Raw genomic sequence first — 57,671 nt, 5'->3', positions numbered from 1 at the left:
TCTTTTTGTACTTGTACGAGCGGCTTATCAGTTGGTGTACCTTTAACTGCTGGTAATTTTAAATCTTTAAAGAGTACACTACCGTAACCGTAGTCACCGTATACGCGGAATGCATTTGGATATGCAGCCATCTTCATGAATGTCGCATCGCCAGTTTTTGCAACGATTTTATCGTGTAATCCGCTTGCTTTATCATCATATTTCTTAAACCATGCAGTTGTTTCTTTTTCTTTACCGAAGATTTTACCTAACTCTTCAAACTTTGGACGCCATTGATCTAATGGAGTTTTTAGCATAACTGTTGGTGCAATTTTAGATAATTGATCATAAATTTTCTCTTGACGATCGTTCACAAGAATTAAATCAGGTTTTGCGGCAGCTACTGCTTCGATATTAATTTTATCTCCCCAAGCAGAACCAACTGGTTTTACACCTTTTAATTGATCTGCAATATGTGCATCAATTTTTTCCTGAGATGTATTCGCTGTAATAATAGGTTTCATACCAAAGATTAACAATTCTTCTGTTGAACCACTAAGGTCAGCAATTTTCTTTGGATTTGCAGGAATTTTAATTTCCCCTTTTGCATGTTGTACAGTGCGCTCTTCAACCTTCGCATCTGCTTTCTTTTCTTCTTTCTTATCAGAGGAACAAGCTGCAAATAGTACAGAAGTAACTACTAGTACCATTGCTAGAAATGCCACTTTGAATTTCTTCATATTTCCACTCCTTCTGGATGTATTTCTCTTATAAGTTACATATAACTATAAGAAACCATATACAACTATTAATTAATATATTCTTATTAAACATTGTTTATAACCCGTTCTAACGGGCGTTCAACTTCCCACCTTGAATGAGAAGCTCAACGTCCATTAGAATCCCTCCCCTCTATTAAAATAAGAGGGGAAGATTCCGTCTATGCTTTCTTACGTAACTGATTATTAACCATCATTAAGTCGTATGTTAAACAAATCGGCTTACAGTTTACAGGACATGGGACGATTTGCGCTTCAATTTCAAACACATTACGAAGTGTCTCACTTGTCATTACTTCATCTGGCGTTCCTTGTTTCATTAACTTACCAGCCTTGAGTGCAATCATATGATCTGAAAAACGAGATGCATGATTTAAATCATGAATAACCATAACAATCGTTCTGCCTTCTTCTTGATTTAATTTTTTCAATAAATTTAGTACTTCAAGTTGGTGAGCCATATCCAAGTATGTTGTTGGTTCGTCTAGTACGAGTAAATCCGTACCTTGCGCAAGAGCCATTGCAATCCAAACGCGTTGACGTTGACCACCTGATAAAGCTTCTGCTGGACGATTCGCAAATTCTGTCATTCCTGTCACTTCAAGCGCCCAGTGAATGTAACGGTAATCCTCTTCCTTCAATGTGCCAAATCCCTTTTGATGAGGAAAGCGGCCGTAAGAAACAAGTTCAAACACAGTAAGACCAGTTGGCACTTCTGCAGTTTGTGGCAAAATCGCCATTTTCTTTGCGATTTCTTTTGTTGGCTGTTTTTCGATTGCTTTTCCATCTAGGTAAACAGTACCTCGCTTTGCTTTCAAAATACGAGAAGCTGTTTTTAACAATGTGGATTTCCCGCACCCATTTGGTCCAATAATTGTTGTAATTTTCCCTTCTGGAATTTCCACTGATAATCCATCAATAATTAATCCTTCATTATAGCCAACAGATACCGAATCAACCGCTAAAGTTGCCATACAAAAAGCCTCCCTTTATTTTGTTCTCATAAGTAAATAAATGAAATATGGTGCACCAATTACAGAAATAACAAGACCGACTGGTATTTCTGATGTTGTTAATACGCTTCGTGAAATGAGATCTGCAAATAACAACAGGAATGTTCCAATTAATGCCGCTGTCGGCAACATAATTTGGTGCTTTCCACCAACGAAGCGCCTTGCTAAATGCGGTGCCATTAAACCGATAAAACCAATTCCACCCGCAACAGCAACGGATGCCCCGGCTAAACAAACAGCGATAAATAATAATTTACGTCTTTCTTTCTCGACATCTACACCAAGCCCAACCGCCGCTACATCTCCTAGGTTCATTACATTTAATACGTGTGCTTTACGAATCGCAATTGGTAAAAAGATAAGCATCCATGGAAGTACGCTTAATACGAATTTCCAGTCTGTTCCCCATAAGCTTCCCGCTAACCAAATCGTTGCAAAACGGAAATCATTCGACGTCATTTTCATTGAAAAAATTAAGCTAACTGCACTAAAACCAGCTGCTACTGCGATACCAACAAGTATTAAACGGGTTGATGAAACGCCGTCCTTCCATGCTAATACATAAATAATGACTGCCGCTACTATTGCACCCACTAATGCGAAAAATGGCAGAATGAATACAGACAACAGAGTACCGGTCCCTACTTTTCCAAAAAAGAAATATACGAAAACGACAACTGTCAATCCCGCTCCGGCATTAATACCGATAATTCCAGGATCAGCAAGTGGATTTCGTGATAATCCTTGCATAATTGCACCTGACATAGCTAATGCTGAACCAACTAATATAGCAATAACCATACGCGGCATACGAAACTCGAATAAAATGACTGACTGATCTTCCGCACCAAGTCCAACCAATGATTTTAATACATCTATTGGCGGAATTTTAAACGTTCCTGTATTTAAACTAATAAGAAATACTGAAATAATTAAACAAGATAAAATTGTTAAAATTGAAATGTTCTTTTTTGTTAAGACGGTTGTCTTCACATTTTCCCTCTCCCTTCATTACGCGCTAAGTAGAGGAAGAATGGCACCCCAATTAGTGCTGTAATCGCCCCAATTGGTGTTTCAAACGGCGGATTAATAATACGAGATAACATATCCGCACATTCAATTAACAATCCGCCTAATACAGCAGAACATGGAATAACCCATCTATAATCTGAACCGACAAGAAAACGTGTCATATGAGGGATTACAAGCCCAACAAATCCAACAGACCCTGCCATAGATACCGCTGAACCCGTTAACACAAGAACAAGCACAGTTCCGATAAATTTAATTAATGTTGTATTTTGTCCAAGCCCAATCGCAATTTCTTCACCGAAACTTAAAATTGTAATATATCTCGACATCATAATCGCGATAATGAGACAAACAAGTCCAATTGGCAGTAGCATACCGATACTCTGCCATTTCACACCAGCAACGCCGCCTGCATTCCACATGCTTACTTCTTGAGCAAGATTGAAATACAACGCAATTCCAGATGAAATAGCCCCAAGTAATGCACTAATCGCCGCTCCGGCTAACGCTAACTTAACAGGTGTTAGTCCACCTGGTGAAGAAGCGCCAATTCCGTATACAATGCTTGCACCAAATGCCGCTCCAACAAAAGAAGCGATAACAAACATTAAATACGGTGAATTAGGAAAAAATGCATACATAATTGCAATTCCAAATACTGCTCCATCAGTAATCCCCATTAATGATGGCGATGCGAGTGGATTTCGTGTCATTCCTTGCATAATTGCACCTGATACAGCTAAAAAGGCACCAGCAACAACACCACCAATTGCTCTAGGCATGCGCAACTCCCAGATTACATTATGATGCGTCAAAGAACCATCAAACTGAAAGACAGCTTGCCATACAGTTTTCAAACTAATATCCGCTGCACCAAATGAAATTGAGGTTGCCATGCTTAAAGCTAACAAAATTGTTCCTGCTATTAAAATAATAGAAGCAATAAGCGGTCTGCTCTTAATCTCTTTCACATTTGCTTCTTGTTGCTCAAAATTCCTCGCGCTTGCTTCCATCCCTCAACCACCCTAACCAACAACATATATTTAAGAAAATGAAATTCATTCTCAAGAAACAACAAAAAAAGAAAATCGGGTTACCTACCTATTCTGATAATGATTCTCATAATCACACTTTCTATTCTACCTACCGTTATAAAAAGCTGTCAACCATTATTTTGCAATATAAAACTAATGTAATTAATATCAAACCAATACCATACTATGAAATTTATTCATTCATACATGTTTATTTCATTTCGTTATCCCAAAATAATTTTTAATTTTAACAATAAAAAAAGAAGAGTAAAATATTCACTCTTCTTCTTACTTATTTAATTTCGCCTCAATTTTCTTAATCAATTCATCTTCATTTGGTGCTGCAACTGGACGATTATTCACAAAAGCAAATGATTTTTTACGACCTGGTCCACAATAAGATTGACATCCAACCTCAATATTGGCACATGAATCTACTTTTTTGAGCTTTGGTATCAAGGTCTTAATGTTCGTCGCCTGACAATCATCACACACACGAAATTCGTTTCCCATTTGATATAACACTTCCTCTATTTTAAACTTTTCACAAGTACATTTAACAATAAACACTAAATGGTATTTTACCGTTCTTTGGGGCTTGATGCAAGTTTTCTCCTATGATTTCCCACAATAGAAAGCCTTACTTCCTCCTTCATTTTTCCCTTTATGAACGCCCTTCATTCGTACACCCATTTCTTACTTCCATCGAAATCTACCATATTTTTAAAAGCTTTGTATAAAAGCATTTTCTTTTGTCCATTATAAAAATAGGAAGTTTATAAAAAGAAAGGGAGTTGAATCTATGAAAGTAAGACAAGATGCTTGGACAGACGAAGATGATTTATTACTTGCTGAAACCGTACTGCGTCATGTTCGAGAAGGAAGCACACAATTAAATGCCTTTGAAGAAGTTGGAGATCAGCTAAATCGCACCTCAGCTGCTTGTGGTTTTCGTTGGAATGCAGTTGTTCGTTATAGCTATGAACAAGCTCTGCAACTAGCAAAAAGACATCGAAAAGATAAAATGCGTGCTGCTAGTGGTGAACAGGCCAAAAAACGCCTTCTTTATACACCACCAGCTTCAGCAGCCATTCCTACCCATGATGAGGAACCTGCTATACAAACGGCTACTCCATATCCAGAGCAAACTGTTTCTAAAACTTCTATTACAATGCAAGATGTCATTTACTTTTTACAAACAGTTGGGTCTTCAAACATGAAAGTAACAGCGCTTGAAAACGAGAATACGAGATTAAAACAAGAAATAAAAGCACAAATACTTCGCAATGAAGAATTAGAAAAGAAACTAGAAAAACTAGAGCAACAATCTAATACAGTACAAGAAGATTACGAAACGCTTATGAACATTATGAACCGTGCTCGTAAATTAGCATTAATGGACGATGAAGAGCCCACACCAACCTCGTTTCGCATGGATCGAAACGGCAATTTAGAAAAAATTGCAGAATAAAAAGGATGCGCTAACCGCATCCTTTTTATTTTGTTATAATAAAGATTGTCATTTTATAAATAAGGGGTTAGTTATATGGGCAATTCCCGTTCGATTTTATCTCAACCAGAGTGGCGTATTGTGGATCAGTCTAGTTTAGGACCTACCTTCCATGCACTTCAATCATTCGCTATGGACGATACATTGTGCACAGCAATTGGAAATGGTACATCTGCTTCGACAATGCGCTCTTGGGTTCATCACAATACAATTGTTCTTGGTATTCAAGATTCTCGGCTTCCTCATTTACAGGAAGGAATCTCTTTTTTAAAACAGAAGGATTTCAATGTCATTGTTCGTAATTCAGGTGGTCTTGCAGTCGTACTTGATGAAGGGGTTTTAAATGTATCGCTTCTATTTCAAGAAACGGAAAAAGGAATTGATATCGACCTTGGATACGATACAATGTGGCATTTAATTAAAGAAATGTTAAAAGATTACGATGTTGATATCGAGGCAAAAGAAATTGTTGGCTCTTATTGTCCCGGCAGCTATGATTTAAGCATTCGTGATCAAAAATTCGCAGGTATTTCACAGCGCCGCATTCGTGGAGGTGTAGCTGTACAAATTTACTTATGCGCTACAGGAAGCGGTTCTGAACGTGCGGCACTTGTTCGCGATTTTTACAACTTAGCAATTCAAGGAGAAGAAACAAGATTCACGTATCCTGAAATTGTACCGAGTACAATGGCTTCTTTATCTGAACTACTTGGCGAAACAATTACAGTTCAAGATTTAATGATGCGTTTATTCAAAACATTGCAACATTTCGCACCCAAATTAACACCATCGCAATTAACAGTAGATGAAATTCCTTTATACGAAATGAATTTACAACGTATCATTGATCGTAACAATAAAGCACTTGGTCTTGAAAAGTAAGAAAAGCCCCGCTATGATAGCGGGGCTTTTCAATTATAGTGCTTGAGCTGCTGTAATTAGAGCTAGCTTGTACACTTCTTCTTCGTTACATCCGCGAGATAAATCGTTTACCGGCATGTTTAAGCCTTGTAAGATTGGTCCCACTGCTTCGAAGTTACCTAAGCGTTGTGCAATTTTGTAACCGATATTACCAGCTTCTAAGCTTGGGAATACGAATACGTTAGCATCACCTTTAATAACAGAACCCGGTGCTTTTTTCTCAGCTACAGATGGTACGAACGCAGCGTCAAATTGGAACTCACCGTCTAATGTTAATTCAGGAGCCATTTCTTTTGCAATACGAGTTGCTTCTACAACTTTTTCTGTTTCTGGAGATTTCGCAGAACCTTTTGTAGAGAAGCTTAACATTGCAACACGTGGATCGATGCCAAATAACTCAGCAGTTTTCGCACTTTCAATACCAATTTCAGCTAAATCTTGGCTGTTTGGTGCAATGTTGATTGCGCAATCAGCGAATACATACTTCTCATCTTCACGTACCATGATGAATACGCCTGAAGTTTTTGTAACGCCTGGTTTTGTTTTAATAATTTGAAGTGCTGGACGAACTGTGTCAGCTGTAGAGTGAGCTGCACCACTTACTAAACCGTGTGCTTTGCCCATGTATACAAGCATTGTACCAAAGTAGTTTTCGTCTTTTAAGATTTCACGAGCAGCTTCTTCTGTTGCTTTACCTTTACGGCGTTCCACGAAAGATGCCACCATTGCATCCATTTCTTCGTATGTAGCTGGGTCGTAAATATCAACGCCTGCTAATGTTAAGTTCATACTAGCAGCTTTTGCGCTAATTTCTTCTTTATTACCAACTAAGATTGGTTTTACTAATTCTTCTTTTGCTAAACGCTCTGCAGCGCCTAAAATTCTTTCATCAGTTCCTTCAGGAAGTACGATCGAAATGCCTTTTCCTTGAACTTTTTCTTTTACTGTTGTAAATAAATTGCTCACGAATAAACCCTCCTACAAATGTTAAAAAACTCTATCTTTAAGAATACTTCTTTTCATCTATATTTTAAACTTATAGCGCCTAAAAAATAGGGAAAATAAAAATGATTATATTTTCGTAAAATTCAGCCTCGTCAAATTTCTATTTTGATGGAAAACCTTCCTTTTTAGATGGAACAGAGCATCCGTCTATGCATAGCAGTAATCAGGACTTTTTGCCCTATGCCAAGTGAAAACAAAATGGATTTATATACTCCGCTAGCTAGCATTATTAATTGTGACAATTTTATGCATCAAAGCTTTACATGGGTGACTTTAAAACTATATATGCTATAGTTAACGTGTAAAATATCATTAACTGAGGTGAAAGAAATGAGTGAAGCAGCAAAAACGTTAGATGGTTGGTATTGTTTACATGATTTACGCTCTATCGACTGGGCAGCATGGAAAACATTATCTAGTGATGAACGTGGACAAGCAATGTTTGAATTTTTAAACGTCATTGAGAAATGGAACAAAGTTGCGTCTGCAAAGCAAGGCAGCCATGCAATGTATACAGTTGTTGGTCAAAAAGCTGATATTATGTTTATGATTTTACGTCCAACAATGGAAGAGTTAAATGAAATTGAAACAGAATTAAATAAAACAACATTAGCTGAATATATGATTCCTGCATACTCTTACGTATCTGTTGTTGAACTAAGTAATTACCTTCCAGCTGATGAAGATCCATACCAAAACCCGCAAATCCTAGCACGCTTATACCCTGAATTACCAAAAGCAAATCATATTTGCTTCTATCCAATGGACAAGCGTCGTCAAGGTGATGATAACTGGTACATGCTTCCGATGGAAGAACGTAAAAAACTAATGTACAGCCACGGGAAAATTGGTCGTCAATATGCAGGAAAAGTGCGCCAAGTCATTACTGGTTCTGTTGGCTTCGATGATTACGAGTGGGGTGTAACACTATTTGCTGATGACATTCTTCAATTCAAAAAGCTTGTATATGAAATGCGCTTTGATGAAGTGAGTGCTCGCTATGGTGAATTCGGAACATTCTTCGTTGGTAACATCTTACCAAGTGAAAAAGTAGCAAAATTTTTATACGTATAATAAGAAAAAGGAACGAATTCCGTTCCTTTTTCTTATTCTCCAACAAAAACTCTTCAAAAACCCCTATTTTCACTAAATTTGCACAATATCAGACAAAAATCCTTCAAATTTCCCATTAAATCATAACATTGTTATATTAAAAATTATGATAAAATAATACGGGCTATATGCCAATAACGATGCGAAGGTGATAATGTATATGAGGAAAATTTCATCTATTTTACTAGTGTTTCTATTGTCGTTTTCTTCCTTAGGAGTAACAACCTCCCATGCAGAAGAGAAAATACACATAGAAGCTGCCGCTGCTATTCTTTTTGATGCAGATACAGGCAAAATACTGCACGAACAAAACCCCGATGAATTACTAGCTGTTGCTAGCATGTCAAAACTTATGGTTATTTACTCCGTTTTAGAAGCTATTAAAGAAGGAAAAATCACTTGGGATACAAAAGTAAACATCTCTGATTACGCTTATGAAATTTCCCGTAATAATGATTTCTCCAACGTTCCTTTCGAAAAAGGCCGACAATATACAGTTAAAGAATTGTATCATTCTATTGTTATCTTCTCTGCAAATGGATCTAGCATTGCGCTAGCTGAACTGCTTGCAGGAAGTGAAAAAAACTTCTTAAATCTTGCAAATGAACATGCAAAAAAACTAGGGTTAAAGAAATATAAATTTGTAAATGCTACTGGATTAAATAATGCTGATTTAAAAGGAAAACGTCCCGAAGGAACAGATCCGAATGGAGAGAATTCCTTATCAGCTCGTGACATGGGTATTCTATCAAAAACAATTATTACAAAGTATCCAGAAATGTTAGAAGATACAAAACAAAGATTTAGAAACTTCCCGGATAACCATCCAAAACCAATTCGCATGGAAAACTGGAACTGGATGCTACCAGGTGCCGCTTTTGCTTACGAAGGAACAGATGGTTTAAAGACAGGAAGTTCAGATACAGCCGGGTATGGGTTTACAATTACTGCAAAACGCAGTGACTTACGTCTTATCTCCGTTATTATTAAAACAAAATCAATGGATGAACGTTTTACAGAATCTCGTGCGTTAATTGATTATGGTTTTAATAACTTTGAAAAACAGAAATTAAAAATAGATAAAAACAATACAATTTCTGTTATAAAAGGAAAAGAAGATAATGTAACTGTGACACCTGAAAAAGAGATAACGGTAATCACAAAAAAAGGAAGTAAACCACCTTATCAAATTTCTACTGAGGCAGATAAGTCACTTGCCGAAGATGGAAAATTAGTTGCACCAATCAAAAAAGGTGAAAAAGTAGGTTCACTCATTTTAGAATCAACTGATCAACATGGATTTTTAGACGGAAACAAGAAAATGAAAATCACTGCAAAAACAACAGAGGAAGTAGAAAAAGCAAATTGGTTCGTTTTAACAATGCGATCAATCGGTGACTTCTTCTCAAATATGTGGTCAAAATTATTTTGATAATAAAAAGCTAGCATTGCTAGCTTTTTTTATTGCATTTCTCCCTCTAACACTAAAAATTACTCCCCCTAAAACTTTGTTTGGTTGTCATATCTGAGCCCTTTTCCTCATACGTATGAACTAGTAATTGTTCCACACTTCATCTAGAAATAAACCTCTTTCTCAAGTGCATTTCAAAAAGAGGGGTGAAACATAATGGGCGTTATCAACTATACAGAAGAACATGTAAAATTATTAGCTAGACTCATGCGTGCCGAAGCCGAAGGAGAAGGTCAACAAGGCATGTTGATGGTTGGAAACGTTGGTGTAAACCGCGTTCGAGGGAATTGTTTAGACTTTAAAAACATACGTAATTTACAACAAATGGTTTTTCAAAGTCCTGGTGGTTTTGAAGCAACTCAGAAAGGTTATTTTTATCAACGCGCACGTGAACAGGACATTGCCCTTGCAAGGCGTACAATTCAAGGACAACGTTTTTGGCCTGCAAATTTTGCTTTATGGTTCTTTAGGCCCGAAGGTGCTTGTCCACCAACTTGGTACAATCAACAAAATTCTGGACGATTTAAAAGACATTGCTTCTTTCAACCATCCGGTGAGGACTGTCCAGGGGTATATTGAGGAATGAAAATAAGGAGGGATTTTTGAATGGCACAGCAACAAAATCCATACTATGGAACAGGTTTCTATCAACCTTCAGGGGGATATATGCAACCTCAACAACAAATGACGCCGCAACAGCAAGCGGCGCAACAACAGGCAATGCAACAACAGGCCACACAAGCACAACTTGCAGCATCCCAAGGTATGCTCCCACTAGAGCAATCGTATATTGAAAACATCCTCCGCTTAAACAAAGGAAAACCTGCAACTATTGTTATGACATATGAGCGCGGTAGTTCACTTGGCACGCAATCTTATACAGGGATTATTGAAGCAGCTGGACGTGATCACATTGTCATCAGTGACCCGAAATCTGGAAAACGATACTTACTCCTTATGATTTACTTAGATTATGTAGAATTCCCTGGAGAAATTACGTATTTACCTAGCCAACCTGCAACTTATGCTCCAAGATAAAAACAAAAGCTGGCAAATGCCAGCTTTTGTTGTGTTTTATAAACCCTTTAAAACTGCAGTTCCTACTAAAATCCAACCAATAATAAAGGCTATCCCACCAAGAGGGGTAATCGGACCAAAAAACTTAATGCCTGTCGTACTTAATGCATACAAGCTTCCTGAGAACATAATAATTCCAGCCACCATAAACCAACCTGCTGTACTTAATAGGGAAGATTGGATCTTATCCATTAATAATGCAACAACGAATAAGCCCCCAGCATGAAACATTTGATATGTAACACCTGTTTTCCAAACCTCTAACATTTTTGCGGAAATCTTATTTTCTAAAAAATGTGCCCCGAGAGCGCCTAATGCTACAGATAGTCCAGCTGCAATACAACCTAATAAGAAGAAAATTTTCATTGGAATTCCCCTTTTTATATTTATGATAAGAAATTTTCACATATAAGCCAACAATTTAGCCTTTAAAAATCAAATAAAGAATTACCGTTTGCATCAGCTTCTTTCATATATACAGGTTCTCCCGAAGAAATAGGTGCAACCTGCTGTTGAGCCATCGTCATCTGATGCGATGTTATAACTTGTGATTGTAGTTTTGGCTCCACATATGCAGAAGTTTCAACCTGTTCATCTAATAATAAATCACATAAAGCACGAACAACTAAAAGATGTTCTTTCGATTTCTGTCCTTCACTACTTTTTGCTTTCGCAATTTCATTTGCCATTTTATTTAAAATCTTATCGCTAGATACTTGCATTCCTTGTCACCTCGTACTTTGTAGTTCTTTCTCAAATTGTCCCAGCTTCTCTACTGGACCAAATACTATTATCATATCATGTTCTTGTAGTTTTTCCTGCCCTGTTGGATTATGAATAATATTTCCACCCCGTAAAATCGCTAAAATTGTAACATCAAATTGCTTTCTTACATTGCTTTCTATCAACGTTTTTCCAATTAAAAGAGACCTCTCACCAATTTCAACTTCTTCTATTGCAAAAGCCTGTTCAGTTCCATAAAGCACCGTATCAATGTAATGAACCGTTAATGGATTTGCGATTCCTTTTGCAATATGAATTCCAGCCATACTAGATGGATTAATCACTTTACTAGCACCAGCACGCCGTAATTTCCCTTCCGTTTCTGGTTTTTCAGCTCTAGCCACAATTTTAATCGTACTATTTAGCCCTCTCGCTGTTAATGTAATGAATACATTTTCAGCATCATTCGCAACAATTGCCACTAAACCAGCCGCTCTCGTAATCCCTGCCTGATGTAACACCTGTTCTTCAGTCGCATCACCATGCACATATAAAAGCTTTTCTTTCTCTAGTACAGATTCCTCTTTATCAACAACAACAAATGGGATCTTCTTTCCCTGTAATTCGCGTACAACTTGAAGTCCTACTCTACCACAACCACATACGATAACATGATCTTGTAACTCCGCTATTTGTTTGTCCATTTTCTTCCTCCGCACTGCATGAAATAAATTCCCCTCAATAATCATTGCTGCTACTACCCCAATTGCATATGTAACAATCCCTACCCCAACAGGAATAATAAGAAGCGCAAAGATCTTCCCTGCCTGTGTCAATGGAACTGCATCTCCATATCCAACCGTCAGTACTGTAATCATTGTCATCCAAAAAGCTTGGAATAAACTAATCTCTTCTATTATCATAAATCCAATTGTCCCAAGGATTACAACAAAACACATACATATAACTGCAATCCATAGTTGTCTTCTTGCATTCATATTCTTCTTCAACTCTTTTCTCTATCTACAACCTTTGCCATAGGAAACAAAATACGTATATACTAGAAACGGAATCTGTGAAAGAGGTTGATAAAATGAAAACATTTTTTTCTGCCCTGCAGTGGGCCTTATTTATCTTAGCTGGGAGCCTTATTGTACCAATTAGTGTCGCTGCCAGTTATGGACTTGAAGGTGCTGAGGCTATTGCTTTTGTACAGCGAACGTTATTTGTTCTTGGATTTGCTGGCCTCCTACAATCCATATTTGGTCATAGACTACCTATTCAGGAAGGACCCGCTGGTCTTTGGTGGGGAATTTTCTCACTTTACGCGAGTTTAGGTGTCGTATTATTTGGATCAAATAATGAAACACTCCGCGTCTTGCAATATGCATTTTTGTTAAGTGGTATTATCTGTATTATCCTTAGTGTTTTTGGACTTATCGATAAGCTTGTTCGTTATTTTACACCAACAGTTATTGGGACATATTTATTCCTTCTTGTTGCTCAGCTGAGTGGCTCCTTCTTAAAAGGAATGTTCGGTCTTGATGGACAACATACTGAAGTACAAGCAAACGTATTTATTCTTTCACTCATTGTTATTTTACTATCTTTTTTCATTATGAAGCTACCTATTATTGGACAATACTCCGTTCTTTTCAGCATTATCCTTGGTTGGACCTTATTTGCATGTTTCGGTTTATCCAACCCAATTACACCCGTGACGGATATCATTCATCTGCCATCTCTATTCGTTTTTGGACCACCCCGCATTGAATGGAATATGGCAATTACCGTTGTCTTTGTAACACTTTTACTTTTAACAAACATGTTAGCAAGCATTCGTGTTGTACAAAGGGTTGTCTCTAAATATGAAGAAGGTGCAATTCAAAATCGATTTAAACATGCCGGTATCATAACAGGAATAAATCAATTGCTAGGTGGTCTTTTCTCAGCAATTGGACCGGTCGCTATTTCAGGTTCAGCTGGGTTTATTGCAACGACGAATATTTATAAACGGCTACCTTTCATTTTAGGATCAAGTTTTATTATCATAATTAGCATATTTCCAAAGATTACTGCATTCTTTGCAGCTATTCCTGTCGCTGTTGGTTATGCTGCCATTTATCCTGTATTTGCAAGTATGATTGGTCTTGCCTTCCGGGAATATGATACTGTACAAAATAAAGAGCGATTATTCCGCGTCGCTGGGCTTTCACTCTTTACGGGCATTGGCGTTATGTTTGTCCCACCGCAAGCATTTTCGAGTCTCCCGCCATTTCTAGCATCCTTCTTAAGCAACGGTCTTGTACTTGGTTCTGTCATGGCTATTTTACTTGAAGTTTTATTTTCCCGTTCAAAGGAAGAACAACCATCGTAAATTGGAAAACTTCCATTATTGCACTCTACTTTCAGAGTTGTTACGATAGAATAGAATTATCATGGGCAATATGCCCATGATAATATATATTAACAATATGGTAATCCACTTCACCACCTTTAAAGAGGTTCGATGTCTTACTATTTTTCCTCATCATGTTACTAGAACTGATTTCTAGTAATACTTCAATAAAGAAAGGAATTTTCTATATGTCTTATAAAATGATTGTTTTAGATTTAGATGATACTTTATTACGTGATGACCATACGATTTCAGAACGTACAAAACAGGCCCTAATGACCGCTCAAGAACAAGGGGTAAAAGTTGTACTTGCTTCTGGCCGTCCGACATTTGGTATGCGCCATATTGCCAAGGAACTTCGTTTAGAAGAATACGGTAGCTTCATCCTATCATTTAACGGCGCAAAAATTATTAATTGCGAAACGGATGAAGAATTGTTCAGCAGTACACTATCTCCTGAAATCGTTCACAACTTATATGAAATTAGTAAAGAAGAAGATGTTTGGATTCATACGTACATGGGTGATGATATTGTAACGGAAGAAAATAATCCATATACAGAAATTGAAGGAAACCTTACAGGCATGCCAATTATTGAAGTAGACAGTTTTATCACTGCTGTACAAGAACCTGTTGTAAAAGTATTAATGAACAAAGAGGCTGAACGTCTTGTAGAAGTAGAGAAGAAACTTCAAAAACAATTAGAAGGAAAACTAAGCGTAATGCGATCAAAACCATACTTCTTAGAATTCACAGAAGCTGGTGTAACAAAAGGCACAAGCCTAAATCAATTAATTCAAAAGCTTGGTATTAAGCGTGAAGAAGTAATCGCAATGGGTGATAGCTACAACGATCAAGCAATGATTGAGTTCGCTGGCCTTGGTGTTGCGATGGGAAATGCTCCAGATGATATTAAAGAAATTGCAAACTACGTAACAGACACAAACATGAATGACGGCGTTGCTAAAGTTGTAGAGAAATTTGTACTAAAAACAGAAGTTCTTGTTTAATATACATCCATTCACAAAACCCATTTGAAGTCAAATACTTCAAATGGGTTTTTATTAAAATATAAGTAGCTTTGTGAAGATATTTCGAACTTTGCAACATTACCGTAGTGTAAACTTTGTTTTCAGATATAATGGAACAAAATAGGTGATTTTATTTTGAAAAAGAATATAAATTTACTATATACAAGCACACATTTTTAAGGAGGCAATTTCATGTTATCTACACCAATCGGAAGATTAAGAGCAATTGGATTAGTCGAGGGGATTTCCTTTCTACTACTATTATTCGTAGCAATGCCGTTAAAATATTTCGCGGGGTTTGCAGCGGCCGTGAAAATCACAGGTATGGCTCACGGCGTTCTATTTATATTATTCATCTTTGCAGTGATTCAAGTAACAATTATACATCGTAAGTCTATCTCATGGGCTCTAGGTGCTTTAGTTGCATCTGTTATCCCATTTGGTACATTCGTACTAGATGCAAAATTAAAAAACGAACAACAATAAAAAAAGTAGCTAACAGCTGAGATGTTAGCTACTTTTCTTTTTACAGATCCGGAATTTGCCAATCAATCCCCTTTTCGCCCATGCTAGATAAAAAGTTATTTACTTTTGAGAACGGCTTACTACCAAAGAAACCTCTTCTTGCTGATAAAGGACTTGGATGTACAGATTCAATAATATGATGATTTGAGTTTGTAATCAGTTTTTTCTTCGCTTGTGCATGTCGTCCCCATAATATAAAAATCACCGGTTTTTCACGTTCATTTAAAAGTTCAATAACACGATCTGTGAAATGCTCCCATCCTTTTCCTTTATGTGAGTTCGCTTCTCCTTGTCTGACAGTTAACACTGCGTTAAGTAACAACACACCTTGCTCTGCCCATTTCACTAAATAACCGTTATTCGGAATATCGCAACCAAGGTCTGCATGCAATTCTTTGTACATATTTTGCAATGATGGCGGTGTTCTTACACCTGGTTGTACAGAAAAGCTTAACCCGTGCGCCTGATTTGGTCCATGATATGGATCTTGTCCTAAAATGACAACCTTCGTATCCGCATAACTTGTATAGTGCAATGCATTAAAAATATCATTAGTATTCGGGTATATTACATGGGTACTATACTCTTCTTTTAGAAACTGTCTTAGTTTTTGATAATATGGTTTCTCAAATTCGGGTGCAAGTAAAGACTCCCAATCATTCTTTAAAATATGTTCCATCTCTTCACTTCCTATTCACTTAATTGATCATATCTTGCTTCGTAAATACAACAAATGAAATAATCAGAGAAGCTACAGCCCAAACTGTTAAATTCATTAATGAAAAGCTCATCGATAGACCTTGCAATGCTGGTAACTTCCCTGATAAGTAATCTGTCAGTGATAAATTCACGCTAAAAATGTACTTTGCGCCTTCCCAAGACGTTGCAAATGAATTTAAGATACCACCTGCAATTAATGCTGCCAGCATGACCCCCATACCAGCTGGTGTATTACGAATTAATACAGAAACCATAAAAGATATTGTTCCCACAACAATTGCAACGAACCACGCTAATCCATATGCCATTAAAATATACTGCCACTGCGGAATAAGATGGACAAAATTTGTATTCAATGTTTCTTTATCAATACCAAATCCTGTCAAGATCGGTAAACTCCACCCGGCATATCCGAAAACAATACCTGATAATGCATAAGAAAAAATCCCCACCAAGAGCAATATAAGCGAGATAAATAATAACATCGTCACATATTTACTGAGAAGGATTTTAAAGCGTCGGATCGGACGCGTTAGAAGCATTTTCATTGTTCCTTCACTTCGTTCTCCCGATACAATGTCAATTGCAACAATCATTACAAGCAGCGGAATAAACAATGTAATTCCTTGTTCAATGAATGCCCGTACAAACGTTGGTGCTCCTGGTGCGGTCGGATTAATATCATGATCTAGATAATATTGTTGCTGCTCTACCCTTACCTTCAGCCAATCCCGCCATTCTTCTGGTAATCTAGAATTATTTAAACGATTTTGCGAATCAACAATTTGCTGCTGAAGTGCTACTTTCCAATCACTCGTACCAAGGCGCTTTTGCGTTGTCTGCACTTCACGGTACTGTGCATAAACAAACAAAGGAATTAAGATCGCCAATATGAGCACGACAACAAAAATACGTTTCTTTCGATAAATTTTTTCTGATTCATTTAAAACAAGGTTCGCAAATTCACGCATGTTGCTCACTCCTTGTGAGTTCAATAAATAAATCTTCTAGTGTAAATACAAGCTCCTTCACGCTATGTACATCTATTCCGCTTTCTACAAAGCGTTTATTCCAAACACTAATTGTTGCAATATCCATTCGGCATAATAAACGATCGTTATCTACACTAATTTCACTTACTTCCTTTGCTCCCTCTAATATGCTCTTCGCCTTTGAAATCGGAGTGACAATCCATTCCACACGATCGCTCGCAGTTTTAATCAACTCTTCAATAGGTGCAACTGTAATCACTTTTCCTTTATGAATAATAGCAACACGATCACATATCATTTGTACCTCACTTAGTAAGTGGCTCGAAATGAAAACACTCATATTTTCTTCTTTCACAAGCGTATGTATAAACTCTCTCAGTTCCCTTATACCAGCTGGATCTAGGCCATTCGTCGGTTCATCTAATATGAGGAGTCTCGGATTTCCAAGAAGGGCCTGAGCGATTCCAAGGCGTTGCTTCATACCAAGAGAATACGTTTTCACTTTATCGTGAATACGTTCGTCTAAATGAACCATCTTCGCAATTTCTAAAATACGTTTATCCGATATACCGCCCAGCATACGTGCAAATTGCTTTAAATTTTCCCATCCAGTTAAGTATGTATAAAGTTCTGGATTTTCAACGATACTCCCAATTTGTCGCATTGCTTCTCGAAAATTCTCTTTAATATTATACCCACCAATAGTAATCGTACCTTCAGTCGCTTTAATAAGACCAACTAACATCCGAATTGTTGTTGTTTTCCCTGCCCCATTTGGACCTAAAAATCCAAACACTTCTCCTTGGTTCACATCAAACGATATGTTCTCTACAAGCGTCTTTTTCCCAATTACCTTTTTTACATCCCGCACCGAAAGTATTATCGTCATTTCGCCTCTCCTCCATCTAACTGCAGCTTATTTACAACATTTTGTAGTAAACGAGTTGCCATGTATGAGTATCCTGTTTCGTTTGGATGGAAATGATCTGAGTATAATAATTCTTTCCCTCGGTTTTGAAACAGATCAAACGTTGGCGTTATATATACATTTTTATTATCTATTGTTAATTTCTCTAAAGATGCATTCCAATCTATAACAATGGATGAAGAACCTTTTAAATCCTCTACATCCTCAAAAGGATTGTATAAACCGAGCCAGAAAATCGGGCTATCTGAATTTAGTTTTCGAATTTCGGCTAAAATTTGCTTCGCCTGATTTTGAAACGTTTGCGTATCAGGACGGTATGTCTCTATGTCTATCTTCTCAAGTGATTCCCAGCCTGGAAATAAATCATTTCCTCCAATAGTTAAAACAATTAAATCTGCCTGTTTAATGGAATACTGAGCACCGCTGCTTTCTATTTGTTTCAACAAATCCGGCATTTTTGCGCCACTAACAGCTAAATTCGTTAACGCAACTTTTTGTTTGTAATCCTTCTGCAAACTTTCTTTCACTCGGCCCACATAGCCAATTCCTTCTTTATCTCCAACGCCGCGTGTTAAAGAATCGCCTAAACTGACAACTTGTAATGTTCCAGGATGTTTTTTCCCCTCTACTTGTTTTTGCCCTGTCTTCATAGTTAAATTTGAAGCTTTCGAATTTAATACATCATTAACCCCCGAAATAAAGCCATATGCAAATAAACAAAAAGATGCAATTGTAATGAGTAAAATTCCTTTTACTAATTTGGATCTCATGTCAAAACCCCTTTTAGCCTCGTAGATTGTCCATATTATACCAAACGCCCATTTGAAAAGCGATTTTCATCTCTTCTACATATATCCCTATTGATTTTCCGACATATAATTCGTGGCCATGAAAACAAAAGGAGATCTGCACTCTGTCTCTTTTTGTTTTCACTTGGCATGGGCTAAAAAAAGGCACTGACCACTTCTATGCATGATCTTATACTCTCTTCTTCCTAAAAAATTTCATGTCGTTTTTATTCTGTATTCATGTATATTATGTGGTTTCACGAAGAGTTAATTGCGGCAAAAGTTCAATGTTCTTCACATCTATTTTTTCATCCTCTATCTTCTCATATAACATTTCAAAAGCTTTCGTACCAACTGCTTTACTTGAGTGCGCAATTGTTGTAATTCCTAATATATCAGCCACCTCTTGATCATCGCATCCAATAATCGAAAGATCTTCAGGAATACGAATTCCATGTTTTTTCGCTTCCGTTACCATCCCTGCTGCGATTGGATTACAAGAAACGAGAAATGCAGTTGGTTTCACAGACATGTCGATCCACGCTCTTATCACTTCACGGCCATCCTCTACTGTAAAACGCTCTGAAAACTCCCATTCCTCTCGAGGCTTCATAGAAATCTTCTGCAATGCTTCACAATATGCTTGCTTTCGCTTTTGACTATTTACACTATTACTTCTGCCAATACAATATCCAATACGAGTATGTCCATTTCCTATTACGTATTTCATTCCTTGTGAAAACACCTTATATTGATCGATGTGTACACTAGAAATAGACTGTGATTCTATTTCTTCGCAAGTCACAATCGGCCCAAACTTTGTATATTCTTCTATCGTTTTACAATCATTCATTCTCGAACATATAATTACACCATCAAGTTTCTTCATTTTTAACATATGTAAAGTTTCCAGTTCTTTTTTTGCACTATAGTTCGTCTGGCAGAGCATCATATTATAATTTTTTTTAGCCGTTTCTTTAGAAATCCCCTCAATAATTGCACTGTAATATTGATCGTTTACATGCGGCAAAATAACCCCTATCACATTCGTCTTTCCTTTTACTAAATGAATTGCATTTACATTTTGAGTGTAATTTAGCTCTTCAATGATTGCTAAAATTTCCTGCCTCTTTTTATCACTTACATACGGATGATTATTTAATACGCGTGAAACCGTTGATACTGACACACCAGCAATTTCAGCAATCTTTTTTATATTTGTCATCTTATTTTCTTCCCCCTTCTCTCATTATCAATAAATCTTATTTAAAAATTTTCTATTGACCTGGTAAGCTTTCCACAATATATCCTTTCTTAGCAAACACGTTTAGAAAGGATTTGAAACATATGATACGCTTTAAACTAGACTATATATTTTTTATTGGTGGCTTACTCATTCTCTCTCTCGGAATCAATATGATGACAACCATCACTTCTTTTGGCCTTAGTCCTTATGATTCATTCTTTATTGCACTATATCAAAACTTCGGAATAAGTATTGGCTTTTGGATTTTTATGATTAACTTTGCTTTTACACTTATTGTGCTCTTTCTAAATAAAAAACATATTACAATTGGAACAATTGTTACTATGGTTCTTATTTCTGTTTTTGTTGATTGGATTGGTTCTATTACTTTCATTATGGATTCAATTCGCTCTCTTCCAAAATATATAACACTTATATGCGGAAATCTATTTGTTGGCGCTGGAATTGGGATTTATGTATCAACACAGCTTTGTGCTGCACCACAGGAAGCATTCGTCTTAACCATGTCTGAAAAGAAAAAGTGGACATTTCGCAGAACAGAAATTTCATTAGCCTTAGTATTTTTGACACTCAGTTTCTTGTTAGATGGACCTATTTACTTTGGAACAATTATTCTTTCCTTTACAACAGGCTGGATTATTCAAGCGTTTATTCAAATTGGAACAAAAATTCTCCACATACAAAAAGCCTATTGAGCGAATAACGCTACAATAGGCTTTTTTTCATCTATTTCACTGAAAGACCGCTCCTTGAATATAATCAAAGACAACTCTCTCATCATTTGGTAACACAACGGGCTGAATTTTCTCCGTATCAAGAGCAATATTAGGATCTTTCAAACCGTTACCTGTTAATATGGCTACAATTTGACTTCCCTTTGCAATTTCCCCGCTTTTTACTTGTTTATAAATACCAGCAAGAGAAGCGCATGAAGCAGGCTCAGCAAAGATTCCTTCATATTTCGCTAAACATTTATATGCTTCAAGAATTTCTGCATCTGTTACTTCATCAATTTTACCTTGAGAATGTTCCGCAGCGAGTGCGGCTTGCTTCCAACTTGCTGGATTTCCAATTCGAATCGCTGTTGCGATTGTTTCTGGCTCTTCAACCTTATGCCCACGCACAATCGCTGCTGCTCCTTCCGCTTCAAAACCGTGCATCTTTGGCAAACCCGTACCTAGTCTTTCATGATACTCTTTGAAACCTTTCCAATAGGCTGTAATATTGCCTGCATTACCGACTGGAATTGCTAGAATATCCGGCGCTTTTCCAAGAACATCACAAATCTCAAACGCGGCTGTTTTTTGCCCTTCAATTCGATATGGGTTAACAGAATTCACAAGTGTAATTGGCGATGAACCACTAAGCTTACGTACAATTTGCAAAGCATGATCGAAATTCCCATCAATGCTTATAATTTCTGCTCCGTACATGACGGCTTGCGCTAACTTTCCGTATGCAATCTTACCATTTGGAATGATAACAATACAGGATAGCCCAGCCCTAGCTGCATATGCTGCTGCAGATGCAGACGTATTACCTGTAGAAGCACAAATGATCGCTCCGCTTCCCGCCTCTTTTGCCTTTGCTACCGCCATTACCATGCCGCGATCTTTAAAAGATCCGGTCGGATTTGCTCCTTCTATTTTTCCGTAAATTGTTACACCCCACCGCTTTGAAAGGTTTTCTAGTAAAACAAGTGGTGTATTGCCTTCATGCAATGTTAAGGATGGTGTCTTTTCCGTAATAGGTAAAAACTCCTTATACTCAGCAAGCAGACCTTTCCACATTACTTAGCATCTCCTTCGATTCGATAGTTTGCTTTCACACAATCTACTTCTTCGTATGACCTAAGTGTATGTAAGATATATTCATAGTCTGCAAGTGATGCACGGTGCGTTACGATAACAATCTCAGCTTTCCCCTTCTCTCCAAGTGGCATTTGAATAATTTTTTCAAAGCTAACACCTCGTTCAGAGAATAGGGATGTAATTTTTGCAAACACACCAATTTCATCTTTTACATGTAGACGTAAAAACTTTTTCACAAAAATTTCATCAGACGCCTTTAATACCTTCTCGTACTGCGGAGAAACTGCGCTATTTCCAGTTACACCAAGGCGTACATTTTGCATTACTGCAACTAGGTCAGAAACAACCGCTGTCGCTGTCGGTAAACTTCCTGCGCCAGGTCCATAAAACATTGTTTCTCCTACCGCTTCACCATACACATATACTGCGTTATATTCATTTTGAACAGCTGCAAGAGGGTGTGTATTAGGAAGTAATGTTGGCTCAACCGTTACCTCTAACTTTTCACCATCACGCTTCGCGAGTCCGATTAATTTAATTGTATATCCTAGGCTTTTACTATATGCAATATCTTCCGCCGTAATAGAAGTAATCCCTTTCACCTTTACATCTCCAAGCTCTACATTTGTAGAAAAACCAAGAGTAGCTAAAATCGTCATTTTCCTTGCTGCATCTAAACCTTCTACGTCTGATGTTGGATCTGCCTCTGCAAATCCAAGCTGTTGCGCTTCTTTTAACACGTCGTCATATGCTCTCCCTTCGTCAGACATTTTTGTCAGAATAAAGTTTGTTGTTCCGTTCACGATTCCCATCACTTTCGTAATAAGATCCGAGGAAAGCCCTTCTACAATGCTGCGCAGAATTGGAATCCCTCCAGCTACGCTTGCCTCGTAAAATAAATCGGCTTGATTTGCCTTTGCTACTGTCAAAAGTTCAGCCCCATGCAATGCCATTAAATCTTTATTAGCAGTAACAACATGTTTACCATTTTTTAGGGCTTGTAAAATATATGCTTTCGCTTCCTCGATGCCGCCCATCACTTCAATGACAACATCAATATCAGGATTATCTATAATTTCATTTGCATTTTTCGTTAATAGGGTAGAGGGTACTTGGACCTCTCTCTCTTTTTCAATATTTTGTACTAATACTTTTGTTATTTTCACTGGGCAACCTACTTGGTGTATAAGACGATCTTGATGATCCGTAATAATACGAACCACACCGCTGCCAACTGTTCCAAGGCCTAATAAACCCACTTGAATTTCATTCATAATACTGTCCACCCCTCTAAAAAATTGTATTTAGATGCCATTATATAAGTTAAAATTCTGAAAAACAATGTATTTTGAACATTTAGAAAAATATAAAATGATTCCTACTAAGAAAGCGTTGCCACGTGTTATATAATGATCATCTTATAAAATATAAGGGGTTTCCTGATACACATAATAATTTAACCAATTTGAAAATAATAAGTTTCCATGACCCCGCCATCTTATGAGTGGCTTTTCAGATGGATTATTATGTTTAAAATAGTTTTTCGGAATCTTAATATCTAACCCTCTTTGTTTATCGCGTTCATATTCTTTTTTTAAGGTATCGCAGCTATATTCGCTATGACCAAGAACAAAAATATGCTTTCCATCTTGCCCCATAACAAGGTGGACACCTGCTTCTTCTGATGTTGCTAGTAACGTCAACTCTCGTACCTTTTCAATATCAGATGCGCGTACTTCCGTATGACGTGAATGTGGTGCAAAGAAGATCTCATCGAATCCTTGTAACAATTTCACGTGCTGTTCTCGCACTTCATGTTCAAATACACCAAACATCTTTTCTTCAAGCGGATATTTCGGAATTCCATAGTGATAATACAGGCCTGCTTGTGCGCCCCAACAAATATGCAATGTAGATGTTACATTTGTTTTTGAATATTCCATAATACGCCCAAGTTCTTCCCAATAATCTACATCTTCAAAAGAAAGTGTTTCAACTGGAGCTCCTGTAATAATGAGACCATCAAACTTTTCTCCCTCAATATCACGAAATGTTTTATAAAAACTTGTTAAATGATCTTGCGCTACATTACGAGATATATGAGACTCCATATGGAGCAAATGCAGATCTAATTGAAGTGGTGTATTACCAAGTAACCTGAGCAATTGCGCTTCTGTTTCCTGCTTTGTTGGCATTAGGTTTAAAATTGCAATTTTTAAAGCACGTATATCTTGCGTTTCAGCTCGTTCTTTTGTCATCACAAAAATATTTTCTTTTTGCAATACTTTACGAGCCGGTAAATCCTTATCAACAATGATCGGCATGTGCTTTGCCTCCAACTAATGCTTCCTCTAAATCCGCAATAATATCAGAAACATCTTCTATACCGACTGATAAGCGAATTAAATCAGATGTAACACCTGCTAAACGCTGTTCTTCTTCAGTTAACTGTCTGTGCGTTGTACTAGCAGGATGAATCACACATGTTCTTGCATCTGCTACGTGCGTCACAAGCGTTGCCAGTTTCACATTTGCAATGAACTCTTTCGCAGATTCTAATCCTCCTTTAATGCCGAATGTTAAAACGCCACTCGCTCCTTTTGCTAAGTACTTTTGTACTAGCTGATAATTCTCATTACTTTCTAAACCCGGATAATTTACCCATTCAATACGTTCATGGCTAGCAAGCCACTTCGCAACTGCAAGAGCACTTTCACTATGACGCTCCATTCGTAAATGCAAAGTTTCTAAACCGATGTTGCTAATATACGCATTGAATGGGCTCATACAGTTTCCATAGTCTCTTAATAATTGAACACGAGCTTTCACAATATATGCTGCCTTCCCAAATTTCTGCACATAACTTACACCATGATAACTTGGATCCGGTTCGACAAACTCAGGGTATTTTCCATTTGCCCAATCAAAGTTTCCTCCGTCAATGACAATCCCGCCTAATGAGCTTGCGTGACCATCAATATATTTTGTTGTAGAATGCACTACAATATTTGCTCCATGTTCAAACGCTTGGCATAAATACGGTGTTGCTAATGTGTTATCAACAATAAATGGTACTTCTAACTGTTTCGCAGCAGCTGAAAACTCTTTAAAATCCAGAACATTCATCGCTGGATTCCCCAGTGACTCTGCATAAATAAGCTTTGTTTTATGATTGGCAAGTGCCACAATTTCATCAGAAGATAAGCTTGGATTAAAGAATGTAACCTCAATCCCTAATTTACGTAGACTTACCCCAAATAAGTTAAATGTTCCCCCATAAACGGTTGAAGAACAAAGTAAATGGTCACCACTGCTACAAATATTTAGAACAGCAAGCATAATAGCCGCTTGACCAGAAGCTGTTGCAACAGCTCCAACACCACCTTCTAACTCTGTTAATTTTTGTTCAAATGCTGCTAGTGTCGGATTCCCAATACGCGTATAAATATAGCCTTCTGCTTCTAAATTAAAGAGTGCCGCTAAATCATCGGACGTATCGTATTTGTACGTCGTACTTTGATAGAGCGGTAAAACACGCGGTTCACCATTCTCCGGTGTATAGCCACCTTGCACACAAATGGTTCCTTTTCCCCATGATTCTCCCATCTCTCATTCTCCTTTCTTTTATAGAAAATAAAAAAACTGCTTCTTTCCCTAACAAGAAAGAAGCAGTTTAAAAACACGCTCTAAAGTCTCTTTCTTATCTCTCAGGGCTTATTACCTGCAGGATTTGGCACAATTCCGCTATGCGGCTGTTGCCAAGGTTTCATAGGGCCTGTCCCTCCACCTTTTCTTGATAAGACTATGTAATTACCGTTGATTTTATAGCAATAATTTCCTGATGTCAATTATTTTTCTGAATATTTACGAAAGATTGTATTGCTACTTTAATTGTTCATTCTCAAAATTTAAATTTAAGAAATTGAAGAAAATACTCCTATTTAAAGAAAAATAATACCTTTTAAAAACTCTACTCACTATGTAAAATTATAGATCTATATTTAATCGTAACAAGCAACATAATATTTTTAACCGTGTTACACTTTATATACAGGTCATCAAGATATTTACAAAAATATGATTACATTTACGAATGTTTCAGAACCCCATAAAATAATACTGCTGATTTTTGTAATATATTTTGAATAAGTAATTCTCTTAAAAAGATAATATGCATATTCAATTCATTCCTTAATTATCTTCGTATCAGAATCTCTAACTTTTCATAATAACGTATAAATAGAGGAGGCATAACAATTGACTATTAGGAGAAATCTGCACTATTTACTCACCGTGTACGGTATGTTTCTAGGTGCTATCGTTGGTGCTACAGTCTGGTTATTTTTAGTTGTCACAAATGCTGGAATTCAGTTTATTTGGGGATATTTACCTAAGGAATTGGGATTACCACCTTATTACACACTTTGTGTAACAATAATCGGCGGTGTTCTTGTTGGACTGTCACAGAAGTACTTCGGCACATACCCACGTTTAATGCCAGAAGTAATGGGTGAATATAAGAAGACAGGTAGAATTGAGTACCAATTTGTACATAAAGCTACGTTAACAGCCATTATTGTTTTAGTATTTGGCGCAAGCTTAGGGCCAGAAGCAGCACTTGTTGGGATTATAGGTGGACTTTGTACATGGGTTGGTGATCGCTTTAAATTTACTTTAAAAGGAATGCACGAACTAACGGAAATTGGGATTGGCGCTGCCTTAAGTGTTATTTTTAATGCACCGCTATTCGGTTATTTAGCTCCAAGCGAGCATGAGGATACACAACTTGCTGAAACTTTTAAAGAGAAAAAGACTATTGTATATCTCGCTACTACTTTTGCTGGTTTTTCTGTATATTTATTGCTTAGTCAGTTTGATAATCGAGGATCTTTTATTGTTAATTTTGGAGAAGGATCTTTTACACTCCGCGAATGGGTGGCCTTTCTTCCCCTTATTTGTATAGGTGCCTGTGCAGGCTATTTTTATTTCAAAATAGAACATATATTAGAAAAAATAGTACATCCTTTTCAAAAGTATAAACTAACATTAGCGATTATAGGCGGTATTCTTCTAGGAATTTCAGGCACTTTACTTCCGTATACACTGTTTTCAGGAGAACACCAATTAAAAGAATTAGTAACTGAATGGACAGAGTTATCATTTTGGATCCTGTTTCTTTCAGGAATTTTAAAATTATGTATAACGGCAGTTTGTTTAAATACAGGTTGGCGTGGTGGACATATTTTCCCGATTATATTTGCTGGTGCAAGTATTGGATATGCTGTAGCTACTCTCATACCGTTAGATCCAGTTGCTTCTGTAGCTATTATAACGACAGCCATTTCAAGCTATGCAATACGAAAGCCAATCGCTATTACATTATTATTACTTATGTTCTTCCCAATTAATTTATTGTTACCAATGATTGGAGCTGCAATGATTGGTAATGTTTTTCCACTTCCTAACCATAGTGAGAAGAAACAGGAAGCTGGTGCAAATATCGAATAGTAAAATGAACAAATAAAAGGCAGTACCATCACAATAAAAGTGTTGGTACTGCCTTTTGAGTAAAGAATGTTTACTTTTACAAATAAAATTGCCACTACAAATGGACTATTAAAAAATAATATTTAAGCCCTCAAAAAAACTAACATTTTAAAATCCCATACAGCTCATCAAAAGTTTGAATTTCATAAGTTGGAACTATCCCGCTATCGTTTAACTTCTTTTCAGGATTAAACCAACATGTGTCTAATCCAGCTAGCTGCCCACCCTTAATATCTGCACTTAAAGAATCCCCGATAATTAATCCTTTCTCTACAGAAAAATTAGAAATTCGTGCAAAAACATAATCGAAGTATTCCTTCATTGGTTTTTGGTAACCAGTATCTTCTGAAACAAAAATACCCTTAAAGAATGAATGTAATCCTGAATTACGTAGGCGCTTGTCTTGCGTTTTGGAAACACCGTTTGTAACAATATATAAATCGTATTCGCTTTGGAAACCTTGTATTAATTCGAAAGCCCCATGAATGAGCTGATTCCCTTCTTCTAAATAACTACGATAATTCTTTTCAAACAATGGTCCATCAACTTCTTGACCATATTCCCTGAATAAAATTGAAAATCGCGTATTCACTACCTCATCTCGGGCTATTTTGCCTTCTTCAAAGGATTCCCACAGACCTTGGTTTATTTTTTTATAATGTGCCTCAATTTCATTAGTTAAAGGGATTTTTTGTTCCTCAAAAAGCAAATGCAATGCTTTTCTTTCAGCTGCTTTAAAATCTAATAATGTATCGTCGACATCAAATAGTAATGTTTGATATTTCTTCATGTTGCTTCTCTTCCTTTCTTCTATAAAAACACGCTGTTTCTTTTGTTATTAAATAAATCGTATCACTCCCGCTTGTAAAAAGAATAGGAGATATCTCATACTAAATGAGAGGTGAGAAAATGAAAATCAAAAAAGATTCATATGAGATTCATAATTATGTAAAGCAATTCAATTTTCAAACATTCTTTTCTTTTGACATTTTGCCGTATATAGAAATTCATTCGTTTCAAAAGAAAGAAACCATTTGTAATGAAGGAGAGGAGTTTCCCTATCTCTATTACTTAATTTCCGGAAAAGTAAAAATATATATGAGCCATCAGAATGGAAGGATTTCCTTAATTAATTTTGTAAAAGCGCCATCAATCATGGGAGAATTAGGATTAATTGGAGTAGAGACGTTAACAAAAGGGATCGAAGCCATGGAACCATGTATCTGTTTAGCTCTTCCCTTGAAAGATTGTCGCCATCTCTTATTACAAGACGCCCATTTTTTACAGCAGTTGTGCAAATTCATTGGAGAAAAAACAATTACTCGAACTGAACAATATGCAAAAAGTCATAACTACCCTTTAGAAAACCGATTAGCTGCGTTCATTCTGTTAACCGAGCAAAACAATTGTTACCTTGAAAAACATACAGAAGCCTCTGAATACTTAAACGTTAGTTATCGTCATCTTTTATTTGTATTAAAGCAGTTTTGTCAGCAAAATTGGTTAAAAAAAGAAGGGAGAATGTATTTCATACAGGACAAAGAGCAATTACAAAAGTTAGCAGATGAACTCACTCGGCAATAACAGAACGAAACCTCATAAGTTCTTCTGCTAGACTATTTATTAAAAAACAAAAAAGCAGCACCAACACCATAAAGGTACTGATACTGCATATTGAACGACGATTATTGTATTAATTAGAATGTGCTTGCTACTTTAACAGCTTTCTCAAGGCCTTCTGCAATAATCTCTTCCGCTTTATCTGGGAATTGGTTATGACCTTCAACAATAACTGTCTTCATATCTTTTGCACCGAAGAACCCCATCATGCTTGCTACATATTTAACAGCCATTTCTACTTCTGCTGCTGGTCCTTCAGAATATACACCACCGCGTGCGTTTAATAGCGCAATTTTCTTATCTCCAATAAGGCCTACTGGTCCTTCTGGTGTATATTTAAATGTTTTACCAGCACGGTTTAAGTAATCGATATATGTGTGCAGTACAGCTGGAATTGTTAAGTTCCATAACGGGAAACCAAATACTACTTTATCAGCTGCAAGGAATTGATCTAAATATTTATCAGCAACAGCTACTGCTTTTGCTTCTTCTACTGTTAAATCAAATCCTCTACTTGTTTTAAATGTACCGTTAATCATATCTACTCCTATATATGGTAATTCTTCATTGTATAAATCAAGTTCTACCACTGTATCATTTGGATGTGCTTCTTTATAACTTGCTAAAAACGCTTCATATAATTTTACGCTAACTGCTTGATCTGCTGGACGGTTGTTAGCTTTTACAAATAAAACTGTTGTCATGCCTTTTTTCCTCCTATTGCTTACTCTTACGTTGTTTATTATCTACTCGCTAAAAAGGGATAATCCCTTGTAATTATTGTTGTTTACAAATACATTTTATCCTCTCATCCTAACAATTTCTTCCTCACATAGACGTATCTTTTCATAAAAAAAGTCCGCCTCCTAAAGGCGAACTAAGTCCTACGACTTTTGTCTTATACGATCCCACTTTTCACTGCATATAAAGCTGCTTGTGTACGATCAGATAAATTTAATTTGCCTAAAATACTACTTACATGAGCTTTTACTGTTTTTTCTGTAATCACTAATACGGATGCAATTTCCTTATTACTCATCCCTTTTGCCAAGAGCTGCAACACTTCATTTTCCCTTGCTGTTAGTACATCTACATGAATATTTGATGACTCTTGTTTCTCTTCTTGCGGCAAAGTTTGAGACAGAAGCGCGCTTGCTATATCAGGGTGAAGCTGAATATTTCCTTTATATGCGCTACGAATCGCTTCGACAAGTTGATCAGGCTCAACATCTTTTAGAATATATCCGCTTGCCCCAGCTTTTAAAGCCGGCAAAACATGCGCTTGATCAGAAAAACTAGTTAATACGAGCACTTTCACATTTGGATATTCCTTTTTGATGCATGCTGTCGCTTCGATCCCATCCATCTCTGGCATATACAGGTCCATCAAAACTATATCTGGCCGCACTTCTTGAACCTTCACCAAAGCTTCTTTCCCATTATTTGCCTCTCCAACCAATTCAAGATCTTCTTGTGTGCTTAAAAAAAAGGCTAATCCTTTTAAAACAACTGTATGATCGTCAACTAATAATACTCTTATCTTCACAAGTTTCCCTCATTTTCACATCGCATTATAATGGTACGATAACTTTTATACTTGTTCGCTTTTTCTCACTTACAATCGTAATCCATCCGCCAATTAACTCTGCGCGTTCACGCATTGTTGTCATACCGAGCGATTTCTTCTCTTTTATATCTCTTTCTATAAAACCGAGGCCATAATCAACTACCTCTAAGGACACTTCTTTCTCTGTTACTTTCAAATAAATTGTCGCCTCTGTTACCCCCGCATGTTTACTCACATTATTTAAAGCCTCTTGTCCAATTCGCCATAATGTTTCTTCCACTACACGTGGTAACTCACGCACACCTTTAACTTGCTCACGAATGTTCAGCCCTAAGTTCTCTCCATATTGCTTTAAAGCGGGTAGCAACCCTTTTTCTAATCCTGCTGGACGGAGTTGCCAAATAAGTGCTCGCATTTCTTTTAAAGCACCTTGTGCTAATTCCCTTATCTCATGAAGGGATTGATCTACCGTTTCATTTTGTCCCTTTAAAACAGCTTCTGTCCCCTTAGTCATAAACGTTAATGAAAATAACTTTTGTGAAACTGAATCATGCAGATCCCGTGCCAAACGGTTTCGTTCTTCCATCCGAGCAAGTTCACGTCGCTGTTCATTTAACCGTAAATTTTCAATCATTAATGAAATATGATTCGTTAACGCTTGCACGATATCTACGGTATTCTCATCAAATCCTCCATGCTTCGAACTCACGCATAAAACACCAAACACTTGATTTCGAATTTGTATTAGAGCAACAATGATAGAGCCATTAGACCGTCTTTTCAACAAAACAGGCTGATTTTTTTCTATCGCTTCTTTTGCAGTACTCTCTAACTCCCTATCTCTTTCCGTTACATATTTCTTATAACAAGCTCGCATAGATAAGTTCTTTTCTTCCTTTATAAAAAACGCAACTTTCTCCCACTGAAATACATCCTCCACTTGTTTTACAACTTCTTCTGGTAATGTATTTAACTTATGGATTTTTCTTAGCTCTTGAATGAAACGTTCTAATTTCACATAATAATGAGCACGTCTTTTTTCACTTTCATATAATTTTGTCCGTTTTAAAGCTGTTCCAATTTGCAAAGCAACCGATTGCAGCAGCATAAGTTCCTCTTCAGAAAAATGTGTTTTTCCTGGGCTTGCTACATTTAGCACACCGAATTCTTCACCGCCAGCTTTTAGGGGAACTGTTGCATGATGAAGAATTCCTTCTGTATCGCCCCAATTATGTTCAATTGCATTATTAATTCTCTTACATTCAATAATATTAACTGCTCGCTCTAATTTCCCTTCTACAAAGCGACGCAGACACCAGCATTCTCCTTCACACATCGGTCGTTTATTTTGAAACGCGAGCGCTGCTGGTAAATGATAATCAATTAATTTCGTATATCTACCATTTTCATCGGCCAGAAAAATCCATCCTGTTGTTAATCCTGTTACATGCAATAATTTTTCTAATACCGCTTGCAACATGTGATATGTATCATTAGATGTATTTAACGTTTCTGCAATTTCTTTTAATATAGCTAATTCGCTTATACGATTCCCTTGAAACATAAATTGTCTCCTATATACGATATTTTCATTTCTTATTGTAACAAATTCATTATCTTTTCAACCAAGCTAACTACTTTTTCACTTTGTACTTATTCATAACATTGATATAATGGATAAAAATGTAGTTTTCATTATATCACCTAAGGGGGCTTTCTCAATGACATTAAACAAAGCACTTACAATCGCTGGTTCTGACACAAGCGGTGGCGCTGGCATACAAGCAGATTTAAAAACGTTCCAAGAACTTGGTGTATACGGAATGACATCTCTTACAACAATTGTAACGATGGACCCACATAACGGTTGGGCACATAACGTGTTCCCTATCCCTGCTTCTACACTAAAACCACAATTAGAAACAACAATTGAAGGCGTTGGTGTTGATGCTTTAAAAACTGGTATGCTTGGATCTGTTGAAATCATTGAAATGGTTGCTGAAACAATTGAAAAGCATAATCTACAAAATGTAGTAGTAGATCCAGTGATGGTTTGCAAAGGGGCAGATGAAGCATTGCATCCTGAAACAAATGACTGCTTACGCGATGTACTTGTTCCAAAAGCATTAGTTGTGACACCAAATTTATTTGAAGCATATCAACTAAGTGGTGTGAAAATTAATTCCCTTGAGGACATGAAAGAAGCCGCAAAAAAAATCCATGCTTTAGGTGCAAAATATGTACTAATTAAAGGTGGTAGCAAACTAGGTACGGAAACTGCAATCGATGTATTATATGATGGAGAAACATTCGATCTTTTAGAATCAGAGAAAGTTAATACAACAAATACACACGGTGCAGGTTGTACATACTCTGCAGCAATTACGGCAGAACTTGCAAAAGGTAAATCTGTAAAAGATGCTGTAATAATCGCAAAAGAATTCATCACAGCAGCGATTCGTCACTCTTTCAAATTAAACGAATACATCGGGCCAACACATCATGGTGCATATCGTAAATTTACAACTGGAAAAGAACTTGTATAAGAAATAAAAAAACAGGCTATCTATAGATAGCCCGTTTTTTTATGATGCTGAACTTAGCTTATTTCTAACATTTCCATACTATTAAAAACTACAAACTTAAAATCCTGTTGTTCCACGTGAAACAACAACAAAGTAAAAAAAGAGCGACGAATCGCTCTTTTTTTCAGCAACACCTTGATATTTTTCCACCTTTCGCATTGAATCTGGCTTCTTGCGCCTCTGCAAAGAACTGTTTTCGACATAGAATCATTTCTTCTGGATGGTGCTGTTTCATATGAGTAACGTACGTTTCATAACTTGGTACTCCAACAAGCAAACTAATAAATTGCTTTCTTGTCCTCCACACCTTCCCCAATTTTTTAAGCATAATTTCTCGACTCACTTTCATCTCTTGGAATATAGGGTGCTTCTTTTAATGGTGTTGCTTTATTTTGCAGCACCTTAATCCATATACGAATAGCTGAAATAAGGACCGCTATTACAACTAACATGAAAATTCCACAAAGTGCAGCATCGATATAATCATTGAAAATAATTTGCTTCATTTGTCCCACATTTTTGGCCGGTGCTAGTATTTTCCCTTCATCTAAGGCATTTTGAAATACTTTTGCATGGGATAAGAATCCAATTTTTGGGTTATCATGGAATAATTTTTGGTAGCCGGCTGTCATCGTCACAATCAGCAGGCCGACAGTTGGAATAAGTGTAACCCAAACATACGCCTTTTTCCCCATTTTGAACAATATCGTTGTTCCGAGTAATAACGCAATACCCGCTAACATTTGATTCGCAATTCCAAAGAGTGGCCATAGTGTATTAATCCCACCGAGTGGATCAACTACACCTTGGTATAAGAAATACCCCCACCCTAACACGCATAGCGTTGTTGCAATAACATTAGCTAGTGTAGAATCCGTTTTCGCAAATGGTTTATATATGTGTCCTAAAATATCTTGAATCATAAATCGTCCTACACGTGTACCAGCATCAATTGTAGTTAGAATAAATAGTGCTTCAAATAAAATAGCAAAATGATACCAGAACGCCATCATCGCAGTTCCACCGATTACTTGTGAAAAGATGTAGGCCATTCCAATTGCTAATGTTGGTGCTCCTCCTGTGCGAGATAAAATTGTTTGTTCACCAACATTTACAGCCAGGTCCTTTAACTCGTTTGGTGTAATCGCAAATCCCCAAGAAGAAATAACTTGAGCTGCTTGCGATACATCTGTCCCGATAAGAGCTGCTGGACTGTTAATTGCAAAGTATGTTCCTGGTGTTAATACACAAGCTGCAATCATTGCCATCGCTGCAACGAATGATTCCATTAACATCGCTCCGTAGCCAATTGGCTGAGCATGACCTTCTCTTTCAATCATTTTCGGAGTAGTACCAGAGGAAACTAAAGCATGGAATCCTGATACTGCCCCGCAAGCAATTGTAATAAATAAAAACGGAAATAGGTTCCCAGAAAACACAGGACCTGTTCCATCAATAAACTTAGACACAGCCGGCATTTGTAGGTTTGGCGCTACGATTAAAATACCAATTGCTAGCCCAACAATCGTACCGATCTTTAAAAATGTACTTAAATAATCACGTGGAGCAAGAAGCATCCACACTGGTAATGCCGACGCAATAAAACCGTATACAATAAGCATAATTGCAATTGTTTCACCACTAAAAGTAAACATGCTTGCAAGGGTAGGATTCTCAGCTACATACTGTCCTCCCACAAGAGCTAAAAGGAGTAAAATAATACCGATAACCGATCCTTCTCCAATGCGTCCTGGGCGAATGTAACGCATATAAACACCCATTAAAATAGCGATTGGAATTGTCGCTGCGATCGTAAACATTCCCCAAGGACTACCAACAAGCGCTTTCACAACTACTAGAGCTAAGACTGCTAATAAAATGATCATGATACCTAAAATACCAATCATCGCAATCAATCCTGTTACAGGACCGATCTCATCTTTAATCATTTCACCTAATGATTTTCCATTACGTCTCATTGAAGCAAATAAAATAACAAAATCTTGTACTGCCCCAGCAATTACAACCCCAACAATAATCCAAATTGTTCCTGGCAGATATCCCATCTGAGCTGCTAAAATAGGTCCTACTAGTGGACCCGCTCCAGCAATTGCCGCAAAGTGATGTCCAAATAATACCCATTTATTTGTTGGAACATAATCCTTTCCATCATTTAGCGTCTCAGCAGGTGTTCGCCGATTATTATCTAATTCAAATACTTTCCTAGCAATAAATCTACTATAGAAACGATAAGCAACAGCATATACAGAAACAGCTGCCACTAATAGCCATACAGCATTAATCGTTTCACCTTGTGATAAGGCAATTACACCAAATCCGGTTGCTCCTAAAGCTGCGATTACACCCCAAAGTAAAATTGACTTAAGCGCCTTCACATACAATCCCCCCCTATACTACTTCTTAGTGGAAATTGTACTAAATTTTCTGAATATTTAATTTAAATCTTCCTTATTATGAAGGATTCTTATGTTAACATGTTGAAATTCACTTACAACTTGTCATAGTTCAATTTTATTTCGCAGTCGTTTTACATAGTTTCGACTAACGGGAATTGCCTGCTCATCATACCTTTCCAAATAAAGATTATAGGTTCCATTATAATAAGGCTTTAGTTCTTGAACATACATAACATTTATTAAATAACTTTTATGAACACGTAAAAAATCATATGCTGTTAATTTATTTTCTAGTTCTTGAAGTGTATACGTTGAAATATACTGATTATTTGTTGTATAAATCGAAACTGTTTTATTCTCCTTATTCTTACTTACATATATAATATCCTCTGGAAAAATATATGTAATTCCCTCATGACTTTCAATCGGAAGTTTGCGCAAATGGCTTTTTATTTTCTTTCCCTTTTCTTGCTCTATTCTATGCAAAAGAAACTGTAAATCTTCCTCACGAAAAGGTCTTATTAAGTAATAAAATGCTTGGAATCGAAAAGCTGTTATCGCCTCTTCTATATCCCTACCTACAAAAATAAATTTTGCACTACAACTTAGCTGTTGTAATAAGCTAGAGAATTCAAATCCTGTGCCGTCTTTTAACTTTGTATCTAAAAAAACGAAATCAGGAGTATGTTTTTTTGCTATCTGTAAAGATTCCATTCCTGTTCCTGCTTCAAAACATTCTACATTTCTCATATTTTCTGTAAATGTCTCAATTAATTGATTTCTACATTCTGAATCTTCCATAATAAGTAAAATCCTCATCTGCCCAACCACCTAATTGTTTTGTCCATAAGTCTTGTTGTATACATTCGCTTTAGTAAGAAATAATCCCTTTTTCTAGCTATATTTTCTATTTAATATGCTACTTTTTTTCTCAATAATAATATAAGGAAGGAAGTCATTTGGACTTCCTTCCTTTATTATACTAATTCTTGTTGCTTTGTTTCCTGTCCAAGCACAACCACTGCAAGCACCCCTATTAAAATGGAGCTGCAAAAGATTGTAAAGATTAAAGAAAGAGAAGCTTGCGAGGCAACAAGGTAACCTACTAATAACGGACCGAGAATACCACCAATACGACCAAATGCGGCAGCCATACCTGCCCCAGTACCACGAATTACTGTCGGATACTGCTCAGGTGTATATGCATATAATGCTCCCCATGCTCCTAAATTAAAGAAGGACAATAGCATTCCTGCCACCAGCAATATCGTAAGCGATTCAGCTACTCCAAAGACGTAAGCACTACATGCTGTACCAATTAAATACGTAACTAATACAAACTTACGGCCAAGTCGTTCAATAAACCATGCAGCAGTAAAATATCCTGGCAGCTGCGCTAATGTCATAATTAATACGTACTGGAAACTTTTTATTAAACTAAATCCTTTTAATACCATTACACTTGGTAACCAAAGAAACATACCATAATAAGAAAAGACAACACAGAACCATAAGATCCATAGCATAATTGTTGCTTTTCGATATTCTCCAGACCAAACTGCTTTTATATTTGTAATAACAGATTGTTGTTTCTCGACTCTCTCAAACCTTGGTGAATCTGGTAAATTCCATCGTAAATATAGTGCATAAAAAGCTGGAACTGCACTTAATACCATCGCTACTTGCCAGCCATACTTGGGAATTACAAAATAAGAAATAAGAGCTGCAATTAACCAGCCACCAGCCCAAAAACTTTCTAATAACACAACAATTTTCCCACGCTCATGCGCCTCAACGCTTTCAGATACAAGTGTCGAAGCAACCGGTAATTCTCCGCCAAGTCCCATGCCGATTAAAAAACGCAATATAAGAAACATAGCTAATGTTGTTGTTAATGCTGTTAAGCCACTACAGATAGAAAATAATAATAATGTCATAATAAAAACGGACTTACGCCCCATCTTATCTGCTAATATTCCAAATAAAAGCGCTCCAACTGCCATTCCGATAGAATTTACACTTCCAATCCATCCCATTTCTTGGCTACTTAATCCCCATTCTTTTTGCAATGCAACGATGACAAATGAAAGCATGCCGACATCCATTGCATCAAATAGCCAACCAAGACCCGCTATTCCAAGAAGCTTGCGCTTTGAAATTTCTTTTATATCCCCCACTAAAAACCCTCCTTACACAGGTGTCTTTACACATCATTTTACACATGTGTATTGTATAAGTAAAATACTTTTATTTCTACACTTACTGTAAAGTTTTATTTTAAAATTCCCATAAGGCGATGGCTTTATTAGTGAGAAATACTGTATAAAGTGGAAGTTGCTCGTCCAGAATGCGAGGGGGATGGAGCTTCTGACGTAGAGGTGTTTTTTTACCTCACAAGAAGAAGCGAAGCCACCGAACATTCTAGCCACTGGAACTGGACAATGCTTTCGCTCAATTTTGAGGTGAGAGTATTACTGCCCGCAAATAGCGGGATAAATTTTTCCAAACAAAAAAGCAGCGATATTTCGCTACTTTTTCGAACGCATTACTTCTTTTAGAAATTCAGCTAATACAAGCTGACGACGCCAACGCGTCGGATTGCTACATAGTCGGTAAAACCATTCGAGATGAATGGCTTGAATCCATTTTGGCGCACGTTTTACTTCCCCTGCCCAAACGTCTAAACTGCCACCTACACCGACAGCTACCTTCGCTTGCAAACGATGCTTATTATTTTGAATAAAATTTTCTTGTCTTGGGAATCCGAGTGCTACAAGTAAAATATCAGGCTTTGCTTCTTGAATACGAGAAATAATATCTTCTTCCTCTTCTTGTTTAAAGTATCCATCTTGAGTCCCCACAATAGATACAGCTGAATATGTTTTTGTTAAATGATCAGCAGCACCTTTCACAACATGTGGTTTTGCCCCAAGTAAGAAAACCGATACAGGTTTATTTTCTTTCGACAACGCTTCAAATAAATCACTCATTAAATCAAAACCAGCTACTCGCTCTTTTAATGGTGTCCCTAACATACCACTTGCTTTTACAACACCGATACCATCTGGTGTAATTAAATCTGTTTTCAAAAGTGTTTGATAAAAACTTGGGTCTTTTTTCGCACACATTACGATTTCCGGATTTGCTGTTACAACTTGGAATGTATGAGTTCGTTCCGCCTCTAACTGCTTCATGATATATTGAATTGTCTCTTCCATTGTCATCGTAGAAAAAGGGACACCTAAAATATCAACTGTTTGCACTGCCATAATGATAATCCTCTCTATTTCAATAAAAGTTTTTTATATGCTTTATGAGTATCTTCATATAGATTTCGTAATGAGAAACGCGAAGAAGCATGCTCATACAAGCGTTCACCCATCGATGCTAATTCACCATTCTCCCATTTCTTATATCCTTCCTCTAGTGCACTTACTAATGCATGTGTGTCACCAGTCGGTACAATCCATCCATATGTAGGATTAACAATCAACTTTTCCATATCACCAACATTTGTTGCAATAGACGTTAAACGCTGATTTGCGGCTTCTAATAGTACAAGTGGGAAACTTTCACTATAAGAAGTTAATAAATTTATATGAGCGGATGCATATAATTCTTTTACATCCGAACGATGTCCTAAAAATAGTACTTTATCCTCTAAATTTTTCTTCCTTACTACCTCTTTCAACTCTGCTTCAATTGGACCATCGCCAACTAACAACACTTTTATATTTGGGATCGTTATTTTTTGCAAGGCATCAAATAAAATATTATGTCCCTTTACAGGGTGAAGACGAGCCACTTGAATAGCTATAAATGACTCTTCTTGTATACCAAATTTATCTTTCAAATTATAAGGTTTCGCTGGGATATCATCATACTCAATCCCGTTATAAACAGTACAAATTTTATCTTCTGGCACCCCGAGTGCTACAGTATTTTTCTTAAAACGTTCTGTAATCGCAAAAAACAAATCCACTTTCTTATAAGAATGTAAATTTAATTTTGTAAAAACCCAACCTTTTAATCCACGCTTCATAAAATCAAGGGTTGGATCACTATGAACCGTTGTAACCCATTTTGCACGTATTTTCCTTTTTAGAAGAGATAGATAAAAGTTTGCGCGTGCACCATGTGTATGTACAATATCAAAGTATCCTTCATTAATAAACGTACGTATTTTGGAAAGAATCGATATGTCATAACGAGATGATTGGGAAAAAACATGGACCTTAATTCCGAGCTCTCTTGCTTCTCTAGCGATCGCACCTTCTTCAAATACAGCTAGTTCAACTTCATCTTCTGGAAATTGTGACAAAAGTGAAATAATGTGAGTTTTCCCGCCACCTTCTTCTGCTCCAGCATTCATATGCAACACTTTCATCTCTTTCCTCCTCCATTTTATGTTCTCTTATCGTTTACTATAGCAAAAAATAAAAGCTAACGTGGCGCTAGCTTTTATTTTTCTATCATTCAATTTCTAAATCCACAATTAAATATGCAAAAATTACAGCAAAATAAATACTTACTCCAGGAGCAGTTAATACATGACCTGCTATAAACGCAATACCTAAACCTAATGCTAGCGAGGTTGCTAATAATCCGTATTTTACTGTAAATACCTCTCTAAACCTAGTTATTAGTATGAGGAGAATCTTTATACCAAAGTATAAAAATGGAATTAAAAGCAAAGCAAAACCGATAATTCCAAATGCATAGAACCAATCATGGAAATCTCTTTCAATTAGCTTCGGGTCCCCTTTGAAATTCCCAGAATACCCCATGCCCAATAATTTTTGAGATGTTGGAGCTTCTGCATAGTAGTCTTTATACACTTTCTCAAACAGCTCACGTCCGCTGAAAATAAGCGCTTGTGTTTCCTCTTTTTTCTTTACTTCTTTTTCCTCTTGTGTCACAGGAGGTTTATGTTGTGGTTTATCTTCTTTCTTTTCCTCTGCCTCTTTCATCTCTTGTTTATTCTCAAGAAATTGGAAATGAAATCCTATATTTTTGAGGAATGGAGAAAACGGTGTATACGCCACTACTCCAGCAAAAACAACCGTTGCAATGATACCGTTCAGTAAATATGCTTTCTTTTTTCTATCTTTACGCTGTAAAAATGCTTGAACATAACACATAAACACAGCAACAATCATTGTACCAACAATGGCTCCAAATCCTACCTTTGTACCAATAGCAAATAATGAAAAAATCATTAAAAGAGAAGGAATCCAAAAATAACTCTTTGCTATACTTGTTGTTTTTTCAATTGAATATAGAAAAACAATTGGACATATCACTGCTAAAATGGAACCTAATTCATTTCCTGCATAGAACCAACCACGTGAACCGGTTTTTATAGACGTGTAACTATTATAATCCGTTCCTGTCGCAATCGAAATAACCATGATGGCATTTATAATTAATGTTGAATATACGATATAATTACGCATTTTTGAATATGTATTTACTTTATTTTTTAATGATTTAAATACAAAGATGTAACAAGTCAGCATAATGATTGGGTATAAAGATTTTGCTATAAATTTAATTTCTTCTCCCAACATGATAGGACTTTTAACGAATTTATTATTTACAAAACCTGCCGCACAAACAATCCCGACTACTATTAAATATATGATATATTTACGATTCCCTTTTTCTTTTGCTTGCAGCAAAATATAGATTCCACCAAGAGCCATTACAAATAAACGCGTAATAACTCCAATTGTTGTATCAATTTTTAAAACCATAATACAGAATGATGTGAGTAAGTCTAAAATCGGCTGTAACATAATGAAAATCAATAAAAAGTTTTCAAATTTATTACTTAAACTATTATTTTTTAACATCTCAAACCCCCATAAATAACTATCATTACCTTATCTCACTTTATACAATTTACAACGAAACTCTAACTCATCTCAAATATTCATTATAACATAATTTTTGAGTTAAGCTCTTTCAATTTATATAGAGAAAAGATAATAAATCCCCTTCTTATATGTCAGATATTTCGTATCTTCAAACGCTTTCTTTCCCCATTTTTTCTTTTTTTCTACATGTAACGAAAAGTAATTGTTATTTCTAAAACTTTAGTGTATATTTTGCTCTGGAACATCTTTAAAGGGAAGGAATTAGAGCTATGTTATTAATCGAAATATTTACGTTTCTTGGCATTGTTGCCGCTGCCATTTCTGGTACATTGGTGGGTTTAAAGAAAGATTTAGATTTATTTGGTGTCCTTTGTTTAGCTGTAGCTACTGCACTCGGTGGCGGAATTATTCGTGATGTTATGATTGGTAACCTCCCTCCCGTTGCATTTGTACAACCAATTTACTTTTTTGTCAGCGTATTAGCTGCTCTCTTTACTTGTATGTTTTTTGAACGTATTAACAAACTTCAAGTTGTAATTATGCTTTCAGATGCTGTCGGTTTAGGCGTTTTTACTGCTATTGGTGCAAACGCAGCAATGTCGCATCACGTTGATGCTTCATTTTTAGTTGTTTCAATGGGTGTTATTACAGGTATTGGCGGAGGAATTTTGCGTGATATTTGCGCTCAAGATATTCCCTACGTATTCCGTAAAGAAATTTATGCCATTGCTTCTATTTTGGGTGCAATTAGTTTTCTTATTACGCATGAAATGGGTGCACACGTATTAGCCTTTTATATTTGTTTACTAGTAACGTTCACTATACGTGTAGTCACTGTTATATATAATGTACATTTTCCAGTTTTCTTTAAAACACATTCAAAGGCAAATGCTAATAAAAGTCATTAAGAGAATTCAAAGCGAATTCTCTTTATTTTATACTCATTACCTAAATAAAAAAACTCACCATTTTTATGATGAGTTTTCTTTTCATATATACCTCAGTATGCTCCCGGAAAAAACGATCCTGTTACGAATGGCTTTATTTTTTGAAAAATAGCTTTTGACAATAGAAAGACAGCATATAAACACCTAAACTTTGTAAAATAAAAATGCTCGGTATGATTAAACTACCGTATACAATATCCTTATTCAAAAGTTTCATTCCAATGTATCCTGTTATAAGTAATAGGAATAACATATAGCCTTCGCTCTTTTGTTTTTGAATAAGGAAATGTAAAAGTGCAATTATCATAAATAAAGTTACAACCATAAAGAGAAGATTTTCACCCTTTAACAGTGCTCCATTCATTCCTTCTGATGATAGTTGATCTATGTTTGACTTAAGAGAAGCTAACCTTTCTGTTTCAAACGCCTTTAATGTTTGATCCATACGTTCTTTCCAACTTTGCGTTTGAACCGTTTCTTGTTTATTGTGCTGTTCCCCAATTAAAACCGATTGCACATATGCATTGTTAGAAATCGTATACTGTTTTATTCCCATTGCTTGAATCCCATAATTCACACTAAAATGTGTCGCATAAAATACAACTAAAATCCCTATTGCCTTTAACAATATATTTTGTTTATCTGCACTTTGGAATATTTCTACTAGTAAAATATACGTAAGTACTAAAATAAGTATAAATACTCCTACTGGATTAATTATATTACTAAAAGCAAATAATACCGCAGCACACACCCATATGTAAGAATGACTCAATCCTTTATGTAGTAATATATAACTCGCACAGTAAAATAAAAATACAGAGAGTGATTCTCCTGTTAACAATGAGCAAGAGAGAATATTAGGCAAATATAACGCGTAAAATACTGCAGCAATCCGACCACATTCCTCTTGAAATAAAATGGTAGCAATTCGATAAATGAAAAACGCCGTACCCATGCAATATAAAATATTACATAATCGTAAAACAAATGTAGCATCGCCAAACACACGAATCAATATTGACTCATATATAATGAAAGGTAATTGACTAATCACCGTTATATTACTGCTTCCTAGCGCAACTTGTTTTGCAGTCTCATACATGGCTCTCACATCACCTATAACTGGTGTATCCAAAAAGAGAACTGCCCCAAGTCTAACGAGTACTGTCATACTCATTAGAAAAATGAGAAACTGTTTATCCGTAAATCGATATTGCAAAATAGAAGCGAGAAGTAAAAAGAGTATAACGAAAATGGATAGTACAATCGTTACACTCGTGGCACTTCCTCCTAATAATTGCTTGCTCCCCTCAAAAGCGTTCCAGCAAGAATAAGCAAAAAAGGCAAGCATAGTTCCAATAATCATTTTACTAAATCCTGTTTGTATGTGATTCATATGTATATTGCACCTCTATTTCCATTTATAACACAACGATTCTATCACGAATAGACACATGACAGTTAGAAAATTTATCTCGCTATTCGCGGGCAGTAATACCCCCGCCTTAAGATTTAAATGGAAATAGAGGGATTAAATGAGAGATAAACTGTCCTTAAAAACCCAGTTGAAAAGGATTCATAATCAATTGAGAATGAAAAAATCCTCACTGATTAAAGTTTCACTATATATGACAAAAATAGCACACTCTTTTTTTTACTTGCAATGTAAGCGAAACCTCTTTTACACTACAATCTATACAAAACAAATTTTCTTTCAGTTACCCGCATAGAAATGCAACATTATTCTATTTTAATAAGATCAACTTCTTATCGAATATCGATTGTCTAAATAACAAATAGTATTCAATAGAAGAGATCAATCTTTTTTATACAGGAAATGAGCGTACCACTCTGATTGAAAACGTAAATAGGAGTAGATTATATGGATAAGAAATTTATGAGAGAATCAAAAGCAGTTAAAACAACGCGTGTTTTCCCAAATGATTTAAACAATCATCACACCTTATTTGGCGGAAAATTATTAGCAGAAATTGATAGCATTGCATCTATTGCAGCAGCAAGACATAGTAGAAAACATTGCGTAACAGCTTCCATTGATTCTGTTGACTTTTTAACTCCAATCCATCAAACGGATTCCGTTTGCTATGAGGCATTCGTTTGCTATACTGGAAAATCCTCGATGGAAGTGTTTGTGAAAGTCGTTGCAGAAAATTTATTAGAAGGTGAGCGTCGTATTGCTGCAACTTGCTTCATCACATTCGTAGCACTAGAAAATGAAAAACCCTCTTCTGTTCCCCAGGTGCTACCAGAAACAGAAGAAGAACATTGGTTATATAAAACAGGCAAAGAACGTGCACAAAACAGAAAAAATAATCGTTTAAAAAGTAAGGAAATGGCTGCTGTATTAACATTGAATAAACCTTGGAATGTATAAAACTTCTTCCCAAAAGACCATGACTCTCTTAGCGAATATAGCTCCACTATATTCGCTATTTTTTTTAACTATATCTATAAACGTTCTGTCTTACAAAAAAACATATAATTCCCCCTAATCTACATCATATATCTTCCTAGCCAATAGTTGATTTACAAAGTTTATGTGCGGTACACTTATATCCGACGTTATGAATTACCAATATTAATTTATTCAATATGGGGGACATTTCTTGAAACTTATACAATGTATTAAAAATCATTCACTTTATAGAAAAGTAAAATCAATCCCTGTTATTCAAAATTATTCTCAGAATAAAACACTTCGTATTAGAAGAGCAAACATGGAGCAGCATGGATTAAGATCACTCATTCTAATGCAAGAAGCATTTAAATCGGCAGGGCATACATTTTGGTTAGATTATGGGACTTTACTAGGTGCTGTACGTGAAAAAGACTTTATTGGACACGACGATGATATTGATGTTGGAACTTTTTACGTAGATGAACAAATGAAACAAGCTATTGAGGATCAAATGAAAAAAAGAGGTTTTATAAAAGAAAGAGCATTTGTAATCGACGACAAGACTGTAGAGGAAACATATGTCTATAACGGCGTATACATTGATATCTTCTATTACTTTAAAGAAGAAAGCCATAAAATATGGTGTTATTTCTTTGAAGGTGGTAAAAATGTAAAGTTTGAAAATTCAGGGACCACTCGTATTTCAACTGGTTGGAAAACAAAAAAAGCCATCTCTACATTTACAGGCATGAGAACAATTCCGTTCAAAGGTGAAACGTTTACTGTTCCTAGTAATTATGAAGAATATTTAATAGACAACTATGGTCCAAATTATATGATTAAAAATGCAAATTGGGATTCTTCTAACGCTGCTTCCAACATTGAATTACTTCCAATAGAGCATGCAAAAGGAATCTATTTTAATAACTAATATAATTTATTATGAAAGATACTGACGTAACTTTCATGTATGTAGAAAGGTGAAATCATGCAAAAGTCACTTGTCTCAAATATTTTCTATAAAATATTGCTCAATACCTTTAATATCATACTTCCCATTTTAGTTGGTCCATACGCATATCGAACGCTCGGAGTCGATTCTATGGGAACCGTTAATTTTTCTGAAACTATTTTTAATTACTTTTTCATTTTTGCTGTATTTGGTGTATATCAATATGGATTACGTGAAATCAGTTTAGTGAAAAACGATAAGAAGAAAGTTTCACAATTGTTCACGAGTCTATATGTGATTAACTTTACAACCAGTATCCTGGCTTTAACAGCCTTTTTATTATTTAGTTATATTGGATACGGGAACCAGGATTTATTCCCTGTACTTCTCATTTTCGGATTCAACTTTATCTCAAATTTATTTTATGTAGAATGGTTTAATGAAGCACATGAAAATTATGATTTCATTACGAAGAAAACCGTTGTTGTTCGTTTGATTTATGTTGTGCTTCTTTTTATTTTTATTCATGGAGCAGATGACTATAAGCAATTTGCCGGTTTATTAGTTCTATCAACATTTTTAAACCATACTATTAGTTTTATATATGTGAAGCGCCAAGTTAAGTTTGATTTTTCCAATTTAACAATTATTCCACATTTAAAGCCTTTATTTTTAGTTGTCATTTTTTCAAATGCTAATATTCTATACACACAACTAGACCGCTTTGTTTTAGGAGAATATGCTGGAAAAGCTGAAGTGGCTTTCTATGTAATGGCCTTTCAAATTATGACCATTATTAATACACTTATGTTAAGTGTTGTACAAGTTACAATTCCAAGACTTTCTTATTTGTCAGGAAACGCAACTGAAGAAGCATATGAATCGCTACTAAATAAAATTTCAAAAGTATATTTTATTACGCTATTTCCTGCAGCAATTGGATTAATGCTTATTGCTCATGAAGCTGTTGTCATTTACGGTGGAAAGGAATATGCTGGAGCTGGTAACACATTAATTATTTTTGCATTTTATATGATTTCAGTAGGGATCGAATCAATTTTATCAAACCAAATTATTTACGTAAAAAAGAAAGAAAGCATTTTAGTGCGCTTTTTATTCATTTGCGGGTTCATAAACCTTGCATCCAATATCGCACTTATATATTTCCACGTACTCACACCAGCAACAGCAATTTTCACAACAACAATCGCTAACTGTTTGTTAATTACACTTGAGTATATTTATGTGAAAAAGAAATTAAAAGTCAATTACACATTGTTCGATATACAGAAACTAAAATACATGTTCTATTCACTGACATTTTTACCAATAGCGTTCTTAGTTGATACGGTAATTTCGGAACAAATTCTACAAGTTATCATTACAATATTAGGATGTGCATTAGCTTATGCACTTATCCTATTCATAGTGAAAGATGAAATTCTCTATATGCTATTAAACAAAATGAAGACAAGATTTAAAAGAGCTTAATGTAGATGAAATAAGAAAACAAACTATTTTTCTTCATATGAACAAATGAACCTTCTTGAAGGAGCTGTTATAATTGAAATTCTCTTTAATCATGGCCACTTGTGGCAGACGTGATGATATTCTTGACTTACTAAAATCGTTAGAAAAACAAACTTATAAAAACTTCGAGCTCATTGTAGTTGACCAAAACGATACACCCATTTCTGATCTCTTTGAAGATTATAAGAAAAAGTTCGCAATCAACTATATTTACACGCCTATTAAAGGATTATCTCGTGCCCGTAATACAGGGTTAAAAGTGACTGATGGCGATATTATTGCTTTTCCAGATGATGACTGTGTTTATGAAACAAACGTGTTAGAAAGTATACTCGAAACATTTAATGCTAATAAAAATATTCAGTTTGTCTCGACAAACACTACAAATGTTGAAAAAACCGGATCATTAATACATGCTCCAAAAACAAATATTATGTTAAATAATAAATATGGATTCATAGGTCCTTCTTTTGCACTATTCTTTACGAAACAATTTGTACAAGATGTTGGTACATTTGATGAAGACTTAGGTGTTGGATCTGGAACAATTTATGGAGCTGGTGAAGAAACCGACTTCGTACTGCGCGGTATGAAAAATGGATATACCGGACTATTTAGAAAAGACTTATTCGTATACCATCCCGTAAAAGAAGAAGTGATTAATGAGCAATCATTAAAAAGAGCCATTTCCTATGCCGGCGGTTTCGGGAGAGTTATTCGTTTACATTATGGATTCCCTTACTTTTTACGTGCAGTTGCAGCTGCTGCATTCCGTATAACACAAAACATTTCAAACGATAAACGTAAATTCCATGCAAATCGCTTAAAAGGAATCGTTCGAGGATATTTTAAATAGAAAAAAAGAAGAGCGCCGTTCAATATTAGAACAGTTTACTCTTCTTTTTTTTATCTAGTTTCCCTCTTCAAAAACGAAATAGTCTCCTTTAATCCATCGCAATAAGGTGTCATTGGTATTTTACCAATATAGTTCTCATATTTTTCTCCACTCAATATAACTGGCTCTTCTATCAAATACAGCATTTCTACAAACTCCTTCATTTGTTTATCAAATAGGCCAAGCATTCTAATCATACGTTTTTTTACAGTCATTATAGGCTTTGTGTATCCAGTTAATTCTCTTATATACCCAATCATCTCTTCTCCTGTAATTACGCCACATCCTGGTATATTCCAGTTTTGTCCGTATGCATCATCACATAATGCTAGTTCAACAATAGCATTAGCTCCATCTGGCGTATAAATATATTCCCTTGCAATCCCTTTATCCCCAACAAAGCTAGATATTTTATTTTTAAGAACACCTTGTAGTGTATGATGAACAAGTGTACTTTCCGCATTTGGGCCATAAAAATCTGGAAAATGAGCAATAAGTACTGGTACCCCAGCCTGTTTCGCCATCAATTCAAGCTGCAAACGAATTTTCCCCTTCTTTGTATGTGGATTCTTTTCATCCTCTTCCGTTACCTTCTCTCGCCCCTGCCTTCCATACCCATAAATGTTATCTACCATCGCTAATTTAGCACCGTAATATTTCGTTGTTTCTAATATATTCTTTAGTAACTCCGGTTGTTTGGTCTCCCAGTCTGAATATGGAATATTTACAGCATGAAATATAACATTTACACCTTTCGCAGCTTCCATTATATTTGCTCGCTTAAATACATCTCCCGCTATTATGTGTACTCTTTCCTCATCGTAAAACAGCTTTTCTAGTTTCTCCTTATTTCTCGCAAAAGCGACTACATCAATCCCTCTCCTACATAACTCCTTTGTAATTGCATACCCCATTGCTCCAGATGCCCCCAATACTAACGCCTTTTTCATCATCATATCCTCCTTTTAATTAACCGCTGTTCAATTAATGTTAAAAAGAAAATCACTTACATAAGAAGCGATTTTACAATGAAGTCCACATGTGCATTAGCCAAATTTCGTACATCTTCAAACGTTTGAACATTTCTACAATAATGTGAAACAAACCCATGTAATGATAAAAAAACAGACCATATAGTCATTATACTTACCTTCTCATTACATAAGGAAGATACAACATTAGCAAACTTGTTATAACTGACATTTGGCTCATTTGCTAGACATTCTTTTAATTCTTCATCTTTAATCAAAAACATAATTTCATAATGACTTTGATTTCGTAGACCAAATTCAATAAAACCCAATAAAACTGCTTTTAATTGTTCTTCTCTCTGTAAATTTTGAGCAATCGTTTCATCTAATTTTTGATCCAATAATTGAAAATCTTGCTCAACCATCGCATAAAAAAGTTCTGCTTTATTTTTAAAATGATAATAAATTGAACCATGGCTATACCCTAGTTCCACCGCAATCTTACGCATTGAAGTATGCTGATACCCTTGTTTTATAAATAAATCTCTCGCTGCATTTATAATCATTTCTCTTGTTAACTCTTGTTTAACCGCTCTTCTTGGTGACATTTTTTATACCTCATATTTTAATTAACCACTGTTCAATTACATTATATTCCTTTTTTAAAAATATGCAACCCTATTCTTGTAAAAATATACATTTCGAAAGGATAGCATTATATACAAGAATTTAGTATCATGATTCAAGATACTATTTTGAAATGGACGGGGGACAATATGAGCTTATTAACAGTTGAAAATTTAGGTCATACATTTGGTGATCGCACACTATTTAAAGACGTATCAATGCGTTTATTAGCAGGTGAACATGTTGGATTAGTTGGCGCAAATGGCGTTGGTAAATCAACATTTATGAATATTATTACTGGACAACTTATCCATGACCAAGGACGCGTAGAGTGGACACCTGGTACAGATTACGGATATTTAGACCAGCATACAATCTTAACACCTGGCAGAACAATTCGTGATGTTTTAACAGATGCATTCCTACCTTTATTTGAGAAAGAAAAAGAACTCAATATCGTTACAGAAAAAATGGGGACAGCTACACCAGAAGAATTAGAAGAACTTCTTGATCAAATGGCAGAAATTCAAGATGCACTTGAAGCAGGCGGTTTCTATTTACTAGATATTAAAATCGAAGAAGCAGCACGAGGCCTTGGAATTGATGCAATTGGTTTAGATCGTGATGTTTCTGCACTAAGTGGTGGACAACGTACAAAGGTATTGCTTGCAAAACTTTTACTTGAGCAGCCAGAAGTATTATTACTGGATGAGCCGACTAACTATTTAGACGTTGAACACATTCAATGGTTAACAAATTATTTAAAAGAATATCCACATGCGTTCCTTTTAATTTCTCATGATACAGAATTTATGAACAAATGTGTTGATGTTATTTTCCATCTAGAATTCTCAAAAATGACGCGTTATACAGCGACGTATGAGAAGTTTTTAGAGCTTGCAGAAATCAATAAAAATCAACATTTAAACGCTTATCAAAAACAACAAGAATTCATCAAAAAGCAAGAAGATTTCATTGCGAAAAACAAAGCTCGTTATTCTACGACAGGCCGCGCAAAAAGCCGTCAAAAACAGCTTGATCGTATGGAGCGTATTGATCGCCCAGAAACAGCGATTAAACCAGAGTTCTCTTTCAAAGAATCTCGTGCAAGCAGCCGCTTTGTCTTTGAAGGAGAGAACGTAGAAATTGGTTATACACATCCGTTATTACCAAAATTAACAATGACAATTGAACGTGGTGAGAAAATTGCAATTGTTGGATGTAATGGTGTTGGTAAATCAACATTACTAAAAACAATCTTAGGTAAAATTAATCCATTAAGTGGGAAAACAAGCCTTGGTGACTTCTTAACACCAGCCTACTTTGAACAGGAAGTAAAAGCTGATAACATAACGCCTATTGACGCCGTATGGAATACATTCCCAAGTTTAGACCAACATCAAATTCGTGCTATGTTAGCGAAATGTGGTTTGAAAAATGAACATATTACTCGTCCACTAAACCAATTAAGTGGTGGAGAACAAGCCAAAGTTCGTTTATGTAAATTAATGGGTGAAGAAAGTAACTGGCTATTATTTGATGAGCCGACAAACCACCTTGATGTTACAGCGAAAGAAGAATTGAAAAAAGCAATGAAAGCATACAAAGGAACAATCCTTCTTGTATGCCACGAACCAGACTTTTACCAAGATTGGATAACGAAAGTTTGGAACGTAGAAGAATGGGCGCAAGCTAGTAATTAATAAAAAGGTGAACCATAGTGGTTCACCTTTTTATTACTATGGATGGATTTATCCATTTCATGTGATTTTTATATGATAATACCCTGCTAACCTCAACCGAAAATCTTTGAAATTAGCATATGATTTCAAGTTCGCTAGCATTCCTTGAATCACTGGTATTCTTGGATTTGGCAACCTCATTTCGGCTTCCAAAACATCTAGTGTAACTAACAATTCATCATTTTCTAACTGATCTGCCAATGTGCGTTTAAACATAATAATTTCCTGTAAAAAATGTTCCTTTGCTTGCTCTTTAATAAGCTCTGAACTACCAAATAATTGGTTCATTTGCTCTTCCTGCAAAACGGGTATGTCCTCAGAATGTACAAGCCCCTCTACAAGATCATCCATTCTCTTTAAAATAAATGTAGAGACGTGAGGTATATCAATTTCAGCTACATTAAAAATAATTAATTCTAAATAACTTCGGCATATCCCCTCTACCATAAACACAAGGTCTAATACATATGGAATAACCTTTTCACCATAAATGGATAATAAGCTATTTCGATAAAAGGCATGCGATTCTAACTTCATTTTCATCATAAAAGCTTCTACTTCTTTATTAAACGGGATTGCATTTTCTCTTGCAAGTATAATAAGAAATTCCTTATGTTCTTGGACATCATTAAACTGGCAATACAATTGCTTTTCAAACTTTTCACGTGGTAGCAAAGATTCTTCATCAATAGCCATCGTCTTGTTGTAGATTTTGTCATAATAATATTGAATTGTCGCTAATAACAATTCATCTTTTGATTTGAAGTATAAATAAAATGCTCCCTTCGATATTCCACATGCTGTTACGATTTCTTGCACTGACGTTGCATTCATACCCTTAGTTGCAAATAACTTTATTGCCATTTCGATAATTAAACGTTCTTTTTCTTTCATTTTTTCTCTCTCCTATTTATTCAAAAACGCTTATACCCACATTATAAAATTCTATCATAACATTACAATTTTTTTCATTTTACCATACCATGCTTTTCTATTGACCACTGACCACACAGTCAGTTATATTATGTATTAGACTGACCAGTTGGTCAATATTAATTATAAAAAGGAGTGCAAACATGAACAAAATTATTAACTTTTCGTTAAAAAACAAGTTCGCAGTTTGGCTATTAACCATTCTCGTTACCGTGACAGGGATTTATTCTGGACTTAATATGAAACTAGAAACAATCCCTGACATTACAACACCTGTTGTAACAGTAACAACGGTTTATCCTGGTGCTACACCAGCGGAAGTAGCCGATAAGGTATCAAAACCGATGGAACAGCAACTGCAGAATTTAAGCGGCGTCAATGTTGTCAGTTCTTCCTCTTATCAAAATGCCTCTTCTATTCAAGTAGAATATGACTTTGATAAGAATATGGAGAAAGCTGAAACCGAAATTAAAGAAGCACTTGCGAATATAAAATTACCAGAAGGCGTGCAAGATCCAAAAGTTTCCCGAGTAAACTTTAATGCCTTTCCTGTTATTTCATTAAGCGTAGCAAGTAAAGATGAATCTTTAGCTTCCTTAACTGAAAAGGTTGAAAAAAATATTGTTCCAGGATTAAAAGGACTTGATGGCGTTGCATCTGTTCAAACTTCGGGACAACAAGTAAATGAAGTACAACTTGTCTTTAAAACAGATAAAATGAAAGAATTAGGGTTAAGTGAAGATACTGTTAAGAATATCATTAAAGGCTCTGATGTATCTCTACCACTTGGACTCTATACATTTAAAGATACGGAGAAATCCGTTGTTGTAGATGGTAATATTACAACAATTAAAGCTTTAAAAGAAATGAAGATTCCTGCCGTCCCTTCAGCGGCAAGTGGTCAGGGTAATCCAGGGGCTAGATCTCAAGCACCACAGATGAATCCAGCTGCAGCTAATGGGATCCCTACTGTTGCATTAGAAGAAATTGCTGATATTAAGGAAGTCGGAAAAGCCGAATCTATTTCGCGTACAAATGGTAAGGAAGCCATCGGCATTCAAATTGTCAAAGCAGCTGATGCAAATACAGTTGATGTCGTAAATGCCGTAAAAGACAAAGTAAAAGACTTTGAAAAGAAATATAAAGACTTAGAAATTATCTCAACATTTGACCAAGGTGCACCGATTGAGAAATCAGTTGATACAATGCTGAGCAAAGCAATCTTTGGTGCCATCTTTGCTATTGTCATTATTATGTTGTTCTTACGAAACATCCGAACAACATTGATTTCTGTCGTCTCTATACCACTTTCTTTATTAATGGCTATTTTAGTACTAAAACAGCTGGATATTACACTTAATATGATGACGCTTGGAGCGATGACCGTTGCCATTGGACGCGTTGTCGATGATTCAATCGTTGTTATTGAAAATATTTACCGACGTATGTCCCTATCAGAGGAGAAATTACGAGGAAAAGACTTAATTCGTGAAGCAACAAAAGAGATGTTTGTTCCAATTATGTCTTCAACAATTGTAACAATTGCTGTCTTCTTACCACTTGGACTTGTAAAAGGTATGATCGGTGAAATGTTCCTACCATTCGCTTTAACAATTGTGTTTGCCTTGTTAGCTTCATTACTTGTAGCGATTACAATTGTGCCGATGTTAGCTCATTCCTTATTTAAAAAGGAAAGCATGAAAGAAAAACAAGCACATCATGAAGAAAAACCAAGCAAATTAGCAAACGGCTATAAACGTGTGCTTGGTTGGGCATTAAACCATAAAATCATTACATCTAGCATCGCTGTTCTTTTATTAGTAGGTAGCCTTGCACTTGTACCAATTATCGGTGTAAGTTTCTTACCATCTGAAGAAGAAAAAATGATTATTGCAACGTATAATCCTGAACCAGGACAAACATTAGAAGACGTTGAAAAGATAGCAACAAAAGCTGAAAAACACTTCCAAGATAAAAAGGATGTAAAAACAATTCAATTCTCATTAGGCGGAGAAAACCCAATGAGTCCTGGTAAAACAAATCAAGCTATGTTCTTCGTCCAGTATGATAATGAAACGAAGAACTTTGAAAAAGAGAAAGAACAAGTCATTAAAGACTTGAAAAAGATGACAGGAAAAGGTGAATGGAAAAGCCAAGACTTCGGGACTAGTGGCGGTAGCAATGAAATTAAGCTATACGTATACGGAGATAGTTCAGAAGACATCAAACCTGTCGTTAAAGATATTCAAAGTATCATGAAGAAAGAAAAAGACTTGAAAGATGTCGACTCTAGTATTGCAAAAACATACGCAGAATACACATTAGTCGCAGATCAAGAAAAACTAAGTAAAATGGGGCTAACCGCTGCCCAAATTGGAATGGGACTTTCTAATCAACATGATCGCCCTGTTCTTACAACAATTAAAAAAGATGGTAAAGATATTAACGTTTATGTAGAAGCAGAAAAACATGATTATGAAACAATTAATGATTTAACAGACCGCAAAATTACAACACCACTTGGCAACGAAGTAGCCGTTAAAGATGTTATGACTGTAAAAGAAGGTGAAACTTCCAATACAGTAAAACATCGCGATGGACGTGTTTATGCTGAAGTAAGTGCAAAATTAACATCCGATGACGTTTCAAAAGCATCTGCTGCCATTCAGAAAGAAGTCGATAAAATGGATCTTCCCTCTGGTGTAGATGTTACCATGGGCGGCGTTACAAAGGATATCCAAGAATCATTCCAGCAACTTGGTTTAGCGATGTTAGCTGCGATTGCCATTGTATACTTCGTTCTTGTCGTTACATTTGGCGGTGCCCTTGCACCACTCGCAATTCTATTCTCGCTACCATTTACAATTATCGGTGCCCTTGTTGCACTCTTAATCTCTGGTGAGACATTAAGCGTATCAGCGATGATTGGTGCCCTTATGTTAATCGGTATCGTTGTAACGAATGCTATCGTGCTTATCGACCGTGTTATTCATAAAGAGCGCGAAGGCCTATCAACGCGCGAAGCATTATTAGAAGCTGGAGCAACACGCTTACGTCCAATTCTAATGACTGCAATCGCAACAATTGGCGCTCTTATCCCACTTGCACTAGGATTTGAGGGCAGTGGATTAATTTCTAAAGGCCTTGGAGTAACGGTAATTGGTGGATTAACAAGTTCAACATTATTAACACTCCTTATCGTTCCAATTGTGTATGAAGTACTCAGCAAATTTAAAAAGAAAACTGTAGAATAAAAAAATAACCTCGCGCGCAGCGAGGTTATTTTTTATTTCCAAACAAAATGAGAAAATCTCCATAGCCTTCTTTTTCTAATTCCTCTTTCGAAATAAAGCGAATTGCCGCTGAATTAATACAATAACGGAGACCATTTGGACCTGGTCCATCTGGGAATACATGACCAAGATGAGAATCTCCTTCCTTACTTCTTACTTCCGTACGCGTCATATTGTGACTAACATCCAGTTTCTCTTTTACACTAGCTGACATAACCGGCTTTGTAAAACTTGGCCATCCGCATCCGCTATCAAATTTATCTAAAGAAGTAAATAGTGGTTCACCGGAAACAATATCTACATAAATGCCTTCCTCTTTATGATCCCAATATTCATTTTGAAAAGGCGGTTCTGTACCATTTTCTTGCGTTACATAAAATTGCATATCTGTTAATCGTTCTTTTAAGTGCGCATTATCTTTTGGCCAATGTTTTTTAATAAAAGCATCCCGACCTGATCCTTGACGGTATAATTCATAACGGAAAGCATTCTTCTTGTGATAATCTTGATGATACTCTTCAGCTGAGAAGAACGTAGTAGCCGGAAGAATTTTTGTAACAATTGGTTTAGAAAAACGACCGCTCTCAGCAAGTGCCGTTTTTGAATCTTCTGCTTGTTCACGTTGCTTCTCACTATGATAAAAAATTACAGTTTCATAAGAATGTCCGCGATCATGAAATTGACCGCCGACATCTGTTGGATCAATCTGTCTCCAATATATGTCTAGTAATTTTTCATATGGCATTTTATTTGCATCGAATGTAATTTGTACCGCTTCATAGTGCCCTGTCGTTTCTGAGCATACTTCTTTATATGTTGGATTCTCTTTATGCCCGCCCGTATAACCTGAAACAACCTTAATGATTCCTTCCATCTCTTCAAATGGTGAAACCATACACCAGAAACACCCTCCAGCAAATGTAGCAAGCTCTACTTTTTTATTTATAGTCAATTTGCATCACCTCACTATTTATCCCGCCTTAACGGGCAGTAAGCCCCCACCTCAAGGTTCAGATAGAAATAAGGAAGGTCGGTGGCTGATCAACTGCCCGTTAAGGTCTGATTGGTTCAACTAATAATCAGTGGGGGATGAAGAAAATCCCCACTGATTAAAGTTTCACTTTATTCTTTCTACAGTATGGCATATAAAGGTAGACAATATGAAAGAAAAAGCATCAGCGCCCGATGCTTTTTCTACTTTATTATTCAGCAAGATCCATTTCTTTTTCATCACTCGTTACATCCAACACATCTAATAAAAACATAAAGATTGGGATACCGATAATCAGTCCCCATACACCTAAAAAGTGTTCTGAGAAAATTAATACCATAAATGTATAGAAAATCGGTAAATTAGTTTTTTGCGACATAAATTTAGGATTTAAGACATAACTTTCAAGTGCATGAATAACACCAACAATTATTAAAATATACACTACATAAGTAATGCTACCAATATTATAAGCAATCATACAAAGTGGAACGAGCGAAATGATTACACCAGCTACCGGAATTAAACCAAGTAAGAAAATCATTAGCGCTAATCCGAGTAATTGTGGAAATCCTAAAATCCATAACGCAATCACTGATAAGATACAATTAACAATTGCAATTAGAAATTGCGCTT

Annotated in this window: 55 protein-coding genes, 1 pseudogene and 1 riboswitch (2 of these 57 cut by a window edge); of the genes and pseudogenes, 20 read left to right on the top strand and 36 right to left on the bottom strand. The window is 36.0% G+C overall.

Annotated elements, in window-relative coordinates; all coding sequences use genetic code 11:
• The 5 genes from CN288_RS20140 to CN288_RS20120 all read right to left on the bottom strand — a co-directional run.
• On the bottom strand, positions 1-719 hold the 5' portion of the coding sequence (locus tag CN288_RS20140) for an ABC transporter substrate-binding protein (protein ID WP_026592073.1). It extends 223 nt beyond the left edge of the window; 719 of the gene's 942 nt are visible here — the first part of the coding sequence; its start codon is at positions 717-719; the stop codon falls past the left edge of the window.
• Positions 720-919: 200 nt separating this feature from the next.
• Positions 920-1,732: an ABC transporter ATP-binding protein gene (locus CN288_RS20135; RefSeq protein ID WP_026592074.1), complete on the bottom strand. Its 813-nt coding sequence runs from the start codon at positions 1,730-1,732 to the stop codon at positions 920-922.
• A gap of 15 nt (positions 1,733-1,747) precedes the next feature.
• Positions 1,748-2,764: a FecCD family ABC transporter permease gene (locus CN288_RS20130; protein ID WP_098302960.1), complete on the bottom strand. Its 1,017-nt coding sequence runs from the start codon at positions 2,762-2,764 to the stop codon at positions 1,748-1,750.
• A complete protein-coding gene (locus CN288_RS20125; RefSeq protein WP_026592076.1) occupies positions 2,761-3,816 on the bottom strand; it encodes a FecCD family ABC transporter permease in 1,056 nt (351 codons plus the stop codon). The genes CN288_RS20130 and CN288_RS20125 overlap by 4 nt, the downstream gene beginning before the upstream one ends.
• A 309-nt stretch (positions 3,817-4,125) precedes the next feature.
• On the bottom strand, positions 4,126-4,350 hold the full coding sequence (locus tag CN288_RS20120) for a DUF1450 domain-containing protein (RefSeq protein ID WP_017153617.1): 225 nt from the start codon (positions 4,348-4,350) through the stop codon (positions 4,126-4,128).
• Positions 4,351-4,639: 289 nt separating this feature from the next.
• Between CN288_RS20120 and CN288_RS20115 the strand changes: the two genes are divergently transcribed.
• Together CN288_RS20115 and CN288_RS20110 are read left to right on the top strand one after the other, a co-directional pair.
• Positions 4,640-5,308: an RsfA family transcriptional regulator gene (locus CN288_RS20115; protein WP_026592077.1), complete on the top strand. Its 669-nt coding sequence runs from the start codon at positions 4,640-4,642 to the stop codon at positions 5,306-5,308.
• A 75-nt stretch (positions 5,309-5,383) separates the two neighbouring features.
• The gene (locus CN288_RS20110) at positions 5,384-6,229 is read left to right on the top strand and encodes a lipoate--protein ligase family protein (protein ID WP_098302959.1); all 846 of its coding nucleotides are present in this window, start codon (positions 5,384-5,386) and stop codon (positions 6,227-6,229) included.
• A gap of 33 nt (positions 6,230-6,262) precedes the next feature.
• Here CN288_RS20110 and pta read toward each other — a convergent pair whose 3' ends face one another.
• A complete protein-coding gene (gene pta, locus CN288_RS20105; RefSeq protein ID WP_026592079.1) occupies positions 6,263-7,234 on the bottom strand; it encodes a phosphate acetyltransferase in 972 nt (323 codons plus the stop codon).
• A gap of 369 nt (positions 7,235-7,603) precedes the next feature.
• Between pta and hemQ the strand changes: the two genes are divergently transcribed.
• From hemQ to gerQ, 4 genes are all read left to right on the top strand, one after another.
• Positions 7,604-8,347, top strand: coding sequence for a hydrogen peroxide-dependent heme synthase (hemQ, locus tag CN288_RS20100; RefSeq protein WP_026592080.1), 744 nt, complete (start codon positions 7,604-7,606; stop codon positions 8,345-8,347).
• 193 nt (positions 8,348-8,540) lie between these two features.
• Positions 8,541-9,818, top strand: coding sequence for a serine hydrolase (locus CN288_RS20095; RefSeq protein ID WP_026592081.1), 1,278 nt, complete (start codon positions 8,541-8,543; stop codon positions 9,816-9,818).
• Positions 9,819-10,013: 195 nt separating this feature from the next.
• A complete protein-coding gene (locus CN288_RS20090; protein ID WP_026592082.1) occupies positions 10,014-10,436 on the top strand; it encodes a cell wall hydrolase in 423 nt (140 codons plus the stop codon).
• A 27-nt stretch (positions 10,437-10,463) separates the two neighbouring features.
• On the top strand, positions 10,464-10,895 hold the full coding sequence (gerQ, locus tag CN288_RS20085) for a spore coat protein GerQ (RefSeq protein ID WP_026592083.1): 432 nt from the start codon (positions 10,464-10,466) through the stop codon (positions 10,893-10,895).
• 36 nt (positions 10,896-10,931) lie between these two features.
• Here gerQ and CN288_RS20080 read toward each other — a convergent pair whose 3' ends face one another.
• The 3 genes from CN288_RS20080 to CN288_RS20070 all read right to left on the bottom strand — a co-directional run bounded on the left by CN288_RS20080 (position 10,932) and on the right by CN288_RS20070 (position 12,655).
• A complete protein-coding gene (locus CN288_RS20080) occupies positions 10,932-11,300 on the bottom strand; it encodes a DUF423 domain-containing protein (protein WP_026592084.1) in 369 nt (122 codons plus the stop codon).
• 62 nt (positions 11,301-11,362) lie between these two features.
• Positions 11,363-11,656 carry a YwdI family protein gene (locus CN288_RS20075; protein WP_026592085.1) on the bottom strand — a complete coding sequence of 98 codons (294 nt, stop codon included), beginning with the start codon at positions 11,654-11,656 and terminating at the stop codon, positions 11,363-11,365.
• 6 nt (positions 11,657-11,662) lie between these two features.
• Entirely contained in the window at positions 11,663-12,655 is a 993-nt protein-coding gene (locus CN288_RS20070) for a potassium channel family protein (protein ID WP_026592086.1), read from the bottom strand.
• A gap of 95 nt (positions 12,656-12,750) precedes the next feature.
• On the opposite strand from CN288_RS20070, the gene CN288_RS20065 reads away from it, so the two are divergent.
• From CN288_RS20065 to CN288_RS20055, 3 genes are all read left to right on the top strand, one after another.
• Positions 12,751-14,034: a purine/pyrimidine permease gene (locus CN288_RS20065; protein WP_026592087.1), complete on the top strand. Its 1,284-nt coding sequence runs from the start codon at positions 12,751-12,753 to the stop codon at positions 14,032-14,034.
• Positions 14,035-14,243: 209 nt separating this feature from the next.
• Positions 14,244-15,065, top strand: coding sequence for a Cof-type HAD-IIB family hydrolase (locus CN288_RS20060; protein WP_090692839.1), 822 nt, complete (start codon positions 14,244-14,246; stop codon positions 15,063-15,065).
• Between the two features lie 213 nt (positions 15,066-15,278).
• Entirely contained in the window at positions 15,279-15,572 is a 294-nt protein-coding gene (locus tag CN288_RS20055; RefSeq protein WP_026592089.1) for a DUF3817 domain-containing protein, read from the top strand.
• A gap of 40 nt (positions 15,573-15,612) precedes the next feature.
• On the opposite strand, the gene CN288_RS20050 is transcribed toward CN288_RS20055, so the two are convergent.
• The 5 genes from CN288_RS20050 to CN288_RS20030 form a co-directional block, all read right to left on the bottom strand.
• Positions 15,613-16,290, bottom strand: a complete 678-nt coding sequence (locus CN288_RS20050) for a uracil-DNA glycosylase (protein ID WP_026592090.1) — start codon at positions 16,288-16,290, stop codon at positions 15,613-15,615.
• Positions 16,291-16,309: 19 nt separating this feature from the next.
• A complete protein-coding gene (locus CN288_RS20045) occupies positions 16,310-17,302 on the bottom strand; it encodes an ABC transporter permease subunit (protein WP_090692705.1) in 993 nt (330 codons plus the stop codon).
• The gene (locus tag CN288_RS20040; RefSeq protein ID WP_026592092.1) at positions 17,295-18,212 is read right to left on the bottom strand and encodes an ABC transporter ATP-binding protein; all 918 of its coding nucleotides are present in this window, start codon (positions 18,210-18,212) and stop codon (positions 17,295-17,297) included. Before CN288_RS20040 ends, CN288_RS20045 begins: the two co-directional genes overlap by 8 nt.
• Entirely contained in the window at positions 18,209-19,021 is an 813-nt protein-coding gene (locus CN288_RS20035; RefSeq protein ID WP_098302955.1) for an SGNH/GDSL hydrolase family protein, read from the bottom strand. The genes CN288_RS20040 and CN288_RS20035 overlap by 4 nt, the downstream gene beginning before the upstream one ends.
• A 265-nt stretch (positions 19,022-19,286) precedes the next feature.
• A complete protein-coding gene (locus CN288_RS20030; RefSeq protein WP_026592094.1) occupies positions 19,287-20,264 on the bottom strand; it encodes a LacI family DNA-binding transcriptional regulator in 978 nt (325 codons plus the stop codon).
• 122 nt (positions 20,265-20,386) lie between these two features.
• Between CN288_RS20030 and CN288_RS20025 the strand changes: the two genes are divergently transcribed.
• Complete coding sequence (locus CN288_RS20025; RefSeq protein WP_090692718.1) at positions 20,387-21,001, top strand: YczE/YyaS/YitT family protein; 615 nt, start codon at positions 20,387-20,389, stop codon at positions 20,999-21,001.
• 36 nt (positions 21,002-21,037) lie between these two features.
• Here CN288_RS20025 and thrC read toward each other — a convergent pair whose 3' ends face one another.
• The 4 genes from thrC to CN288_RS20005 form a co-directional block, all read right to left on the bottom strand.
• On the bottom strand, positions 21,038-22,096 hold the full coding sequence (gene thrC, locus CN288_RS20020) for a threonine synthase (protein ID WP_026592096.1): 1,059 nt from the start codon (positions 22,094-22,096) through the stop codon (positions 21,038-21,040).
• Complete coding sequence (locus tag CN288_RS20015) at positions 22,096-23,391, bottom strand: homoserine dehydrogenase (RefSeq protein WP_098302954.1); 1,296 nt, start codon at positions 23,389-23,391, stop codon at positions 22,096-22,098. Before CN288_RS20015 ends, thrC begins: the two co-directional genes overlap by 1 nt.
• Positions 23,392-23,535: 144 nt before the next feature.
• Positions 23,536-24,441, bottom strand: coding sequence for a homoserine O-acetyltransferase MetA (gene metA, locus CN288_RS20010; protein ID WP_098302953.1), 906 nt, complete (start codon positions 24,439-24,441; stop codon positions 23,536-23,538).
• Positions 24,425-25,723 carry a bifunctional O-acetylhomoserine aminocarboxypropyltransferase/cysteine synthase gene (locus CN288_RS20005; RefSeq protein ID WP_090692724.1) on the bottom strand — a complete coding sequence of 433 codons (1,299 nt, stop codon included), beginning with the start codon at positions 25,721-25,723 and terminating at the stop codon, positions 24,425-24,427. The genes metA and CN288_RS20005 overlap by 17 nt, the downstream gene beginning before the upstream one ends.
• 91 nt (positions 25,724-25,814) lie before the next feature.
• Positions 25,815-25,920: riboswitch (SAM riboswitch) on the bottom strand.
• A 499-nt stretch (positions 25,921-26,419) separates the two neighbouring features.
• Between CN288_RS20005 and CN288_RS20000 the strand changes: the two genes are divergently transcribed.
• Entirely contained in the window at positions 26,420-27,625 is a 1,206-nt protein-coding gene (locus tag CN288_RS20000) for a chloride channel protein (protein WP_441296566.1), read from the top strand.
• Positions 27,626-27,764: 139 nt separating this feature from the next.
• Here the strand turns inward: CN288_RS20000 and CN288_RS19995 are convergent, their stop codons facing one another.
• Positions 27,765-28,454 (bottom strand): YjjG family noncanonical pyrimidine nucleotidase, encoded by a 690-nt coding sequence (locus CN288_RS19995; RefSeq protein WP_026592101.1) that lies wholly within the window; start codon positions 28,452-28,454, stop codon positions 27,765-27,767.
• 119 nt (positions 28,455-28,573) lie between these two features.
• Between CN288_RS19995 and yeiL the strand changes: the two genes are divergently transcribed.
• Positions 28,574-29,248, top strand: coding sequence for a transcriptional regulator YeiL (gene yeiL / locus CN288_RS19990; protein WP_098302963.1), 675 nt, complete (start codon positions 28,574-28,576; stop codon positions 29,246-29,248).
• A 113-nt stretch (positions 29,249-29,361) separates the two neighbouring features.
• Here yeiL and CN288_RS19985 read toward each other — a convergent pair whose 3' ends face one another.
• The 3 genes from CN288_RS19985 to CN288_RS19975 all read right to left on the bottom strand — a co-directional run bounded on the left by CN288_RS19985 (position 29,362) and on the right by CN288_RS19975 (position 32,415).
• A complete protein-coding gene (locus CN288_RS19985; RefSeq protein WP_098302951.1) occupies positions 29,362-29,988 on the bottom strand; it encodes an FMN-dependent NADH-azoreductase in 627 nt (208 codons plus the stop codon).
• A 194-nt stretch (positions 29,989-30,182) separates the two neighbouring features.
• Positions 30,183-30,830, bottom strand: a complete 648-nt coding sequence (locus CN288_RS19980; RefSeq protein WP_026592104.1) for a response regulator — start codon at positions 30,828-30,830, stop codon at positions 30,183-30,185.
• A gap of 25 nt (positions 30,831-30,855) precedes the next feature.
• Entirely contained in the window at positions 30,856-32,415 is a 1,560-nt protein-coding gene (locus CN288_RS19975; protein WP_098302950.1) for a GAF domain-containing protein, read from the bottom strand.
• A 157-nt stretch (positions 32,416-32,572) separates the two neighbouring features.
• Between CN288_RS19975 and pdxK the strand changes: the two genes are divergently transcribed.
• A complete protein-coding gene (gene pdxK / locus CN288_RS19970; RefSeq protein WP_090692739.1) occupies positions 32,573-33,397 on the top strand; it encodes a pyridoxine/pyridoxal/pyridoxamine kinase in 825 nt (274 codons plus the stop codon).
• Between the two features lie 163 nt (positions 33,398-33,560).
• Here the strand turns inward: pdxK and CN288_RS19965 are convergent, their stop codons facing one another.
• From CN288_RS19965 to CN288_RS19925, 7 genes are all read right to left on the bottom strand, one after another.
• On the bottom strand, positions 33,561-33,764 hold the full coding sequence (locus CN288_RS19965; RefSeq protein ID WP_098302949.1) for a YbdD/YjiX family protein: 204 nt from the start codon (positions 33,762-33,764) through the stop codon (positions 33,561-33,563).
• Positions 33,757-35,832: a carbon starvation protein CstA gene (gene cstA / locus CN288_RS19960; RefSeq protein WP_098302948.1), complete on the bottom strand. Its 2,076-nt coding sequence runs from the start codon at positions 35,830-35,832 to the stop codon at positions 33,757-33,759. Before cstA ends, CN288_RS19965 begins: the two co-directional genes overlap by 8 nt.
• 123 nt (positions 35,833-35,955) lie before the next feature.
• On the bottom strand, positions 35,956-36,672 hold the full coding sequence (locus CN288_RS19955) for a LytR/AlgR family response regulator transcription factor (RefSeq protein ID WP_098302947.1): 717 nt from the start codon (positions 36,670-36,672) through the stop codon (positions 35,956-35,958).
• Positions 36,673-36,830: 158 nt separating this feature from the next.
• Positions 36,831-38,030, bottom strand: coding sequence for an MFS transporter (locus CN288_RS19950; RefSeq protein ID WP_026592110.1), 1,200 nt, complete (start codon positions 38,028-38,030; stop codon positions 36,831-36,833).
• 351 nt (positions 38,031-38,381) lie between these two features.
• Positions 38,382-39,122: a WecB/TagA/CpsF family glycosyltransferase gene (locus CN288_RS19935; protein WP_026592111.1), complete on the bottom strand. Its 741-nt coding sequence runs from the start codon at positions 39,120-39,122 to the stop codon at positions 38,382-38,384.
• A gap of 14 nt (positions 39,123-39,136) precedes the next feature.
• Positions 39,137-40,240, bottom strand: a complete 1,104-nt coding sequence (locus CN288_RS19930; protein WP_098302946.1) for a glycosyltransferase family 4 protein — start codon at positions 40,238-40,240, stop codon at positions 39,137-39,139.
• 85 nt (positions 40,241-40,325) lie between these two features.
• Positions 40,326-41,708: an O-antigen ligase family protein gene (locus CN288_RS19925; protein WP_098302945.1), complete on the bottom strand. Its 1,383-nt coding sequence runs from the start codon at positions 41,706-41,708 to the stop codon at positions 40,326-40,328.
• A 293-nt stretch (positions 41,709-42,001) separates the two neighbouring features.
• Between CN288_RS19925 and CN288_RS19920 the strand changes: the two genes are divergently transcribed.
• Complete coding sequence (locus tag CN288_RS19920; protein ID WP_026592114.1) at positions 42,002-42,640, top strand: trimeric intracellular cation channel family protein; 639 nt, start codon at positions 42,002-42,004, stop codon at positions 42,638-42,640.
• Positions 42,641-42,773: 133 nt separating this feature from the next.
• Here the strand turns inward: CN288_RS19920 and CN288_RS19915 are convergent, their stop codons facing one another.
• The gene (locus CN288_RS19915; RefSeq protein WP_098302944.1) at positions 42,774-44,078 is read right to left on the bottom strand and encodes a glycosyltransferase family 39 protein; all 1,305 of its coding nucleotides are present in this window, start codon (positions 44,076-44,078) and stop codon (positions 42,774-42,776) included.
• A 486-nt stretch (positions 44,079-44,564) separates the two neighbouring features.
• On the opposite strand from CN288_RS19915, the gene CN288_RS19910 reads away from it, so the two are divergent.
• The 4 genes from CN288_RS19910 (at position 44,565) to CN288_RS19895 (ending at position 48,439) form a co-directional block, all read left to right on the top strand.
• Entirely contained in the window at positions 44,565-45,077 is a 513-nt protein-coding gene (locus tag CN288_RS19910; RefSeq protein WP_098302943.1) for an acyl-CoA thioesterase, read from the top strand.
• Positions 45,078-45,309: 232 nt separating this feature from the next.
• Positions 45,310-46,032 carry a LicD family protein gene (locus CN288_RS19905; protein WP_098302942.1) on the top strand — a complete coding sequence of 241 codons (723 nt, stop codon included), beginning with the start codon at positions 45,310-45,312 and terminating at the stop codon, positions 46,030-46,032.
• Positions 46,033-46,089: 57 nt separating this feature from the next.
• Positions 46,090-47,544, top strand: a complete 1,455-nt coding sequence (locus CN288_RS19900; protein WP_026592118.1) for an oligosaccharide flippase family protein — start codon at positions 46,090-46,092, stop codon at positions 47,542-47,544.
• Positions 47,545-47,617: 73 nt separating this feature from the next.
• Entirely contained in the window at positions 47,618-48,439 is an 822-nt protein-coding gene (locus tag CN288_RS19895; protein WP_098302941.1) for a glycosyltransferase family 2 protein, read from the top strand.
• Positions 48,440-48,489: 50 nt separating this feature from the next.
• Here the strand turns inward: CN288_RS19895 and CN288_RS19890 are convergent, their stop codons facing one another.
• Both CN288_RS19890 and CN288_RS19885 read right to left on the bottom strand, forming a co-directional pair.
• Positions 48,490-49,428 (bottom strand): SDR family NAD(P)-dependent oxidoreductase, encoded by a 939-nt coding sequence (locus CN288_RS19890; protein WP_026592120.1) that lies wholly within the window; start codon positions 49,426-49,428, stop codon positions 48,490-48,492.
• A 56-nt stretch (positions 49,429-49,484) separates the two neighbouring features.
• Entirely contained in the window at positions 49,485-50,057 is a 573-nt protein-coding gene (locus CN288_RS19885) for a TetR/AcrR family transcriptional regulator (protein ID WP_098302940.1), read from the bottom strand.
• Positions 50,058-50,186: 129 nt separating this feature from the next.
• Between CN288_RS19885 and abc-f the strand changes: the two genes are divergently transcribed.
• Positions 50,187-51,779, top strand: coding sequence for a ribosomal protection-like ABC-F family protein (gene abc-f / locus CN288_RS19880; protein ID WP_081811029.1), 1,593 nt, complete (start codon positions 50,187-50,189; stop codon positions 51,777-51,779).
• 57 nt (positions 51,780-51,836) lie between these two features.
• On the opposite strand, the gene CN288_RS19875 is transcribed toward abc-f, so the two are convergent.
• On the bottom strand, positions 51,837-52,712 hold the full coding sequence (locus CN288_RS19875; RefSeq protein ID WP_098302939.1) for a TetR/AcrR family transcriptional regulator: 876 nt from the start codon (positions 52,710-52,712) through the stop codon (positions 51,837-51,839).
• Between the two features lie 182 nt (positions 52,713-52,894).
• Here CN288_RS19875 and CN288_RS19870 point away from each other — a divergent pair, with 182 nt between their 5' ends.
• On the top strand, positions 52,895-56,005 hold the full coding sequence (locus CN288_RS19870) for an efflux RND transporter permease subunit (RefSeq protein ID WP_098302938.1): 3,111 nt from the start codon (positions 52,895-52,897) through the stop codon (positions 56,003-56,005).
• A gap of 25 nt (positions 56,006-56,030) precedes the next feature.
• Here CN288_RS19870 and msrB read toward each other — a convergent pair whose 3' ends face one another.
• From msrB to CN288_RS19860, 3 genes and pseudogenes are all read right to left on the bottom strand, one after another.
• Positions 56,031-56,483 (bottom strand): peptide-methionine (R)-S-oxide reductase MsrB, encoded by a 453-nt coding sequence (msrB, locus tag CN288_RS30260; RefSeq protein WP_372440484.1) that lies wholly within the window; start codon positions 56,481-56,483, stop codon positions 56,031-56,033.
• A 45-nt stretch (positions 56,484-56,528) separates the two neighbouring features.
• Positions 56,529-56,996: pseudogene (msrA, locus tag CN288_RS30255) on the bottom strand (peptide-methionine (S)-S-oxide reductase MsrA); the annotation flags it as partial.
• 250 nt (positions 56,997-57,246) lie between these two features.
• On the bottom strand, positions 57,247-57,671 hold the 3' portion of the coding sequence (locus CN288_RS19860) for an AI-2E family transporter (protein WP_026592126.1). Its footprint extends 607 nt past the window's final position; only the last 425 of its 1,032 coding nucleotides appear in the window; its start codon lies beyond the right edge, outside the window; its stop codon occupies positions 57,247-57,249.

The organism is Bacillus sp. AFS023182 (assembly GCF_002560575.1).
Classification (GTDB): Bacteria; Bacillota; Bacilli; order Bacillales; family Bacillaceae_G; genus Bacillus_A; species Bacillus_A arachidis.
The sequence above is the reverse complement of the archived record's forward strand: the minus strand, read 5'-3'. Positions and strand labels throughout refer to the sequence as shown.

Coding starts and splice junctions, on each gene's coding strand:
- CN288_RS20135 (WP_026592074.1), bottom strand. CDS start 1,732: ATGGCAACTTTAGCGGTTGATTCGGTATCTGTTGGCTATAATGAAGGA.
- CN288_RS20125 (WP_026592076.1), bottom strand. CDS start 3,816: ATGGAAGCAAGCGCGAGGAATTTTGAGCAACAAGAAGCAAATGTGAAA.
- CN288_RS20120 (WP_017153617.1), bottom strand. CDS start 4,350: ATGGGAAACGAATTTCGTGTGTGTGATGATTGTCAGGCGACGAACATT.
- CN288_RS20115 (WP_026592077.1), top strand. CDS start 4,640: ATGAAAGTAAGACAAGATGCTTGGACAGACGAAGATGATTTATTACTT.
- CN288_RS20110 (WP_098302959.1), top strand. CDS start 5,384: ATGGGCAATTCCCGTTCGATTTTATCTCAACCAGAGTGGCGTATTGTG.
- hemQ (WP_026592080.1), top strand. CDS start 7,604: ATGAGTGAAGCAGCAAAAACGTTAGATGGTTGGTATTGTTTACATGAT.
- CN288_RS20095 (WP_026592081.1), top strand. CDS start 8,541: ATGTATATGAGGAAAATTTCATCTATTTTACTAGTGTTTCTATTGTCG.
- CN288_RS20090 (WP_026592082.1), top strand. CDS start 10,014: ATGGGCGTTATCAACTATACAGAAGAACATGTAAAATTATTAGCTAGA.
- gerQ (WP_026592083.1), top strand. CDS start 10,464: ATGGCACAGCAACAAAATCCATACTATGGAACAGGTTTCTATCAACCT.
- CN288_RS20080 (WP_026592084.1), bottom strand. CDS start 11,300: ATGAAAATTTTCTTCTTATTAGGTTGTATTGCAGCTGGACTATCTGTA.
- CN288_RS20075 (WP_026592085.1), bottom strand. CDS start 11,656: ATGCAAGTATCTAGCGATAAGATTTTAAATAAAATGGCAAATGAAATT.
- CN288_RS20070 (WP_026592086.1), bottom strand. CDS start 12,655: ATGAATGCAAGAAGACAACTATGGATTGCAGTTATATGTATGTGTTTT.
- CN288_RS20065 (WP_026592087.1), top strand. CDS start 12,751: ATGAAAACATTTTTTTCTGCCCTGCAGTGGGCCTTATTTATCTTAGCT.
- CN288_RS20060 (WP_090692839.1), top strand. CDS start 14,244: ATGTCTTATAAAATGATTGTTTTAGATTTAGATGATACTTTATTACGT.
- CN288_RS20055 (WP_026592089.1), top strand. CDS start 15,279: ATGTTATCTACACCAATCGGAAGATTAAGAGCAATTGGATTAGTCGAG.
- CN288_RS20050 (WP_026592090.1), bottom strand. CDS start 16,290: ATGGAACATATTTTAAAGAATGATTGGGAGTCTTTACTTGCACCCGAA.
- CN288_RS20045 (WP_090692705.1), bottom strand. CDS start 17,302: ATGCGTGAATTTGCGAACCTTGTTTTAAATGAATCAGAAAAAATTTAT.
- CN288_RS20040 (WP_026592092.1), bottom strand. CDS start 18,212: ATGACGATAATACTTTCGGTGCGGGATGTAAAAAAGGTAATTGGGAAA.
- CN288_RS20035 (WP_098302955.1), bottom strand. CDS start 19,021: ATGAGATCCAAATTAGTAAAAGGAATTTTACTCATTACAATTGCATCT.
- CN288_RS20030 (WP_026592094.1), bottom strand. CDS start 20,264: ATGACAAATATAAAAAAGATTGCTGAAATTGCTGGTGTGTCAGTATCA.
- CN288_RS20025 (WP_090692718.1), top strand. CDS start 20,387: ATGATACGCTTTAAACTAGACTATATATTTTTTATTGGTGGCTTACTC.
- thrC (WP_026592096.1), bottom strand. CDS start 22,096: ATGTGGAAAGGTCTGCTTGCTGAGTATAAGGAGTTTTTACCTATTACG.
- CN288_RS20015 (WP_098302954.1), bottom strand. CDS start 23,391: ATGAATGAAATTCAAGTGGGTTTATTAGGCCTTGGAACAGTTGGCAGC.
- metA (WP_098302953.1), bottom strand. CDS start 24,441: ATGCCGATCATTGTTGATAAGGATTTACCGGCTCGTAAAGTATTGCAA.
- CN288_RS20005 (WP_090692724.1), bottom strand. CDS start 25,723: ATGGGAGAATCATGGGGAAAAGGAACCATTTGTGTGCAAGGTGGCTAT.
- CN288_RS20000 (WP_441296566.1), top strand. CDS start 26,420: ATGTTTCTAGGTGCTATCGTTGGTGCTACAGTCTGGTTATTTTTAGTT.
- CN288_RS19995 (WP_026592101.1), bottom strand. CDS start 28,454: ATGAAGAAATATCAAACATTACTATTTGATGTCGACGATACATTATTA.
- yeiL (WP_098302963.1), top strand. CDS start 28,574: ATGAAAATCAAAAAAGATTCATATGAGATTCATAATTATGTAAAGCAA.
- CN288_RS19985 (WP_098302951.1), bottom strand. CDS start 29,988: ATGACAACAGTTTTATTTGTAAAAGCTAACAACCGTCCAGCAGATCAA.
- CN288_RS19975 (WP_098302950.1), bottom strand. CDS start 32,415: ATGTTTCAAGGGAATCGTATAAGCGAATTAGCTATATTAAAAGAAATT.
- pdxK (WP_090692739.1), top strand. CDS start 32,573: ATGACATTAAACAAAGCACTTACAATCGCTGGTTCTGACACAAGCGGT.
- CN288_RS19965 (WP_098302949.1), bottom strand. CDS start 33,764: ATGCTTAAAAAATTGGGGAAGGTGTGGAGGACAAGAAAGCAATTTATT.
- CN288_RS19955 (WP_098302947.1), bottom strand. CDS start 36,672: ATGAGGATTTTACTTATTATGGAAGATTCAGAATGTAGAAATCAATTA.
- CN288_RS19935 (WP_026592111.1), bottom strand. CDS start 39,122: ATGGCAGTGCAAACAGTTGATATTTTAGGTGTCCCTTTTTCTACGATG.
- CN288_RS19930 (WP_098302946.1), bottom strand. CDS start 40,240: ATGAAAGTGTTGCATATGAATGCTGGAGCAGAAGAAGGTGGCGGGAAA.
- CN288_RS19925 (WP_098302945.1), bottom strand. CDS start 41,708: ATGTTAAAAAATAATAGTTTAAGTAATAAATTTGAAAACTTTTTATTG.
- CN288_RS19920 (WP_026592114.1), top strand. CDS start 42,002: ATGTTATTAATCGAAATATTTACGTTTCTTGGCATTGTTGCCGCTGCC.
- CN288_RS19915 (WP_098302944.1), bottom strand. CDS start 44,078: ATGAATCACATACAAACAGGATTTAGTAAAATGATTATTGGAACTATG.
- CN288_RS19910 (WP_098302943.1), top strand. CDS start 44,565: ATGGATAAGAAATTTATGAGAGAATCAAAAGCAGTTAAAACAACGCGT.
- CN288_RS19900 (WP_026592118.1), top strand. CDS start 46,090: ATGCAAAAGTCACTTGTCTCAAATATTTTCTATAAAATATTGCTCAAT.
- CN288_RS19890 (WP_026592120.1), bottom strand. CDS start 49,428: ATGAAAAAGGCGTTAGTATTGGGGGCATCTGGAGCAATGGGGTATGCA.
- CN288_RS19885 (WP_098302940.1), bottom strand. CDS start 50,057: ATGTCACCAAGAAGAGCGGTTAAACAAGAGTTAACAAGAGAAATGATT.
- abc-f (WP_081811029.1), top strand. CDS start 50,187: ATGATTCAAGATACTATTTTGAAATGGACGGGGGACAATATGAGCTTA.
- CN288_RS19875 (WP_098302939.1), bottom strand. CDS start 52,712: ATGAAAGAAAAAGAACGTTTAATTATCGAAATGGCAATAAAGTTATTT.
- CN288_RS19870 (WP_098302938.1), top strand. CDS start 52,895: ATGAACAAAATTATTAACTTTTCGTTAAAAAACAAGTTCGCAGTTTGG.